Below are 56,517 nucleotides of genomic sequence, written 5' to 3' on the forward strand. Positions count from 1 at the left end.
ACCTGGCAAGGCGACCAGTGGAAGATCGGCGGCGGCGCCACATGGGGATGGATCTCCTACGATCCTGAGCTCAACCTCATCTATTACGGATCGGGCAACCCCTCGACCTGGAACCCGAAGCAGCGTCCCGGCGACAACAAATGGTCGATGACGATCTGGGCACGTAATCCGGACACCGGCATGGCCAAGTGGGTCTACCAGATGACGCCCCATGACGAATGGGACTATGACGGCGTCAACGAGATGATCCTGTCCGATCAGACGATCAATGGGGCCGCACGCAAGCTGTTGACCCACTTCGATCGCAACGGCCTCGGCTACACGCTCGATCGCGTCAACGGTGAGTTGCTGGTCGCCGAGAAGTACGATCCGAAGGTCAACTGGACCTCCGGCGTCGACATGAACAAGAGCTCGCCGACCTATGGTCGTCCGAAGGTTCTTGATACGGCGTCGACCGACAAGGCGGGCGAGGACCACAACGTCAAGGGTATCTGCCCGGCCGCGTTGGGTACGAAGGACGAGCAGCCGGCGGCCTATTCGCCGGACACGCAGCTGTTCTACGTGCCGACCAACCACGTCTGCATGGACTATGAACCGTTCAAGGTGAGCTACACGGCGGGGCAGCCCTATGTCGGCGCGACGCTGTCGATGTATCCGCCGGCCGGCGAGACCCACATGGGTAACTTCATCGCCTGGGACGGCAAGACCGGCAAGATCGTCTGGTCGAACAAGGAGCAGTTCTCGGTCTGGTCGGGTGCACTCGCGACCGCTGGTGGCGTGGTGTTCTACGGCACGCTGGAAGGCTACCTGAAGGCTGTCGATGCCAAGACGGGCAAGGAGCTCTACAAGTTCAAGACTCCGTCCGGCATCATCGGCAACGTCACGACCTACGAGCAGGGCGGCAAGCAGTACGTGGCCGTGCTCTCCGGTGTTGGCGGCTGGGCGGGCATCGGCCTTGCGGCCGGTCTGACTGACCCGACCGCAGGTCTCGGCGCCGTCGGTGGCTACGCTGCGCTGAGCAACTACACCGCGCTCGGCGGAACGCTCACGGTGTTCTCGCTGCCGCAGCAATGAGCTGAGCAACCTCGTGCCGGCGCGTGGAGCGATCTCCGGGCGCCGGTTCGTCGACCACCGAATTCGAGGACAGGCTCTTGCGTAACATCTGGTTTGTGACGGCCGCGATTGTTGTCGTGGCAACACGGGGAATTGCCTTCGCCGAAGACGTGGCCGATCCGGCCGCAGTCAAGTCCGAGGACGGCAAGTATCTCGACAAGGAAGGAAGCCCGACTTTCAAGGTCGCGGCCGACGGCACCGTGGACTGGTACACCTATTCCGGATACCGCCGTTACCATTCGGAGTGTCATGTCTGTCACGGCCCTGACGGGATGGGATCGACCTACGCTCCCGCGCTGACAAATTCGCTGCAGACCATGAGCTACGGGGACTTCCTCGGCGTGGTCGCGAGCGGACGCAAGAACGTCAACAGCGCGCAGGAGAACGTGATGCCGGCGTTCGGCGATAACCCGAACGTTGCCTGCTACATGGATGATCTTTATGTGTACCTGCGCGCCCGCGCCAATGACGCGGTTGCGCGCGTCCGGCCGGCCAAGCATGAAGACAAGCCGCAAGCCTATAGCCAGGCGGAGAGCGCCTGTATGGGCAACAAATGAGCATGTTCGGCGCGGATGACAACGGTTCTATGATTTGGAGAGACTAAGATGAAAACGCGCGCCGCAGTGGCTTTCGAGGCCAAGAAGCCCCTGGAGATCGTCGAACTGGATCTGGAAGGACCCAAGGCCGGCGAAGTCCTTGTCGAGATCAAGGCCACGGGCATCTGTCACACCGATGCCTACACGCTCGACGGCTTCGACAGCGAAGGCATCTTTCCGTCGATCCTCGGTCACGAGGGAGCCGGCATCGTGCGCGAGGTCGGCGCCGGCGTGACGTCGGTCAAGCCGGGCGATCACGTGATCCCGCTCTACACGCCCGAATGCCGGCAGTGCAAAAGCTGCCTGAGCCAGAAGACCAACCTCTGCACGGCGATCCGCGCCACCCAGGGCAAGGGCGTGATGCCCGACGGCACCTCGCGCTTCAGCTACAAGGGCAAGCCGATCTTCCACTATATGGGCTGCTCGACCTTCTCGAACTTCACCGTGCTGCCGGAGATCGCGGTGGCGAAGATCCGTGAGGACGCACCCTTCGACAAGAGCTGCTACATCGGCTGCGGCGTGACCACCGGCGTCGGCGCGGTCGTGAACACCGCCAAGGTGACGCCGGGCTCCAACGTCGTCGTGTTCGGTCTCGGCGGCATCGGCCTCAACGTCATCCAGGGCGCCAGGATGGTCGGTGCCGACAAGATCATCGGCGTCGACATCAACGACTCCAAGGACAATTGGGGCCGCCAGTTCGGCATGACGCATTTCGTCAATCCGACCAAGATCAGCGGCGACATCGTCCAGCACCTGGTTGGCCTGACCGATGGCGGCGCCGACTACACTTTCGACTGCACCGGCAACACCAACGTGATGCGTCAGGCGCTGGAGGCCTGCCATCGCGGCTGGGGTGTTTCCGTGGTGATCGGCGTCGCGGAAGCCGGCAAGGAGATCGCGACGCGTCCGTTCCAGCTCGTTACCGGCCGTGTCTGGAAGGGCACCGCATTCGGCGGCGCGCGCGGCCGCACCGACGTGCCGAAGATTGTCGACTGGTACATGAACGGAAAGATCCAGATCGATCCGATGATCACTCACGTGCTGAAGCTCGAGGAGATCAACCAGGGGTTTGACCTGATGCACGAGGGTAAATCGATCCGCTCGGTCGTCGTGTTCTAAAATCAAGGCATCAAGCAATAGGAGGATAGGCCCATGACTGTTCATATCCACCCATCGGTCGACAACGGCGTCAAGCAGGGTTCCGGCAACTTCGCCGGCGGAACCCTGGTCTGCAAATGCGCGGACAAGCCGGCCAAGGTCGGCATCAAGGGCGACGTCGCGCATAATCACGCCTGCGGCTGCACCAAGTGCTGGAAACCCTCGGGCGCGATATTCTCTGTGGTCGCGGTGGTGCCGCGCGAGAATGTGACTGTGCTCGAGAACGGCGACAAGCTGCAGATCGTCGATACGGCGGCGGTGATCCAGCGCTACGCCTGCCAGGGCTGCGGCACCCACATGTACGGGCGGATCGAGAACAAGGGCCACCCGTTCTACGGCCTCGACTTCATCCATCCCGAGCTGTTCCAGGAGTCCGGCTCGGCCGCTCCGGGGTTCGCGGCGTTCGTGTCGTCGGTGATCGAGTCCGGCGTCCAGCCGGCCGAGATGCCCGCGATCAGGGCGCGGCTCAAGGAGCTCGGGCTTGAGCCCTATGATTGCCTGTCGCCCGCGTTGATGGATGCAATTGCCACCCACGTGGCAAAGGCCAAGGCGGCCTGATCGGCCGGATGACGAGACACCACGCCGGCGGGACCGCCGCCGGCGTGGTGTAAACTGATGGTACCCCGGTTTGAACGGTGCATCGCGCTGTCCTATCTTCGTGGGCACGTCCCGTGCCCACGAAGATGCCATGACCACCGCCATCACGCCGTTTCGTATTTCCGTCAGCGACGACCTGCTCGAGGATCTACGCGCGCGCTTGCGGCGGACCCGTTGGCCGGACGCCGAGCTGGTCGACGACTGGAGCCAGGGCGCGCCGCTGCAATGGATCAAGGACGTCTGCCGCTACTGGGCCGAGGATTATGACTGGCGCCAGCGCGAGACGCGGCTCAACCGGTTTCCCCAGTTCGCGACCGCGATCGACGGGCTTGACATCCACTTCATCCACGCCCGCTCGCCGCATCCGGACGCCATGCCGCTGATCATCACCCATGGCTGGCCGGGGTCGGTGGTCGAATTCCACAAGGTGATCGAGCCGCTGACCAACCCGACGGCGCATGGCGGCAGTGCGGCAGATGCCTTCCACGTGGTGTGTCCGTCGCTGCCGGGCTTCGGCTTTTCGGCCAAGCCGACCACGACCGGCTGGGGCGTCGACCGCATCGCGAAGGCCTGGGCCGTCCTGATGGAGCGCCTTGGCTACGCGCGCTATGCCGCGCAGGGCGGCGACTGGGGTTCGGCGGTGACGACCGCGATCGGTGCGCAGGATGCGGCGCACTGTACCGGCATCCACATCACGCTCGCGATGGCGACGCGGCCCAATGTCGAGGGACAGCCGACGCCGCAGGAGACGCGGGCGCTCGAGGGCATCAAATATTATGCCGACTGGGACTCCGGATATTCCAAGCAGCAATCGACCCGTCCGCAGACGCTCGGCTACGGCCTGACGGATTCACCAAGCGGGCAGGCGGCCTGGATCCTGGAGAAGTTCTGGGCCTGGACCGATTGCGACGGGCATCCCGAGAACATCCTGAGCCGCGACGAACTGCTCGACAACGTCATGCTGTATTGGGTCACGGAAACGGCGACCTCGTCGGCACGGCTTTACTGGGAAAGCTTTGGGCCGAACAAGCGAACCCCGCACAAGGTCGCGGTGCCGACCGGCGTCGCGGTCTTCCCCAAGGAAATCGTGACCCCGGTGCGCAAGTGGATGGAGACGAACTACACCAATATCCGGCACTGGAGCGAAATGCCGAAGGGCGGCCATTTCTCCGCATTCGAGCAGCCCGAGCTGTTCGTCGGTGAGGTGCGCAAGTTCTTCGGTACGCTGCGATAACCTGGAGCTCGCCGACCCATGATCACCGGCATGCACGTCATTCTGTACAGCCGCGATGTGGACGCCGACCGCACCTTTCTTCGCGACGTCCTGGGGCTCTCCTCGGTCGATGCAGGGCATGGCTGGCTGATATTTGCCGCGCCGCCGTCCGAGATCGTCTGTCATCCCGCCGAGAGCAATGACAGGCACGAAATCTATCTGATGTGCGACGATGTGCAGGCGGAAATCGTGCGTCTCGCAGACAAGGGCATCACATGCAGCTCCTTCAGCGACGGGGGATGGGGCTTGCTGACGATGATTGACCTGCCAGGTGGCGGCAGGCTCGGCCTCTATGAGCCACGGCACCCAAGCCCACATCGCACGTAGGGTGGGTCGAGCCAGCGGGTCCGCGCAAAGCGCGGCCCGATGATAAACGCCGCGAAACCCACCGTCTCAATCTGCGGCACGAAGCCGATGGGTTTCGCTTCGCTCTACCCATCCTTTGAACTACAGCAGTCCGCGATAAATCCCCGGCGCGGAGCCTTCGATGGCCACTGCGCCGACGGCTTTCGAATAGAATTCCGCCGGTCCGACGCCGCCAATGATGGCGTAGCCGAAGCCCTGGTGATTCATGTCCTCGAGACAGGCGAACAATAGCGCCTTGCCAATTCCGTTCTGTTGCGCCGTCGGCGCGACGCCGGTCGGGCCGAAGAAGTTGCGACAGGTCGCGTCGTGGCAGGCGAATCCCACAGTGTTTTTTTGCTGGATCGCGATGAAGCAGGAGACCGGTTGGCGGCTGAACGCGACCTCGGTTTCGCTGGCCCATGCCTCGCTGAAGGTTTCCCGCACCCAGGCGATGACCTTGGGCTTTTCGGGGGCGAGCGCACGGCGCATGACAATTCCGGCCCTAAGCAGTCGATCATAGGCGGGCCGGGAATCGGGCAGGGCATAGAGCTTGACGAGCATGTCCATCTGAGGACCTTAGTGGAAAACCAGCCTGGCGTGCAAATCACGCAAGGAATGTAGGGTGGGTAGAGCGCAGCGAAACCCACCATCTCGACCCGCGGATCGAAGCCGATGGGTTTCGCTGCGCTCTACCCATCCTACGAACTGGAGCGAGATGCCGAAGCGCGACGCGACCGCAGCCCGCGGCGGACGAGAGATTCGCTGTGTGAAAGCAGCGGCTCTCCTGCTAGATTCGAGCAAACAAGACAGCCCCGAAATTCCAACTCGACTTGGAGAAGGGCGCACGGAGGGTACCCCGATGAAGGGCCGCTCGCACGCCATGTCCGATCGCCAGTCCGTCGTCAGCGATCCCGAGACCGTCCGCGCACGCGCCATGGAAACGCTGTTCGAGCGGCTGGAGAGCCTGTGCGAGGGGGCGATCGCGATCGATCGCGCCGGCCGCGTGGTCTATGTCAACGAAAAATACCTGCACTCGCTCCGTCTCAATCACGTTTCGGAGGCGCTTGGCCGCCCGATCGAGGAGATCATCCCCAACAGCCTGATGCGCCGGGTCGCCGAGACCGGCGAGCCGATCCTGCTCGACATCATGGAGCTCGGCGGCGAGCCGCTGGTCGTCACCCGCATGCCGATCGAGGACGAGAGCAGGAACGTGATCGGCGCGATCGGCTTCGTGCTGTCGGATCATCTCGACAGCCTCAAGCCGCTGATCGCGCGGATGGGACAGCTCGAACGCGATCTGCGGGTGGCGAAGCGGCAATTGTCGCAGGCACGCACGGCGCGGTTTACCTTCGACGACTATGTCGGCGAGACCGCAGGAATCGCGCGGGCCAAGCAACTGGCCGGCCGCGCGGCGCGCCAAAGCGTGACGGTGTTGTTGGCGGGTGAAACCGGCACGGGCAAGGAACTGCTGGCCCAGGCCATTCACAACGCCTCTGCGCGTGCCGACAAACCCTTCGTCAGCGTCAACGTCGCGGCCATTCCCGATACGCTGGTCGAATCCGAGTTCTTCGGCGCGGTAGCGGGGGCCTATACCGGCGCCGATCGCAAGGGCCGCGACGGGAAGTTCAGGACCGCCGACGGCGGCACCTTGTTCCTCGATGAGGTCGGCGAGATGCCGCTGCAATTGCAGGCCAAGCTGCTGCGGGCGTTGCAGGAGCGGGAAATCGAGCCGGTTGGATCCGACAAGGTGACCAAGGTCGACGTCCGCGTCATCGCGGCGAGCAACGTCGACCTGAAGAAGCGCGTCAGCGACGGTGCGTTCCGGGCCGACCTCTACTACCGGCTCAACGTGCTCTCGATCGAGTTGCCGCCGTTGCGCGATTGTCTCGACGATCTTCCCGACATCTGCGCCAGATTGCTCGATGACATCGTGCAGTCCGGCGATTACCTCAACGCCAAGATCACGCCCTCGGGGCTTGCGGCGTTGGCCCGCTATGACTGGCCCGGCAATGTCCGGGAGTTGCGCAATGTGCTGGAGCGCGCGCTGATCCTGAGCGACACCGGGCGGCTCACCGGCGAGGATTTCGCGCGCATCCTGCCCGCCGATCCGGCCGTCGGCATGGCCGCGCCCCAGGTCGGGGCGGGTGCGGTCGTCCCCTATGCCGAGGCCGAGGCCGCGTTCGAGAAGCGCACGCTCGAAGGCGCGCTCGAGGCCGCCAACGGGCAGATTTCGGAAGCCGCCAAAATGCTGCGTATTTCGCGCGCGACGTTCTACAAGAAACTCGCCAAGTTCGGCTTGGCCGTGTCGGATTCCTCGCCCGTCTGACTCTTGAGACTGAAACCGTCTCGAGTCTCGGAAAGTTGACACGGCACCAAAGGCCCTCACTTGCCGGCCGCCGCCCGATTTGCCGGTATTTCAAGCATTTTGCCCCGTTGCGATGCATCTGGCGCGGACCTTGCTCTGCTCCCCCGACGACGCATCTCGAATGCGCAAGAAAAGTCCGAAAAGAACAATTTTCCGGGGAGAGAAACAGATGAGCTTTCTGATCGCGCTGGCTGCCCTCGTTTTCCTGATGTTCGTCGCCTATCGCGGCTTCAGCGTCATCCTGTTTGCGCCGGTTGCTGCCCTTGGCGCGGTGCTGCTCACCGATCCCGGCGCTGTGCCGGCCGCCTTCACCGGCCTCTTCATGGACAAGATGGTTGGTTTCGCGAAACTGTATTTCCCGGTGTTCCTGTTGGGCGCCGTGTTCGGCAAGGTGATCGAGCTCTCCGGCTTCTCCAAATCGATCGTGGCGGCGGTCATTGGCCTCGTTGGAAGCGAACGCGCGATGCTGGCGATCGTGCTGGTCTGCGCGGTGCTCACCTACGGCGGCGTCTCGCTGTTCGTCGTGGTGTTCGCCGCCTATCCCTTTGCCGCCGAGATGTTCCGCGCCGGCAACATTCCAAAGCGCCTGATCCCCGGCACGATCGCGCTCGGCGCCTTTTCCTTCACCATGGACTCGTTGCCCTTCAGCCCGCAGATCCAGAACATCATTCCTACCACCTATTTCAAGACCACCAATGGCGCGGCGCCGATTCTCGGTACGATCGGCGCGATCTTCATCTTTGTGTTCGGGCTGACCTACCTCGAATGGCGACGCCGCCAGGCGGCGGCCGCCGGCGAGGGCTACGGCGAAGGTCACAGCAACGAGCCGCCGCCGGTCGATACCAGGGAGCTGGCGCCGGCCTTCATCGCCTTCCTGCCGCTGATCGTGGTGTTCCTGGTCAACCTGCTGCTCGGCGGCTTCCCCGGCCTGTTTGGCGGCCTGATCGAGCGCGCCTATGGCGCGAGCTACGAGCTGACGCTGGCGCTCGACCATGCGATCGCCACCCCGATTGCCAGCGTCAAGGCGATCTGGGCGGTGGAGGGCGCGCTGATCGCGGGCATTCTCACGGTGTTCGTCTTCGCGTTCCCCAAACTGAAGAAGACCTTTGCCGAGGGCAGCAAGGCCGCCGTCGGCGGCGCGTTGCTGGCCGCCATGAACACCGCGTCCGAATATGGCTTTGGCGGAGTGATCGCGGCGCTGCCGGGCTTCATCGTCATCAAGGATGCGCTGAAGACCATCCCCAATCCGCTCGTCAACGAAGCCATCACCGTCACCTCGCTCGCCGGCATCACCGGCTCGGCGTCGGGCGGCATGTCGATTGCGCTCGCCGCCATGGCCAAGGATTTCATCGCGATGGCCGAAGCCGCACACATTCCGCCCGAAGTGCTGCACCGCGTCGCATCGATGGCGTCTGGCGGCATGGACACGCTGCCGCACAACGGCGCGGTCATCACCCTGCTCGCGGTGACCGGGCTGACGCACCAGCAGTCGTACAAGGACATTTTCGCCGTGACCTGCCTGAAGACGCTGGCGGTGTTTTTCGTCATCGCCGTCTATTACGTCACCGGGCTGGTCTAGGCGTCGAGCAGCCGGCAAAGGTCGGGAAATCCGACGCGCGGTTGGACATATTCGGGAGGAACGTGAATGAGCCAGCATCCGGCCTTGCCCTATCTGCGCAGCTCGGAGAAGGGCAAGATCGTCACCGCGACAGAGGCCGTGCGCCTCATTCGCGACGGCGACACGGTGGCGACCGGCGGCTTTGTCGGCATCGGGTTTGCCGAGGAGATCGCGCTGGCGCTGGAGGAACTCTACCTCTCGAGCGAGACCGACGCGCCCTACATGCAGGGCAAGCCGCGCAATCTGACGCTGGTCTATGCGGCCGGGCAGGGCGACGGCAAGCACCGCGGCCTCAACCACTTTGCGCATGAGGGGCTGGTGAAGCGCGTCATCGGCGGCCATTGGGGCCTTGCGCCGAAACTGCAGCAACTCGCGATCGCAAACCAGATCGAGGCCTACAACCTGCCGCAGGGCGTCATCACCCATTTGTTTCGCGACATCGCCGCGCAGCGGCCCGGTCATATTTCGCGGGTCGGCATCGGCACCTTCGTCGATCCGCGCCATGGCGGCGGCAAGCTCAACGCGCGGTCGACCGAGGACATGGTCGAACTGGTCACGCTCGGCGGCAAGGAGTGTCTATTCTACAAGACGTTTGGCATCGACGTCGGCATCATCAGGGCAACCACCGGCGACCCCGACGGCAACCTGACCATGGAGAAAGAGGCATTGACGCTGGAGGCGCTGGCGATCGCCATGGCGGCGCATAATTCCGGCGGCATCGTGATTGCGCAGGTCGAGCGCGTCGCCGAAAGTGGCAGCCTCAATCCGCGCCAGGTGAAAATTCCCGGCATTCTCGTTGACTGCGTCGTGGTAGCGAAGCCCGAAAACCACTGGCAGACCTTCGGCACGCTATACAATCCGGCCTATTCGAGCGAGATCAGGGTGCGCGCCGGCGCGCTGCCGCCGATGCCGATGAGCGAGCGCAAGATCATCGCGCGTCGGGCGGCGTTCGAACTGAAGGCCAACAGCGTCGTCAATCTCGGCATCGGCATGCCCGAGGGCATCGCCGGCGTCGCCAATGAGGAGCGCATCATCGACCTCATCACGCTGACGGCGGAGCCCGGCGTGATCGGCGGCGTGCCGGCGAGCGGGATCGATTTCGGCGCTGCGATCAACACGCAAGCCGTGATCGACCAGCCCTACCAGTTCGATTTCTATGACGGCGGCGGCCTCGATGCCGCCTTCCTCGGTCTGGCGCAGGTCGATCGCGGTGGCAATCTCAACGTCAGCAAGTTCGGTCCCAAAGTGGCCGGCGCCGGCGGCTTCATCAACATCAGCCAGAACGCCAAGGAAGTGGTGTTCGTCGGCACCTTCGGCGCCGGCCGCCAGCGCATTGCCGTTTCCGATCGCGGACTGGTGATCGCGGAGGAAGCGAAAGCGCGAAAATTCGTCGCGGCGGTCGAGCATGTGACGTTCTCCGGCGCCGTCGCAATCAAGCGCGGGCAGCGCGTCCTCTACGTCACCGAGCGCTGTGTGTTCGCGTTGACGGAAGGCGGCCTTGAACTGACCGAAGTCGCGCCCGGCATCGACATCGAGCGCGACATCCTGGCGCGGATGGATTTCAAGCCTCTGGTGCCGCGCGATCCGGTGCTCATGGATCCGCGGATATTCCACGAAGGCCCGATGGATCTGCGCAACGATCTCCTCACCATTCCGCTGGCGCAGCGCTTCACGCTCGACGAGCAGCAGAACCTGTTCTTCGTCAATCTGGAGCGCTTCGCGCTGCGCAGCCGCGCCGACATCGATGCGATCGCGCGTGCCGTCGAAGGCAAGTTGGCAGGCCTTGGCCGCCGCGTCTACGCGATCGTCAACTACGACAATTTCTCGATTCTGCCCGAACTGCTTGACGACTATTCGGCCATGGTCGGCAGCCTGACGGAGCGCTTCTATTCGGGCGTCTCGCGCTACACCACGAGCGGCTTCCTGCGCATCAAGCTCGGCGAAGCCCTCGAAAAACGCGGCGTTGCCGCACATATCTTCGAAAGCGCCGCAGAGGCGCAGCTCGACTGGCGCAACGTCGAAGGGATCGGCAGGACCTGACAGCCGTGATCGTAGGATGGGTAGAGCGAAGCGAAACCCATCAATTCGTATCCGCGGCGGACGCGCCCCTAAGGATGTCCGGCTTCGATCGAGGTCAACGCCGTTTGACCGGCAATCTCGTCAGCTCGCCAGCACCGGACCGCGTGTCCGTCGGGACGCGTTTCTAGCGGTGGCCCGGGCTCGCGATGACACACGGCCTCGGCGTAACCACAGCGTGGACTGAATACACATCCGTCCGGCGGGCTGAGCGGACTGGGAAGCTCGCCACCTGTCGTCGCGAGCGGTGCGCGGCGCAGCGGATCGGGGATGGCGGAGATCAGGGTTTGCGTATACGGGTGCGCCGGCCGTTCGAAGATTTCGCGCCAGTCGCCGGTCTCCACAATGCGGCCGAGATACATGACGGCCACCCTGTCGCTCATGTGTTCGACGACGCCGAGGTCGTGGCTGATCATGATGTAGGAGAGGCCGAGAGTTTCCTTCAATTCCAGCAGCAGATTGATGATCTGGGCACGGATCGATACATCGAGCGCCGATACGGGTTCGTCGCAGATGACGATCCTGGGATTGAGGATCAGCGCGCGCGCAATGCCGATACGCTGGCGCTGGCCACCGGAGAATTCATGCGGGTAGCGGTCGGCCTGTTCGGGCCGTAGGCCCACATGCCTGAGCATGGTCGCAACGCGTCCCTCGATCTCGCTTGCGGCGGTTACGCCATGCAGACGCAACGGGTCTTCAAGCGTGCGGCGAACGGTCTGGCGTGGATTGAGCGAGGCGTAGGGATCCTGAAACACCATTTGCACGATCCGGGCCAATGTCTTTCGATCGCCGGATCGCCGGCCCGTCACGACCTGTCCGTCCAGCACGATGCGGCCGCGCGTCGGTGTCTGCAGGCCAAGTATCGAAAGTGCGACCGTCGACTTGCCAGAGCCGGACTCGCCGACGAGGCCGAGGCATTCGCCGCGCTTCAGCTTGAGATTGACACCGTCGACGGCACGCAGCAGCTGCCAGCCGCGGCCCAGCCAGCCGCCCCCGACCGGAAAATGAACCGCAAGATCCTCGACGCTGAGAATGACGTCGTCGCCCGGGCTCCTCTGGGGTTCATGCATGGTGATGACACCTGACCAAGCCGCCTGCTTCCAGCAATGTCGTCTCCGGCGCGACGGTCCGGCAAATATCGGTCGCATGCGCGCAACGCGGATGGAACCGGCACCCGTCTGGGAAACTCGTGATCGCCGGGACGACGCCCGCGATCTCCTTGAGCCGCGTCCGGCCAAGCGCAGCGCGAGTGCCCAGCCGTGGCAACGAGGCGACCAGGCCTCGCGTATACGGGTGCGAAGGCGCCCGGAAGATATCGTCCGAGCCGCGCTCCTCGACAATGCGGCCGGCATACATGACGGCGACGCGGCGACAGACGTTGGCGACCAGGCCGAGATCGTGGCTGATCATCAGGACAGCCGTACCTCTCTCGGCGCATAATTCCCGCATCAGCTCGATGATCTCGGCCTGCACGGTCACATCGAGCGCGGTGGTCGGCTCGTCGGCGATCAGAAGGTCCGGACCGCACGCGAGTGCGATGGCGATCATCACGCGTTGACGCATGCCGCCCGAAAGCTGGTGCGGGTAATCCTTCACGCGTCGCTCGGGTGCTGGGACGCGGACACTCGCCAGCGCTTCGACCGCCAGTTGGTCGGCTTCCCGCCAGCTTTTTCCCTTGTGCAGCACGAACATCTCCGCGATCTGCCGGCCTACGGGCGAGACCGGGTTCAGCGCCGTCATCGGCTCCTGGAAGATCATGGCGATGCGATTGCCGCGCAGCGCTCTCTGGCCGGCAGCGGGAAGTCGCTCGATCTCCCGCCCCTCAAACCGTATGGCGCCGCCGCCGATCGACAATGGCGGCCGCAACAGGCCGATCAGGGCGAGAGCCGTGATGCTCTTGCCGCAGCCGGATTCGCCGACAAGGCCGAACGTCTCGCCACGATCGATACGGAACGAAATTCCCTCGACAGCGGCAACCTGGCTGGAGCCGAGGTTGAGGTCGATGCGCAAGTCCTCGACTGCGATCAGCGGCGAGCCCGTCATGTGCGCCGGCTCCGCGACTGTGGGTCGAGAATGTCACGCAGGCCATCGCCGAGCAGATTGAGGCCGAGCACCGTCAGGAAGATGGCGAGGCCCGGAAAAACCGAGAGCCACGGCGCCGTCGTGATCTGGTCGCGGGCCTCCGACAGCATGCTGCCCCAGCTTGGATAGGGTGGACGGATGCCGAGGCCGAGGAACGAAAGTGCGGCTTCGGCCAAGACCGCGCCGCCCATGCCCAGCGTGCCGATGACAATGATGGGGCCGACCATGTTCGGCAGCAACTGCGTGAACATGATGCGCAAATCTCCGTAGCCGAGCACCCGTGCGGCCTGCACATAGCCTTGGTTCTTCAGCGACAGCGTCGAGGCGCGTGCGATCCGGCAAGTGAAGGACCAGTTGGTCAATCCGAGCGCGATCAAGAGGCTGGTTAGGCCGGGTCCGAGCACCGCCATGATGGCGAGCGCGAAGATCAGCGAGGGGATCGCGAGCATGAGATTGGTCAGCCCGTTGACGATATCGTCCCACCAGCCGCCCCAATAGCCCGCGGTCAGGCCCAGCGTCACGCCGATGATGCTGTTGACGAGCTGGGAGACGATGCCGACCGTCAGTGAGATGCGCGCCCCGTAGACGACGCGGGAGTAAATATCGCGGCCCTGCGCGTCGGTGCCGAACCACCACGTCCAACTCGGCGGCTCTTCCGCGTTCAACAGGTTGGCATCCATGACAGGATCGGTATGTGCCAGCCATGGCGCCAGCACGCCGACTAGGATTGCGAGCGCGAACAACGCTCCGCCGATGACAAGACTGGTCCCAAGTTTCATTGCGGCCGCCCCGTTGCGACAGGCGGCACGATCAATCGCGTGCAGGCGGGATAAGGCCGACCGGGGCTCATGCGTATCTGATCCTGGGATCGATCACGGCATAGAGCACGTCGATCAGCGTATTGACCGTCAGAAAGAACAGCACCACCACGAGAATCGAGCCCTGGACGGCGGGAACGTCGCGTTGCAGGACGCTGTCGACGAGCAGCGAGCCGATGCCGGGCCAGGAGAACAGTTTCTCGACGACGACCGCCTGGCCCATCAACGCGCCGAATTGCAGGCCGATGGTCGTGAGAATGATGACGAGCGCGTTGCGCAGCACGTGCCACTCCACGACCCGGATCTCGCTCATGCCCTTCGAGCGCGCGGTCCGGACGAAATCCGCGGTCATGATCTCGAGAACCGCGGCGCGTGTCGTTCGCGCCAGCAGCGCCATTGGCGAGACACCGAGCGTCACCGCAGGCAGGATCAGATATTTGAGGCCGCCATCGCCGTAGCCGAAACTTGGCAGCCAGCCGAGTTTCAATGCGAACAGGTACATCAGCAGCAGCCCGAGCCAGAATTTGGCCATTGAAAGGCCCGACACCGCCAGGACCATCGAGACTGTGTCGACGATGCCGCCCGGCCGCAGCGCCGCGACGAAACCGAGCGGCACGCCGACCGCAATCGCAAACGTCATGGCTGCGAATATCAATTGCAGTGTCGGCCACATCCGTTTTGCGATCATGGTCGCGACCGGCTCGCGCGTCCGGAACGAAGTCCCGAAATCGCCCGTCGCGAGCCTCGCCATATAAGAGCCGAAGCGGACGTAGACGGGATCGTCGAGGCCGAGCTGCTTTTTCATGCGCTCCACGACCGCCGGGTCCGTCGCACCCCGACCGTCATCGCTCATGCTCGATACGATGCTGCCCGGAACGACACTGAACAGCACGAAGACCACCAGCACCACGGCCAGCACGGTCGGAACAGTTTGCAGGATACGACGGATCACAAAGGAGAGCATTGGCATTCGTCCTCCCTCCCTTCATCGCTTTCTGCGATGGAGGGAGGGTGAGAGCACGTGTCACTTCGCGGGCGAGGTCTCGTCGACCCAAAGGTCTTCGACGTTCTGGTGAGTAAGCTCCGTCGCGTCCAACTGAATCCCCTTCAGCCACGGCTGCACGGCCATGACCGCCTTGTTGTAGTTGAAGAACCAGACCGGCGCCTCTTCATGGAGCAGGGCATTGGCCTTTTGCAGCAATTGGTCACGTTTTGCGGCGTCGTCGGTCTGCCCGGCGTCATCGATGAGCTTGTCGAAGTCCGCGTTCTTGAAGGTCACGTAGTTGCAGGCCGATTGCGGCGTCGATGAGTAGAAGCATTTCAGCGCCGCCTGGGGATCCGGCCCGGTTGCCTGGGAGTAGATGTAGGCCTGGAAGTCGCCCTTGCGAATGACCTCGGCCAGCACGGCAGTCTCGACCTGCTTGACCTTCACCTTGATGCCCACCCTGTCCAGCATCGGGATGATGGCCTCGACGATCGGCAAACCCCAGCTTTCATTCTGGCTGGTCGTCCATTCGAACTCGAAGCCCGTGGGATACCCGGCGTCCGCGAGCAACTGCTTGGCCTTGGCGGGATCGAAGGCGTAGGGTTTCATTGCCTTGTCGTAAAGCGGTGAGGTCAGAGGCAGCCAGCTCGTGGCGCGATAGGCCTTGCCCTTGACCAATTTGCTGATGATCAGATCGGCATCGATCGCATGGTTGATCGCCTGCCGAACCCGCTTGTCAGAGAAGGGCTTGAATGTGGGATTCATCCCCATGTACCGCGTAAAGACTTCGGCGACTTCGACGATGGTGCCCTTGAGGCCGGGGTCGGCCTGGTACGCGACATACTGCGCGGGCCCAAGCACGGACGTGTCGATTTCCTTGTTGCGGAAAGCGACGTCGCGCGCGGCCGCCTCGCCCATGAGCGATACGACGATCTTGTCGGCGTACGGCTTGCCGGGTTTGTAGAACCTGTCCCACCGTTCCATGACGACGCGCGATCCCGGCACGTGCTCGACAAATTTGAAGGGCCCAAGGCCGATCGGCTTCTGGATGAAGCCCTCCTTGGCGGCCTCATCGGCGGGATAGATCGAAGTCAGCGCGGTGAAGAAGTAGAAGCCTGGATCGACCTTCTCGGTCAGCTTCATTTCGAGGGTGAAGTCGTCGATTTTCTTCAGGCCGGAGATTTCCTTGGCTTGGCCCTTCTCGACCTCGGCCGCGCCCTCGATCACTCGGACGAAGCGCGCGCCGGGATAGGCCTTGGTGCCGTCCATGATGCGATTGTAGGACCAGATGATGTCGTCGGCCGTCATCCTGCGACCATGGTGGAAATAGGCGTCGTCGCGCAGCTTGAAGGTATGAACAAGACCGCCGCCCGAGACGGTGACCTCCTTGGCAAGCTCCGGAACCGGCTTGCCCTCAGCGGAGTCCCAAATGTAGAGCGACCGGTGCAGAGCCTTGGCGTATATCTCGTCCTGGGCGCGCGGCGTCGTATGAATGTCCATGCTGGTGAAACTCGAGCCGTAGGGCGCCGTCATGCGAATGGTCCCGCCCTTGCGCGGTGTCTGGGCCTCTGCCGCGGCGGCGAGTGCCAGCCCCAAACCAGCCACGATCGCCATCATCTTGAACTTCATGTTTCCTCCAACGATGCAGGAGCATTCCGATCGGGGAGTTGACCATTCGCAGCGTGTCGAGCGCAAGGTCCTCATTTTGGGTTGATGGCGATTGGCACCAATACTTGCGTAGCATCGACGTGAGGGGGACGACTATGGAAAGGCAGCGCGCGGTGCACCATCTGGTTCGAGGTGTCGTCGGGGGCTGACCAGGGCTCGGGTCAGATGAAGCGGGCCGGGATTGCGGAAGCTCGAGGCCGACACCCAGGGTTGCAATGATGGAGCGCTCACCGGAATTGATTTTGACCGCTCCCTCGCTCCTTGCCCACAGTTTGCGTCGGCGTGTAAGCGATTGCGATTGAATGGATTTTAGGCTCGGTACTGAATTCGTGAAGCCAGGACCAGAGCTAGGTTTTCGCGGACCGTTTCGCCTTCTTCCTGTTGACGGGTGGTTTCAGCACTTTGTCCGCTTCCACCGGAATCTGCTTCAGGCGATCGACAAACCATCGGCCGGCCGGGCCAGGCGGTGACTTGGTCTGCCACACCGCCGACATCGCGAGAATCAAACCATCCGGAGGCACGTCCTCGATAGACAGCACGGCAAGGCGACCCGCTTCCAAATCCTTGCGCACGGCATGCAAGGGCATTCCGCCCCAACCCAGGCCTTTAAGCAGGAAATGATGTTTGGCGAAGAGATCAGCAAGCCGCCACGTTGCAGGCGACTGACTCCGAATTCGCGTCCTTGGGATAGCTCCGACCTGTCGGTGAGAACGATCTGAGTATGTTTTCCAAGAACCTTCTTGGGAATCTTGCCTCGGTAGGACGTCAGTGCATGATCACGGGCAGCCACCATGAGAAACGCGATACCGGGCAACCGTTCATAGGTCAGCGTATCCGGAATCGCCGGAAGTGATCCGATGACGCCGATACTGCAACGGCCGTCAAGCACGGGCTTAATGGCTCCTCCCAGCGCCTCGACATAGATGCGGAGCGCCACTCCCGGGTATTTCTGCCGAAACTCCTTGGCCACTTGGGTAATCGCGTCGATCGGATAGAAGACGTCAACCACCACGGACAATTCCGGCTCCAGGCCGGCTGACATGCCCTTCGCCCGGGCCTTCAGCAAGTCGACCCCGGTGATGATGCTGCGAGCGTCGCCCAGAATTGCCAATCCCTCCGGGGTGAGTTTGGGATAGCGGCCAGAGCGGTCGAACAACTGAACGCCAATCTGTTCCTCGAGATTGCTGATCGTCTCGCTCACAACAGACTGCGCGCGCAACAACTTGCGGGAGGCCGCAGAAAAGCTTCCTTCATCAACCGCGGCGATGAAGGTGCGCAGTTGATCGAGAGAGACGGCGTCGAGCATGGGACCTACCTATCGACCAAACCGATGCTAAAGCGCGGGATGCTACTGCCCAATTGGCGATGATATCAACCATCGACGTCACGTCATGCGGCTCGTGAGCACCTTCTGGCGGCCTCCGGCTGGTCAGAGAGCCCATTGATCCTCTTGGTCACTCCAATAGCTCTTGTTCAAGCGTCGAGCTATCTCCTCGCTCATCGCGGGATCGGTAGCTACCGCGATCACGACGCCTTGTTCTGTGACGATCTCGCGGCCTCTTGCCTCGACCGGGAAGTGTTCCGATCCGAGCGGCGGGCGCCTATCGGATCTGTCTCGGCATTCCCGGGATGCGGCGATACGTTGAAGAAGCTGTACTCCACCTGATCCAAACATCGGCTTTCTCCACAGTGAATCATCAACGAGGTTGGTTTCTCCAGGCCTCAGCGTCCTGCGCGTGCCAAGACACCCTGGTCGTGCAGCCGTCGGCCAATATCGGCGATATTGCTCTCCCCAATACGCAAGGAATCCGCGTTGGTGTGCACGGAGTAGTGTCCGGTCACGAGGTCGTAAGGGTGCTTGACTGCGGCGCCGAGGACGAAGCCGGCATCGGAGAGCGCTTCGAACTCGATTGCCTGATCGCCCTGCTCGAACACCGCGACTTCGCCCATCGATACCTGCTCCGGCGTCGTCACGATCCCCTGGTGCGATGCGATCCAGGCGACGTCGTGCCCCTTGGCCGGGTGAAAGGTCCAGCGCTCTCCGGCTTTGAGTCGCACGTCGAGGTAAGTGATGCCGCTGGGCGACTCGACAATGCTTTTCACGCCGTCGTATTCGCCTGCGATCACCCTCGCGGGACCGGCAAAATGGAAGTCGGAAGCGCCAAGGTACTGGCTCTGGGGTTGGGCAAGTTCAAGCTCGGGCGGCATGGCGACCCAGAGCTGAAAGCCCTTGATCCGCTCCTTGCCGAACATTCCGCCGGTATGCCAAACGCCACTACTGGCGCGCATCCATTCAACACCGCCGGTCTCGATGACGCCTTCGCGGCCGGTGGTCTCCTTGTAGAAAGCCTGCCCTGAAAGAATCAGGGTCAGGGTCGCAATTCCCGAATGGGGATGAAAACCGAATTTTGGTGCAGTCGCTGGATCGGTGTCGAAGTAGTCGAGAAAGACGAACGGCTTGATCAGTTCACCAATGTCGCCCGGACTGACCAGTCGGGTAACGCGCCCATGCGAGTGTCCACGCGTGCGCAGAGCAATCTGCCGGGAGCTCGTCTCAGTGCGTATCGGACGCGTGAACATTGCATGGGTCGTCATTTTCATTCTCCTGAATTTTGGGCGCCTCTGGATTCCGGCTCAGCCTTTCACCCGCTGAAGCAAGGCAACGAGTTCATCGCGCCGCAGATAGACGACCAGCGTGTTGAGCAGGCCCAGGACGATCGCCGGGACCGGACTTGTGTGCAGGACGAACAGATGGGTTGCCACCGCACCGACCATGGTGAAGCCGAGCCACAGGGCACCGATCGAAGCGAGGCCGGGAACGAGCAGAGCAACGGCGCCGGCCACTTCCACGACGCCGGTCACGACGCGGAACCACTGCCCGAGTCCGATCTGCGCGAACAGGTCGACCATGAACGGAACGCCGGCCAGTTTGGCGAAGCCGGCCGCAAGGAAAGCCGCAGCGAGGATGCCCTGCAACGTCCAGGCGCCGACGCGACGCGTAGGACGAACTGGTTGGATTGAAGTTACGCTCATGTTGGACTCCTTAGGTGTGAGGTTGAAGGTGAGCGGAAGCTAGGATGCCGGCCGTCATCGCAACAGCCGATTTATTCAGATGATATCCATCGGTTTCTCCGATATATGGCGGTTGCCGTACCACCCTGAGCGATGGGTTGTTTCCGCACGCTGCGCTCGAGGGATTCGCCGGTGGCGAGATGTCGCAAGGTGCTCATGCCTTCTCGGACGTGACCCGCCTTGCGTGGTCACGATGGCTTGTCGAACTTGAGCGTTGGCGAAGTGAGTTCGATAGCGATGCTCATATATCGGCAGTTTGAGCAATTCACAGTGTGCTCGCCCCGACGACCGCAACGACTTCCGAGTCTTCGATTGCTTCGACGCGCAGGCAGCGTTTCCGGTGTCGCGATGTCGCTGAGGGCGGGCAATCCTTGGCCGTCGTCTCGGATCATTCCGATGGCTGGTGGGAAGTGAGTCCCTTCGCCTTCCTCGACCTCGAGAATGACCTCATCGCCAGCGGCGGTCCCACGCCAAGCGAAGCGAAACCCGTCAATCCATATCCGCCGCGCAAATGATGGATATCGTGGAGTTTATCATCGGGCCGCGCTTTGCGCGGACCCGGTGGCTCCTCCCGGCGTGCGGACTGCGGCCCGCAGCGGGCGTCCGCCCCTGCCACTGATTTGCCCGACGGCGCAAGCCCCCGTCGCAAAAATATTTCTGTTTTTACGAATGGCAAATCAGTGTAATGATCCGCCCGTCTCACCCGCTTGAGGGGCGCTTCGCGATCGTCACGAGTGTTGGGTTGGGATGCGGTGGACGCGGATTGCGCAACTGACGAGTGCGTGTGAAGCGGACGGTGAAGTCGTGTGGTCCTGACGCCCCAGTGGCTGGTGTCTCCTCGCAAGACGCGGAAAGCGTCTTTGCGAGGACGGTGACAAACAAGCCCCGGTCTCGCCGGGGAGAACACGAAAGAAGCCGTAAAATCATTGCGCAGGGAGAGCCGGCGTGTTTCCGGTTTCACCTGTGGTCCTACCCCGGTGCTTTTTGCTGCGCCGGACCCATGGGTGCGATCGGCACCCGGCTTTCCCTGCGCCCTCTGTTTGAGGAGAGGGTGGAACGATAGGCAAACCTCGGACAGATCATGTCGCGAGAATGCGGACTTGCGAGTTATTTGAGATTGAAGTGCACCACGTATTCGGTGTTGTCCTGGCGAAGCGCCAGGACCCATTACCCCAAATGGAGATTGTCGCGCGACGCTGGGGCCACGATCCCTCTCCAATCAATGTCGGTGGTTATGGGTCCTGGCGTTCGCCAGGACTACGATGGGGAGAGCCCGCCACCTACAAATACCAGGCCAGCACCGCCTTGAGCAGGGCGTTCTCGATCACCGGCAGAACGACCACCTGGTTCATTCCGGAGGTGCGCGCCAGCGAGGCTGCGATCGATTCATCCTGCTTCAGATGTTCGTTCAGCGCCGGCATCCCGGTCGCCCACGCGCCGCCGATGCTGCCTTCGCCGCGGCGGATCGTCTTCGCGGCATAGAGGGCGGCAAGGTCGGCCTGCTTGCTGCAATCGCCGGAATGAAACACCAGCGCCGTCCGGGCCTCGTTCGGCACCCAGATCTCGAACCGCCGCGCGATCGGCGTTGCCTGCGCCGACAGGAACGTCACCACCCAGGTCTCTTCACCCGTCGTATAGGGGATGCCGACGCCGCAATTGATGCCGATCTCGGATGCTTCCTCCCAGCGCAGGAATCCCTTGGAATTGTGCAGGTCCTTGATGATGAGCGGCATGCCGGCCTTCCAGGTGCGGCCGGGCAGGCCGAAGCCGCGCGGGAATTTGGTGTGGCGCGAGTTGAACTCGAACATGTCGGCGGTGCCGTAGTAACCGTCGACCAGTCCCATCTCGTGGGACTTGTCGGGATCATTGTGCCAGAGCTCGACCGCGCCGACATGCGTTGCGTCGTCGCCGCAAAACAGCACCATTACGGCCATCAGGAATTCGCCGGCGAATACCGGAAGCGCGACGCCGCAGGTCAGCCCTGCCTCGACCGCCTCGTCGGTGCGCCTGAAATAGGAATTGGCGAAACTGGTGAGGATGATCGGGTGACCGCTCGCCCACGCCTTGCCCGGCAGTCCCTCGTCATAGGCGAACAGCGCGGTTTCGCTGACCGCCCTGAATTCGGTGAACTCGGCGCTGCACAGGCTGCCGCCGAATTCCAGCCGCGTCCGCGTCCGGTCCGGCACCCACAGTTCAACCACGCGAATGAAGGTCGTCATCGCACGCGCCTCGCGTCCTGCCGAGCACCAGCATCGGCGATCTCACGGCAAAGCGTGCGCTCAAATTGCGGGCAGGCTGCGCCCAAAGTTGATGCGCAGCCCGCGACTGCGACCTTAGTTCCGGAACGACGGATCGGCGCGATCGAGCTTGCGCAGCAGCGCCGGCCAGGCGAGCTCGCCGTTGCGCGCGGCGCGGCCGGGCTTCGGCAGCATCCGCTCGTAGGTGTCCTCGAGGATGTTCTGCGGCGGGTAAACAAGCTTGGTGTTGCAGGACAGCGCCATCACCTGGGTCTGGCAGGCGCGCTCGAGGCGGAACAGCACGTTGAAGGCCGCGGGCACGGTGCGGCCGACAACGAGCAGGCCGTGGTTGCGCAGGATCATCGCCTCGTTGTCGCCGAGGTCGCGCACCAGCCGCTGGCGCTCGTCGATGTTGTCGGCGATGCCCTCGAAGTCGTGATAGGCGATGTGCAGGAAGCGCATCGAGGTCTGCGCGATCGGCAACAGCCCGCATTCCATCGCCGAGACCGCCATGCCGGCCGGCGTGTGGGTGTGCGCGACGCAGTCGATGTCGTGCTTGGCCATGTGGATGGCGCTGTGAATGACGAAGCCGGCGACGTTGACGTCATAGTCGGAGGCATTGAACAGCGTGTTGCCTTCGACGTCGACCTTGATCAGGCAGGAGGCGTCGATCTCCTCATAGAGCATGCCGTAGGGATTGATCAGGAACTGGTCGGTGGTGCCGGGCACGCGGCAGGAGATGTGGTTGGCGATCATCTCGGTCATGCCGTACATCGCCGCCAGTCGATAGCAGGCGGCGAGATCGACGCGGGCCTGCCATTCCTCGGCGCTGACCTGCTCGCGGACGGATTTGACGACCTTGATCGCGGGCGAGCTGACGGGGGGATTCATGGCGTTTCTCCTGGAGACTGGCGGGCCGTGGCCGGCTTGTTGGCCGCAAACATAGCAGAATTATCCGCTCAGCAAGGCGCGCCTCGTCGGCGTATTTGCAGGTCTGGCGGGCAAAAACCGAATGCGCCATTGGCGCGCGTCGGCTTCGATGTCAGTATGCTGAAAAAGAACGAGGGCGACCCAGCATGAACGATCGCAAGATACGCATCGCCGTCCTGCATTTCTCCCACGAGACCGTCTCCTTCCTGCCGAACGAGACCACGCTCGACGATTTCATCTATCCGGGCTCGCCGGCCAAGGGCGAGGAGCTGCTGCGTTTCGATCCCAAGAATTATATGGGCGGCTTCGTGCAGGTCGCGCGGGAATTTTCCGAAGTCGAGCTGGTCGGCATCGAATCCCCGCTGTGGCCGAAGACCGGGATCGGTTCGGGCTGGGTGACCGAAGAGGCTTACGAGACGTTCGTCGGCAAGATGATCGCGGGGCTGAAGGAGGAGGGGCCGTTCGACGGCGTCTATCTTTGCCTGCATGGCGCGATGGCGGTGCACGGCATTCCGCGTCCCGAGGCCGATCTGGCGCGCCGGGTCCGGCAGGTGGTCGGGCGCAGCGCATTCATCGCCGCGACCTTTGACCTTCACGGCAACGAGGACGAGGCCTTTCTTGAACACGCGGACATGGGGTTCGCGGTCAAATACTTCCCCCATTATGACGCTCATCTGCAGGGTGAACGTGCCGCGCGGACGCTGGTGCGCGCGATCCGCGGCGACTACAGGCCGACGCACAAGACCATCAAGGTGCCGGTGATCTCGCCCACGGTGCTGCAATGGACCGGCGCGTCGCCCTGGATGGATCTCGTGCAGCGCGCCCTGGTCTGGGAGGCGCGCGAGATGGACGTCTATGTCAACATCTTCTTCGGCTTTCCCTTCGCCGATGTGCCCGACGTCGGCATGACGGTGCAGGTGCTGACCAACGACAACCCCAAGCTCGCCGAGCAGGTTGCGCGCGACCTTGCCGGTACGATCTGGCGGCTGCGCGAGGCCCTTCTGCAATCGACAAAGCTCCACAGCATCGCCGACGGCGTCGCGCTGGCGAGGCAAGCGGTTGAGAACGGCAACACGCCGGTCGTGCTGGCCGATCACAGCGACCGCTCGGGCGCGGCGACCTGGTTGTTGCGCGAGATCGTCGCGCAGGACCTTGCCAACACGCTGATCGCAACCATTGCCGATGCGAAGACGACCGCGAGCCTGAAGGCGTCGGGCGCCAAGGCCGGCGACGCCTTCGATATGGAGGTCGGCGGACTCGTCGATGACTCGGCTGGTGAAGCGGTGCGCATCAAGGGCACTATCCTTAGGGCCGTCGAGGGCTACGGCCAGTTCTGGGTCTGCGTCGGTTTCGGCCGCAACAATGTGCTGATCCTCTCGACCTATCTCGTGCAGATCATGGAGCCGTTTTCGCTGAAGGCACTGGTGCCTGACATCGGCGCATTCGATGTGATGGCGATCAAGTCGCGGGTCCACTTCCGACGCGGGTTCGACGACAACGGGTTTGCCAAGACCATCCTGCTGGTCGAGCCCGAGCAGCCGTTCCTCGGCACCACGCGGCTGGACAAACTCCCATACGAGAATGTCGACCTCGCGCGGTTCTATCCTTACGGCAACCCGACGTTTTCGGTGTGACTGAGAGGGAACAAGCGCCATGACCGACGGCCGCTACCGCCTGATCGGATCGACCGCGTCGCCCTACGCGATCAAGCTGCGCGCATTGATGCGCTACCGCAGGATTCCACACGACTGGGTCATCATGACCAAGGCACTGCGCCAGGCGACCGCACATCTCAAGCCGATGCTGATCCCGGTGCTGCAATATCCCGACGGCAGCTATCGCGGCGAGACCACGACGCTCGCCTATGATCTCGAGGCGCGGCACCAGGGACGGTCGGTGATCCCGGAGGACAAGGCGGTCGCATTCGTCTGCGACCTGCTCGAAGACCTCGCCGACGAATGGGCGGTGAAGCCGCTGTTCCTTTACCGCTGGTGGGATCCGGACGACCAGGCCTACGTCTCGCGCTGGGCCGGCGAGGAATGGTCGACGTCGGACGCCGAGACCGGAAGCGCCGGGGAGATCGAGCAGTTCCGGCGGCGACAGATCTCGCGCATGGTCATACTCGGCGCGACGGCCGAGAACAAGCCGCTGCTGGAGGAAAGCTACCGGCGCATCCTCGCGGCCTTCGAGCCGCATGTCGGCATGACGAATTATTTGTTCGGAAGCCGGCCATCGCTGGCGGACTTTGCCTGGTTCGGCCAGCTCAGCGAAATGGCGACCGATCCGACGCCGATGCAGATCATGCGGAAGCGCGCACCCTTCACCGACCATTGGGTGCGGCGGCTCGATGACGCCTCCGGCGTCGAGGGGGCGTGGTATCCGCGCGAACGGGCGCTTGGCGGTTTTGCGGAAGCGTTGCTGCGGATTGCCGGCGAGCTCTATCTGCCGTTCCTGGTCGCCAACGCCGACGCCTTCGCCAAAGGGCTCGACCGGCTGGAGATCAACGTCTGGGAGCTGCCTTACGCGCTGGCGCCGTTCAAATATCAGGTCAAGTGCCTGCAACAGCTTCGGCAGAAGTTTGCCGCGCTTGGTGCGGAGGATCGCGCTCGGTTGCAGCCTTTGCTCGAACGGACCGGGTGCTGGGCGCACCTCGCGGGAGCGTGATTTGTCAGCTCTTGGGGAAGTCCTTGCGCATCGCGATCTCGGCCGCATCGCCCGGCGAGAGCACGGTGCTGTCGAACGCGGCCTGGCGCTGGGTCACGATATCGTAGAGCGAAATCTGTTTGATCGGCTTGGCCAGCAGCAGACGGATGCAGTCGGCCAGGGTTCCATTGTAGACGAGATAGGGCGTCTTGCTGGCCACCCGCTCATTCCTGAGCGAAGGCCATTTCTTCAGGTCGGCCGGCGCATCATAGGCAATCGGCACGCTTTCCTTGAACATGCCCGGACCCCCGGTGATCTTGTCATCGGGAAGGCTAGCCAAGGAGGGTAAACAGAATTGAAACGACGGTTGCTTCGGCATCTCCGCCCGACGATGCTTTCCTTGACAACCATAGGGTGATAGAAACGATAGTTGCGCGAGAGGCGGGATGCCCTCGCGCCGCATTTTGATCGCGATGAATTTGAGCGGATCGCTGCAGGGTTCCCAGGCGGCGATTTCGATGAGCCCCGTCCAGGATTGCAGGGGGAGGTGTCGATGAGCGACAGCGATAAACTGAATCGGCGCGATTTCATCGTCACCACCGCGGGAGCCACCGGCGCGCTGGCCGGCGCGACGTCGATGGCCGCGGCACAGCCGGCCGATCCCCTTGGTCCCGGCTTTGACCAGCAGGACCCGCTGCAGCGCTACTGGAGCAAGCCGCTCGGCGAGCTCGTCCACGTCGATTACGGCCAGGATGCAAGGGAGCTGGAGCGGCCCGAGAGCCAGGAGCGGCATCGGATCTACAGCTACCTCCTGATGAAGCTGATCCTGCGGTTCTGGAACGGCAACAAGAACGGCCCGATCGGAAGTTATCCTCAGCGCGCCAGGCAGCTCGATCCGGCCATACCCAATCGCTATCGCGGCGATCTCAATGAACGCACTGACCGCAGCCATATCTCCTGGGATCGCTATCTCGGCCACAACATCGCCTGTGTCGCGGTCGACGGCCTCGGTCACATCATCGACTTCGACTTCAACCACAACGCCTTCTTCCGAAGCACGGCGGAGCACGCGGAATCGCGACTGGTGCGTCGATTGTTCAGCCTGACCGATATCTTCGACAGCTGGAAGACCGGGCCGCATGTCGACGCCAAACCTCACGCCGCGTTGCTCAGCGAAGTGACGCTGTACACGTCGCTTGAATCCTGCGCGCAGTGTTCGGGGGTGATGTCGCTCGCCGGCGTGAAGCAGATCGTCTACATGCAGAACGATTTCACGGCCTACAAGATCGGCAACATCATGTACAATCTGGCCAACCGTACACCGATCAAGGACAAGGACGGCAACGTCATCGGCAGCGTCGCGGGTGCGCCGGTTCCAATTCCAGGATCGAAGGTCGGACTCGCCGAGTTCGACCGGCTAAACCAGGGCAATCTGGCCTTCATCAAGAAAATGAACCAAGGCAGTGAGCCGTTCTTCAGTTCGGCTGGTATCACCGATCGCGACCCGTCGATCACCTCGTTCCTGTGCACCGACGATGCCTACGACATCTTCAAGGCGGGCGCGGCGAACCTCGATGGTCTTCAGCTGCAATTCGAAAGCTATCGCTTCCCGGTCCAGGACCCGTTGCCCGACGATCCGGCGAAACGGGTGCTGACCAACAAGGAATGCCTGATCGAAGCACAAAAATTCTTCGAATATGTCGACGTCGAAGGTTACCGTGGCTCGCCGCACAAGCTGTGAGGCGAATGAGGCCGCTGTCATGCGACGGCGTTTTCGCGCCGTCGTTACATCAGGGGATGAAGTAGAACGGATTGGGGATCTTGAAGGCGCATTCGAAGTGCGTGCCGGTGGCATTGCCTTCGATATCGCTGCGCTGGTCGCCGATGTCGGCAAGGATCGTGTAGCCCTCCTTCTCGATCTTCTCGCGCTCGCCGCTCTTGAAGGGCACGAGCGAGCCGCCATTGTCGTCGTCGGGCCGGGTCACCAGCCGCGCCCAGCCCTTGAAGCCGGCGGCTGCCAGGTTCTCTTCGGTCTTGGCGCGCTGCTTGTCGCGCCGGCCGGTGATGAAGAAGACGGGGATATTCCGGGATGCGAGATAGTTGAAGAACTGCAGCGTCGGCTGAATCGGGGGCGCGGCGGCCATCATCACCCAGTTATTGAACCCGCATGGCAGCTCGCCGGATTTGCAATCGACATCGAGGAAGAAGCCGAAATCGTCGGCCTTGAGGTTCGGCCAGTTCGACAGCGAGGTTTCGTCGATATCGAGCACGACGGCCGGCTTTGCCACCGACTGCGCCATGCGGCGGTCGATATAGACCCGGGCGTCGGCGATAACAGCGGAAACGTCGTAATCATAGTTGCCGGCCTTGTATGCATTGAGCTGCTTCTTGACCTTGTCGATATTGGTCGGATCGATCTGGTCGACCGGTCCGGGAATTGCCGGGATGCGCGGTTCCCGCAGCGGAGGGCAGTCCTCGGCGCGGACGCTCTGCGGCACGGGAAACATCAACAGGGCAGCGAACGTCGCCGCGTGCAACGCTGGTCCGAGACGGCTCCGCGGAGGCACATCCGAGCGCAGGCGCGCGGATCGAGAAACGAACATGTCAAATCCTCTTGCCAATTCGCTCCGCGGTGCGCAGCGCAAGCGCAGCCAAGGTCAGGGTGGGGTTGGCGGTCGCGCCGCTCGGGAAGGTGCCGCTGCCGACCAGATAGAGGTTGTCGTGGTCGTGCGAGCGCTGGAAGGAGTCCACCACGGATTGGTTGGGGTCGGATCCCATGCGATAGGTGCCCATGAGGTGGCCCGCGCCCATGTAGTTCAACTTCACCAGCTTGCCGCCGATCTCGGCATCGAACCGGGTGGGGTCGTCGTCGGCGACCTCGGTGAAGTCGAAGCGCTTCTCGGTTGCGCCCATGCGCTTGAACAGGAGGTCCTGGAGCTGCTTTGCCGCCACGATGCCGCGCTTGGCATAGGGCGAGATGTTGTAGGCGATCTTCGGCCGCGGCAGGCCGAGGCCGTCGGTTTCTTTGGCCAGCGTCACGCGATTATGCGGGTCGGGGGTCTGCTCGATCAGGAAGCCGATGCGGAACTGGCGCGAGAAGGTCGAGTTCAATGTCGTGATCAGGGATTGGCCGAACAGTCCCTTGCCGGTGTTGCCGTCCGCGTTGAGGCCGCTGCGGTTGACGCCGTTGATGAAATCGATCGCGGTGATGTTGGGATCGCCGCCGACCGCGCCGCCCGCAACCACGAAGTTCCAGCCCTCATTGCCGAGATCGACGCGGAAGGCGCCGCGCTTGTCGCGGAACGGGCCGTCGCGCAGGTCTTCGATCCCGGATGTGATGAGCGGGCCGCGATACGGGAACACGGGATCCTTGGCGATGCCCCAGGCGACGTAATAGGGGTGGTCCATCAGGCAGCGGCCGACCATGCCGCTGCGATTGGCGACGGTCTTGTTCGGCAGTGCATCGTTCCTCGACATCAGGAGAAGACGCGCGGTCTCGATCGCATTGCAGGCGATGACGAAGATCTTGGCCTTGATCGAACCTTCGGTCCTGCGCAGGTTCTGTAGCGTCCCCTGCCTGATGTCGGTGTCGATGCCATAGCGAATGAACTTGACCTCGCTGATCCGGCCGGTGCCGTCGACCACGATCTCGGACGCCACCGTGTGGCTCATCATCGTCACGTTGTGATGGTTGAGCGCTTCGTTGAGCGTGATGGTCGGATCATACTTGGCCTGGATCGGGCAGATCGGGATGCAGTTGGTGTTGCCGGCGCACGCGCGCCGGTTGCGATAGGGCTGCGAATTGCGGGCGGCCGGCGTGCCGCGAACCGGGATCTCGGTCGGCGGTGTCTGCATGCCCAGGAACTGGGTATCGGAAGGCGACAGGTTCTTCAGCGCCTGCCGGATCGCGCGGTCGGTCAGCGATTCCGGAATCCGCGGCATCGGATAGCGTGGGTAGTTGTCCGAGAAATAGATGCCGAGATATTTCTGGTCCTCGACGTCGGCGGAAACGCCGAGCTCGGCCTCGGCCTTGCCGTACCAGTCGACCAGATCGTCGTAGCCGATCGGCCAGTCGACGAAATCGGGCTCGGACGCGCCGTAGAGCGTCTTCATCATGAAGTCGTTCGGCACGAAGCGCAGACTGGTGCCGAGCCAGTGCCCGGTCCCGCCGGCCACGCGCTCATAGGTGCTGCCGAACGGCGTGTTGGGCTGGCTGTCCTCGCGCTTCTCGTTCTGGACGAAATAGGCCTTTTCCGGCTTGGCCCAGGTCGCGGCTCCGAGCGTCATCACGGTCGGCCGTCCCGCGGGGACCTTCGCCGGATCGTTCAGCGCCTCGCTGAACTGGCCGTTGGCGTCGAACATCGTCGGCGTGTAGGGGCTCTCGGGCACCTTGGCCGAGGCCTTGTAGAAGCGGCCCATATAGCCGTTGATGTCGGAGGGGACCTTGGCGCCGGCTTCCAGGATCACGATCCGCTTGCCCCGCTTGGCGAGCTCGATTGCGATCAACGCGCCGGCGAAACCGGACCCGACGATCACGACGTCGATGTCGTCGTTGGCCATGATCAGGTCCCCTTGATGGCGGTGCGGCTGATGAAGTCTTCGAGCGGTTCCGGCGGCCGCGTCCAGTATCCGAACTGCATGTCGCTGTAGCCCATCGGATGGGCCTGGATGACACGCCACAGCCAGCCCTGCGTGTAGGCTTTCGGCGAGATGACGGTGAAGGGGACAAACGCCGGCTTGGCATCCTTTCGCGCGTCGACCAGGCGCTTCAGATCCGCAGGCTCATACCAGGCGCCGAGATACCACATCAGCACGATGCTGCGCGCGAGGTACCTTGTGTCGTCGCTTGCCTGCGACTTGTCGATGATCGCTTGCGGTGTCGCGGCATTCGCCTTGGCAATCTGCAGCAGGGCCATGAAGGACTCTCGCTGCTGCTTCATGACCCAATCGAAATAGTCCCGCTTCAGATCGAGCGCGTCGGTAACGGGTGCGAGCTTCTCGACGTGGATCCCTGTCAGCGCGGACGACAGGTTGTTGAAGGCGACCATGTCGGCGCTGAACAGGTCGAGGGCCGCTGCCGGTTCGCCGCCAAGCGTCACGGCGGCGGTTGTGGCCGCGGCGCCCGCCAGCACGGTGCGTCGCGTCAGATGCGGGCTGCGATCATCGTCGTGCCGCGCCGGTGTCCTGTCGATTGACGTGCTCATCGTTGCGATCCTTCAATGTCAACCAGCGATCGTTCGACGCCGGGGAAAGCCTCAGCGTGCCTTCTCGAGCATGAACGTGAAATCCGATTGGCTGAAATAGACGTCGTTCGGCTGCTTCGGCCGGACATAGCTGGTGGCATTGCCATGGCAGCCCATGCAGCTCGACGAGGCCTGCGGGACGTCGCCCTGGCTGAAAGTCTCCAGCGTCGAATTCGCCATGAAGGGCGGCGCCGGCACGCAATTCATGTCCGGCTGCTTTTCGAAGTCGGTGCGCTCGTCGCTGGTGCCCGCAGGTGCCTTGTCCGCGTTGCATGGGAACGAGCTCGGCCACTGCGTGCCGATCAGCATGTAATGTTGCCACACGGTGTTGCCGAGCAGTGCCTGGAACTGACGGTTCATGCGCTTGGTTGCCTCGGTCAACGGCACGACGCGAGTAATCTGGCTGTTGAACAGCACCTTTCCATCGGCAGTCTTGCGGAACTGCAGGCGATCGAGGGGATCGGGGTCCCACGGTCGTGGCGGCGTCTCGTTGACCGGGCATTTGTCGGTCCGGCACGACGGGTCATAGAAATTGTAGCTCGCGTTCAGCTTGTGACCGGCCGGATCGGCGTCGCGGGCGTCGACGTCCTTCTGTTCCGGGACGTTGTCGACGTGCTCGAACGAGGTCCATATCCATTGCGGGCGGTCCTTGGTCTTGTGCACCACATGGATGCCGACCAGTCCCAGCGTGCGCTCGAGGCAGGGCGGGTCGTTCTGTGCGTCCTCGGTGGCGGGCATCGCCACCAGGGCGTCGACATGATGGAACTTGTTCTTGTTGTCGTCGGGAGTGAGAATCCTCCACGAGACCTTCAACATGATCGCGCCGATTTCGTTGGTGGCGTTGTTGGCCGGCCTGAAGTCGATGCGCCGCGCGGCGTTATCGTCGCTCATCTGTCCGGCGCGGCTGTAGAGCTTGTTCTTGACGATGTAGTCGAACATCACCTTGTTCATCAGGATGTCGAAGATCGCGTAGTTGTTGCGCTGATCGATCAGCGGGCCGGTCTTGAACGGTTGGTTGAAGCTCTCCTCGATCATTTTCACGACCATCCGCTCGGGATGGAGCGCATGAAGGGCCTGGCATGCGAGCGGAACGCTGCGCTCGGCGGGATTCCACTTCGGCTCCACGCCGCCCGGCAGCATTACGCTGAGCAGCGGAATGAAGTTGTTGGAGTCTTCCCAAAATGTCTTCGAATTCGGCTGACCGCTCTCGATGTCCTTCGGGTTGGCGGCCGGCGCGCTGAGCGCGATGAAAGTTCGCCACGAATAGAAGTCGAAGCCGCGTTGACGGTTTTCGACCCCGGTCTTTTCCGGTCCCTTGTCGGTCATGACTTCCGCGCAGGGGAGGCCGGACGTCAAAATGGCATTCTTGGTTGTCGCATCGATCGGCGTGAGGATCGGATTGTTCCTGTCCGGCGACTTTGGATCGGTATCGCTCAGTGTATTGCATTGCGTCGCGGCCGCCTGGCTTTGGGCAGGCGTTGTGCCGATGATCATGGCGAGTGCGAAAAGACCGACCGACTGAAGCGCCAAAAATCCGCTGCGGCGTATCATTGTCTCACCCCTCTAATCTCAAGGCAGGCGAGTATCTGAAAGATTTTGAACGAACTAACTTGAGGTGATCGGAGCGAAGTATTCTCGCCCACCTCACAATGCGCGCCAAATTGAACGCATCCTCAAGTTGTATCGTTATTATGCCCCAAGTCAAGGGTCCTCCCGGCAATCGGGCAGACCGCGCGAGCAGGTTGTAGCAGGGGGATGGTTGGCGGGAACCGCTGGCTTTCCTAGCCGCCGGAGTCCGATCCGTGAGCGGCTTGCAATGTCCGGTGCCGGCTGCCGAGCGCGGTCGCAATCGTGTCCGGGTTCTGAATCTGCTCGATCAGCATGTCGATGCGATCACCGCCCCAGAACAGCTCTCCGTTGAACACCATGGTCGGTACACCGAACACGCCGAGCGCTTCGGCTTCCTCGATGATGCGGTCATGTTCGGCACGGGCAGGGCCGCGAACGTAAGCCTCGAAGTCGCCTGCGGAGCCGCCGATCGCGGTGATCACTCCGCAAATGTCGGTGAGGTCGTCGATCTCGAGGTCGTGGCTCCAGAACCGCCGGAACACAGTATCGTGATAGGGCCGAAACAAATCGTGACGCTGGGCATACAGCATTCCAGCGCTCGAATAGAACGCGTCATAGATTCGACGCGGGCCCTTCATGACGAGACCCTGCGCGTTGGCGAACCGCCGCGCATCCATGTAGGAGTAGCGGACCTTGCGCCAGAAGTGCGGCGTGCGCTCTTCCACGGTGCCCATGAATTCGGGGATGCGCAGCGTATAGGGCAACCATTCCAACTCGACGCCGTACCTGTCCTCGAGCTCGAACAGCCGCTTGTTGGCGACGTACGCGTAGGGGCTCTTGTAGTCGGTGTAGATTCGTACCCGCGGCTTTTGCATTGTCCGTCCTCATCGGCGTCGGGCGATTGTTTCCGATCCGAAGCGGTGAGGCAATGCGAGGGGACTGGATCCCGCGATCCAAACGAATGGGCCCCGGTGCATTCAAGCATCTCGCGGGGCCCTGCTTCTTCGTTTTAGCGAAGGCGTTCTGGTAGACACCAGTAGACTTTGGGGACTTACAAGCGCTTGGCCTTGCGCTCTTGTCCTGCAGATGTACTCAAATTGTCGACGGCGCAACACGGTTAGCAGCTGCTGTTCACCTCTAGCTGCGCCGAGACCTTGCCGTAGAGCAAGGCCGCAGGCTAATGCCCGGTGGCGTCATGCTCCTCTCCAAGAGTGGCCCGACGGACGTCCGTCCGCTTCTACCTGCCTGCCGCCCGATTCCATAATCGGACGTCAATTCCTGCGACGCGGGGAGCTAGCGCTCCGGCACCCCAACAGGTGCAGTTAGCGAAAGGCTGCGGCAGATATGGCCTCCTGTCAAGTTAAGGAGGCTGCCATTTCTGGCCGAGTTCCCGTCAGACCTTGGTCTGACGGTACTGGCTGAAATCGGGGTCGTGGGTCATTTTCCAGTAGTCGACGAACCGCCACGGCATCGCCGAGAACACCCGACCCTGACTGTTGCGGTAGTAAGTCGTCATGCCCGGGTGAGTCCAGATCAACTGCTCATGTTCGGCATCGACCTTGCGGACATATTGATCATGCGCGTCGGGACGCACGTCGATCGCAGCGATGTCTTTCTCGATCATCTCGACCAGGCACGCGGAGATGTAGCGGCTCTGGCACTCCGACTGGAAGATGACGCTGCCGCCGTGTGCCGGACCTGAATTCGGTCCGAGCATCAGGAACAGGTTGGGAAAGTCGGGCACCGTGAGACCGAGATAGGCGGTCGGGTTGTCATGGCGCCAGGCTTGTTTCAGGTTCTTGCCGTCGCGCCCGGTGATATTGAGCCGTGCTGCCATCTCCGAGACCTTGAACCCGGTCGAGATCACGATGATGTCGTGTGGCCGTAGCTTGCTGTCGGCGCTGACGATTCCGTCACGCGCAAAATGGTCGATCCTGTCGGTGACGAGCTCGACATTGGGTTTGGTCAACGTCCTGAACCAGTTGTTGTCGAGCAGGATGCGCTTGCCGTAGGGCGGATAGGTCGGCACGCACTTCTCGATCAGGTCCGGACGCTCCTTGAGCTCCGACAGGATGAAATCGGTCAGCTCCTCGCGATGCCGGTCATTGCCCTTGTTGACGGCGCGATCCGGGTGCGGCCAGGCGGGATCCTTGCGCAGGAATGGCAATAGCCCATCGCCGTAACGCCAGAACATGTTGAAGCGATACCACTGCACATAAAATGGCAGATGCGCCAGCAGCCATTGCGCGCCCTCGGCGATCGGGTCGGAATAGCCCTTCACGGGACGCGCCCATTGCGCGGTGCGCTGGTACACCGTGACCGAAGCCACGCGATCGGCGATCGAGGGCACGAGCTGCATCGCGGTGGCGCCGGTGCCGATGACAGCGACATGCTTGCCATCGAGCTTGATGTCGTCCGACCACAGCGCCGAGTGGACCTTCACGCCGCTGAAATCCTCATCGCCCTTGAAACGTGCCGGTGAGGGGTCGTTGAGCTGGCCGATCGCGCTGACCAGCGCGGTCGATTCGAACGTTTCCTCGCCGTTGTCGGTTCTCAGTGTCGAGATCCAGCGCCGTTTGCCCTCATCCCAACGTGACGCGACGAGCTCGGTGTTGAGGCGGACATTCCTGCGGATGTCGTATTCGCGCACGACCTTGAGCAGGTAATCGAGCAATTCCTGGCGCGGGGCAAAGTAGCGCGTCCACGGATTGCGCGCACCGAACGAGAAGGAATAGGAGTGGTTCGGGGTATCGACGCCGCAGCCGGGATAGCGGTTGACGTACCAGGTGCCGCCGATTTCGTCCTCCTTCTCGACGATCGTGTAGGGGATGCCGAGGCGCCCGAGCGCAACGCCGAGCGCGATCGCGCAGACACCGGCACCGACGATCAGCACATGCTGCTGCGCCAGCGTCTCGTCGGAAGGGCGCTTCTGCCAGCGGACGTCGCGTGGAACGAAAGCCATCTCCTCGCGCATCAGCGGCGCGTATTCGGGCGCCACGTTCTCGCCGAGCGTCGCCCGCATCATCTTGAGCATCAGCTCGTCGCCGGGGTCGCCGATCACGGGCTTGGGCGTGCCGTTCGCGAACAGGTTCAGGACCGCCGCGCGAATTTCGTCCTGGATCTCCTGGGGCACGCCGGCGTCGGGATCGGGGATCAGGCGGACGTCGCGCTTCGGCTTGTAGGGCGGCCCCAGCCATTTCTCGTCGCCGGTCATGTGGACCAGCACCATCAGCAGCACGCGGATGTCGCCTTCCGCGATTGCGGACGACAGGTCGAGGGTCTTGCGCGGGATTCCGATGTTCATGATGCTGTCCTCAGATGGCCGGCGCGTCCGGCATTCCGCCATAGGCGGCCCAGGTGGTACCTGCGATGTAGCCGGCATCGACCGGGAGGTTGATGCCGGTCACACCGCTGCTCAGCGGCGAGAGCAGCCAGGCGATCGCCTGCGCTACCTCGACCGGCTCGACCAGGCGATTCATGGCAGTCGGGCGCGCGAGCAGGTCCCTGTCTAGTGCGCCGGACGCGATGCCGGCTTCGAGCGCCACAGTCCGCGTGAAGCCAGGTGACACCGCGTTGACGCGCACGCCGGCACGGCCCCATTCAGCGGCGAGCGTCTGCGTGATCTGGATGACGCCGGCCTTCGCCGCGGTATACGCGTGGATCGGGCCCGAGGTCATGCCGGCGACGGACGCGACGTTGACGATCGCACCATGCCGACGTTTCGCCATCCCGACGCCGACGCTGCGTGCGACCAGGAATGTGCCGCGCAGATCGATATTGACCTCGCGGTCCCATTGCTCCATCCGCACCCTGTCGATGGAGTGCATCTTGCCGAACACGCCGGCCGCATTGACGAGGCCTGTGATCGGGCCGTGCGCTTTCTCGATGTCGGCAACGCCGGCGACCACGGCGCTCTCGCTGGCAACGTCGAACGGTGCCGGCCAAAGGATGGCGTTGGTTCCGACAAGCGGCTCCGGCGCGATATCGACGATGACGACACGCTGTCCGTGCTCGGCGAGCAGGGTCGCGGTCGCAGCGCCAATGCCGCGGCTGCCACCGGTGATGAGGATGGTGCCGTCAGCGGTCATGGTTGTTGTCCTTGTCGGCAGGGTTGAACAAGCCGCGTGTGATCAGCTTCCGGTAAGCGGAGATGACATAGTCGGGCACTGCGGTGACGCCGTGCTCGGAATAGGAATAGCGGCGGCTGAGATAGCCGCGCGCGCCCATCAACACCTGAACGGTGGCCTCGAACTCTTCGTCGCTGTAGTCAATGATCGCTCCCGCGGTCCGCGCGCGCCTGAGGATGCGGACATAGGCGCTCGAGATGTTGTCGAAGTGCTTCTGGTAGCCGATCGGCGCGAAGAACTCGGCCTCGTTGAGGATGCGCAGGAACTCGGGCACCTCCAGGATGAAGTCGAAGAAGGCGCTGAAGCGCTCGATCTCCTGTCGCGCGGCCTCTGCGGTGCCTGTCCGCTCGCGGATGAAGCGCACCATGTCGAAGCCGATCTTCGGCAGCAGCTGATCGAGCAGCTCCTGCCGGTTCTCGAAATGATTGTAGAAGGTGCCCTGCGCGACGCCGGCGGCCTCGGTGATGCGGGCGACGGACGCCTCGGCATAGCCGTACTTGCCGACGACCTTGGTCGCGGCGTCGAAGATCTTCTGCTTGGTCCAGGCGTTGCGCTCGACGCGGTTGAGCTTTGCCACCTTGGCCGATGTTGATTGCGTCATATGGTGGCCTCGAGTTCGGCGCGTAGGACGCGCTTGAGTACCTTTCCGGATGGATTGCGCGGCAGGCTGTCGCGGATGATCAGCTGCTTCGGCACTTTGAAGCCGGCGAGACGTTCGCGGCAGTGATCGGCGAGGGCGGGCAGCGTCAGCGTCGCGCCATCCGCGAGCACCACGATTGCGACCGGCCTCTCGCCCCAGCGGCCGTCGGGAAGCCCGATCACGGCGACCTCGCGCACCTCGGGCATTTCGTAGATCACGCGCTCGACCTCGGAGGAGGCGATGTTCTCGCCGCCCGAGATGATCATGTCCTTCTTGCGGTCAGTCAGATACAGGAAGCCGTCCTGGTCGAGATAGCCGATGTCGCCGGTGCGGAACCAGTCGCCGAAGAAGGCGGAGGCTGTCTTCTCGGGGTCCTTCCAGTAACCCTGCGTCACCTTCGGGCCGCGCAGGCAGATCTCGCCGTTCTGGCCCGCGGGCAGGCGCCTGCCGTCATCGTCGCGGATTTCGATTTCGACATGGGCGATGGCGCGGCCGGTCGAGCCGATCTTCTCGATCTCGCGGCCGGGCTCCATGAAGGTGTCGCCGCCGCAACTCTCGGTCAGGCCGTAGGCGTCGATGTAGCGTGCATTGGTGAAATACTCCGAGAAGGTGCGGATGCGTGCCTCCGGCGTTTTCTCGCCGCCGCCGATCGCCCATCTGAGGCTGGAGACATCGTAGCGTTCGCGGTTCGGGCAGGTGAGCAGGGCCGTTGTCATCACCGGCGCGAACCACGCGGCGGTGAGCTTCTCTCTCTCGATCGCGGCCAGTGCCGGTTCGGGTTCGAAGTGGCGATGAATGCAGAGCATGCCGCCGTGCCAGAGCACGGCGATGCCGGGCAAATCGAGCGCGCCGACGTGGTAGAGCGGGCCGACGACAAGCAGGCGGGTGTCGGCATTCAGTCCGAGCACCAGCGTCTGGTCGGCCGACTTCCAGTACATATTCTCGTAGGTGAGCATCACGCCCTTGGGGCGATCGGTCGTGCCTGATGTGTACATCAGGCGCATCAGGTCGCGGGGCTGACGGACATGCATCGGCGCCGGCGCGATGTCGGGCGCAAGACTTATGATGCTCGACTGTGCGACCTCGTCGAGCAGTACCACCGGAGCACCGCCGGTTGCGATCGCCGCAAGCTCCTTGTCTGCGACCAACAGGCGCGCGCCGGAATTGCCGACGATGTAGCCGACCTCGTCGGCCGCGAGCCGATAGTTGATCGGCAGGAACACCGCGCCGATGTGGCTCGTCGCGAACACCAGTTCGAGGAAGGCCGTGCTGTTCTTCATCAGGACGGCGACGACGTCGCCCGGGCCGATGCCGCGTGAGGCGAGCCAGCCGGCGGCCTGCCGGATCTGCAGATCGAAGCTCGCATAGGAGACATCCTCGCCGCGATATTTCAGCGCACAGCGGTTCGGGGTCCGCCGGGCATGAAACGCGATGAAGCTCGAAAGATTGATCATTCGCTGCTCGGGGGCCGGTTTCCGGTCCCATTCCTCCCTGGATGAATTCTGACTCATAGTTCATATTTGGCTTGACGTCACCCCCCTTGCTCTGAAAACATTGTGGCCGTGGAGACGGAACGATCTCCGGCAGGGACTTTGGGAACGCGAACCCGACAGGGAGAGGAAAATGAAGAGAACCCGTAAACCGGGCATCAGCCGCCGCTCGACTCTCGCGCTGATGGGCGCCGGCGCGGTGTCCTTCGCGACGCCGTGGGTGGCGCGCGCGCAGGCCAAGACCATCAAGATCGGCATGCCGACCATCCTGTCGGGCCGTGTCGCGCAGCTCGGAACCTCTTCGCGTAACGCGGTTTTGCTTGAGGTTGAGAAGGTCAACGCCGCAGGCGGTCTTGCCGGCCGGCAGATCGAGATGGTGATCCGCGATTCCAAGGGCCAGCCGCAGGAAGCCGCGCGCGTCGCGCGTGAGCTCGTCAACACCGATGGCTGCGAACTTCTGATCGATGCCGAAGCTTCGTCCGGCGCGTTTGCGGTGCATGAGGTTGCCCGCGACCTCGGCGTGTTCTGCATCCACACCAACTCGGAGACGTCGGCGCTGACGGCCGATCCGAAGCAGCACATCCCCAATGCGTTCCGGACCGCGCGGCAGGGCGTGCACGATTCCATTGTCGGCGGCAGCTATGCCGCGGCAATCGCGAAGGCCAAGGGTCTGAAGAAGTGGGCGACCTGCTCGCCGGACTATGCCTATGGCCGCGACACCACCGGAGAGTTCACGCTCTATCTGAAGCGCTTTGCGCCCGATGTCGAAATCATCAGCGATTCCTGGCCGAAGCTGTTCCAGCCCGATTACACCGAAGTCGTCACCAAGATCCTGCAGGCCAAGCCGCAAGCGCTCTACTCGTGCCTGTGGGGCGGCGATCTCACGTCCTATATCGACCAGGCCAACATCTACGCGCTGTTCAGCCAGATGGAGGTGTTTGCGGTCAATATGGCCGACTACACCGCGCTGACCGTGGTGAAGAATCTGCCCAAGGGCATCCACTCCGGCAATCGCTACATCAAGACATTCCCGGGGACGCCGGAGAACGCGGCATGGGGCGATGCCTACAAGGCCAAATACAATGAATACCCGACCAACTGGTCGTGGGAGAATGCCACCGCAATCATGCTGATCGCGGAAGCGTCGAAAAAGGCGAACTCCGCGGACGGCAAGAAGATCGCGGAGGCCCTCCGCGGCCTGACCGTCAAATGCCCGTTCGGCGCCGATGGCACGGTAACGATGCGCGGCGAAGACCAGACCCTGATCGGCTACGCGATCGGCTGGGGCACCACGATCCCGCAGGAGCCCTACGTGCCCGACGTCAAGGCCGGCGACTGGAAGACCATCCTCGAACTCGAAGCCGAGTGGAAGAAGAGCAAGGGCTACGCCTGAGCCGTCCGCGTGGCGGAGGCAGTAGTGCTGCCTCCGCCCGTTACTGAACGTCAGTTGCGCGCCGATCGCTGCGGCCCGCCGTAATGGATATCGCCCCGTGGACCTCGACGCGCTCGCCGGCTGTTTCATCAGTCCCGCCTGCCTGGTGACGCAAACCACCAGCGGCCTCATCATCGGCATGCTGCTGTTTCTTGTCGCCGTCGGCCTGACGCTGATCTTCGGCGTGCTCAAGGTCGTCAATTTCAGCCACGGCGCCTTCTACATGTTCGGCGCCTATTTTGCGATGACCGCCTACCAGCTCACCGGCAGCTTCGCATTGGCGATGCTCTGTGGCGCCGCCGGAACGGCGATCCTTGGCCTGATCTTCGAGCGCGTATTCATGAGCCGCGTCTATGGCGCCGATGTCTTGATGCAGCTTCTGGTCTGCTACGCCTTCGTGCTGATCTTCGACGACGTCGTGCGCATGATCTGGGGGCCGGAGTTCAAGTCGATGGGCATGCCGGCCGCCTTCCAGGTGCCGCCGCTCTTCATCGCCGGCGGCGTGGTGCCGCCCTATTATCTGCTGCTGATCGGTGTCGCGCTGGCAGCGGCCTTGATCCTCGGACTGGGTTTGGCGCGCAGCCGGATCGGCAAGGTGATCCGCGCGGCGGCACATAATCCGGGCATGGTGTCCGCGCTCGGCATCAATACCGGGCTGATCTATGGCGGCGTGTTCGCGCTCGGCGGCATGCTGGCCGGACTGGCCGGGGCGCTGGCCGCGCCGGTCCGCTCGTTGACGCCGGGCATGGGATTTTCGGTCCTGATCGAGTCCTTCATCGTCACCGTGATCGGCGGCATGGGCTCGATCCTGGGCGCGCTGATCGGCGCGCTCCTGATCGGCCTGATCCGCTCGTTCGGATCGCTCGGCTTTCCGCTGTTCACCGAGGGGCTGATGTATCTGTTCATGGTGATCGTGCTGGTATCGCGGCCGACCGGCCTGTTCGGCAAGGAGGTCGCATGACCGAACTGCAGGCCGGGCAGGAGGCGGGCACGATCGCAACGTCTCGCGCGGGAGTAGGGCCACGACGACAACGTGATGTCCTGATTGCACTCGCCGCCTTTGCCGTGCTGGCGCTGCTGCCGGCGATTTTCAGCAGCAAGCTGCTGCTCGATTTCGTGATCCGCTGCGCAGCCTACGGCCTGTTCGCAACGTCGCTCAACCTGCTCGTTGGCTACAGCGGGATGATCTCGTTCGGCCACGGCATGTTCTTCGGGCTCGGCGCTTACGGCTTTGGTCTCTTGATGCAGAAGACCGGTGTATCGGTCCCGGTGGCCTTTATCGCCACGTTGGCGATCACATGCGTCGTGGCGGCCATCATCGGCGCGATCTGCGTGCGGTTGAAGGAGATCTATTTCGCCTTCGTCACGCTGGCGTTCCAGATGCTGATCCATTCGACGATCCTGTCCTGGGTGTCGCTGACCGGCGGCGATCAGGGCCTGCGCGGCGGCATTCCGCGGCCGCCCTTCCTCGGCATCGACCTGTCGAACCATCTGCATCTCTACATCGCGAGCTGCGCGCTTTTGGTGATCGGGCTGCTCCTGATGCGCCAGATCGCGCAATCGCCGTTCGGCTACACCTTGCGGATGATCCGCGACAATGCCACGCGCGCGAGCTTCATCGGCATCGACGTCTGGCGGGCCAAGCTGACGATCTTCGTGCTTGCGGCGCTGTTCGCCTCGACCGGCGGCATGGTCATGACGCTGTTCGTCTCCGGCGCCTATCCCGAATTCGCCTATTGGACCATCTCCGGCGAGGGCATCTTCATCAACATGCTCGGCGGCGTCACCACGTTCCTTGGGCCGATGGTCGGCACCGTGCTGCTGCTGCTGCTTAACGACACCGTGACCCGGCTGACCGAATACCACGGCATCGTGCTCGGCGTCGTGATCCTGTTTTTCGCCATCGGCCTGCGCAAGGGCCTGATGGACTTCGTCGTCCAATGGTACGCGCAACGTCGCGGCAAGGCTGAGGGCTAGCCATGCTGGAGATCCGCGATCTCTCGAAATCCTTCGGCGGCGTCAAGGCGACGGACAACGTCTCGCTCGACTTCGCCGACGGATCGCTCACTGCCGTGATTGGTCCCAACGGCGCCGGCAAGAGCACGTTCTTCAACCTCATCACCGGCGCCCTGAAGCCGGATGCCGGCCAGATCCTCCTCCACGGCGTCGACATGGCGGGCAAGTCGCCGCCGGAGATCGTTCGCCACGGCATCGGGCGCGCCTTCCAGGTCGCGAGCATCTTTCCCTCGCTGACGGTGGAGGAGACGATGCTCGCCGCTGTCTGCGCCGACCAGCGCCGCGCCAGCGTGATGCACCGGAGCTTCCCTCTGGCTGAGACGCGTGACCGCGCCGAACACGTGATGGAGCTGCTCGGGCTCGCCACCAAGCGCAATCGCACCGCGGCGACGCTCTCGCATGGCGACCAGAAGCTGCTCGATATCGCGCTCGCGTTGGTGCTCGATCCCAAGGTGCTGTTGCTGGACGAGCCCACTGCAGGCATGGGCACCGAGGAGCGTTGGCGCATGATCGACAAGGTGCGCGAGCTCTGGGAGAAGCAGAAGATCACGGTTGTGTTCATCGAGCACGACATGGACATCGTGTTCAAGATCGCGCCTCGGATCGTCGTGCTGTGCTACGGGCGGATCCTGGCAAGCGGCACGCCCGATGCGATCCGCAAGAACGATGCGGTGATCGAAGCCTATCTCGGCAGCGAGGACCATGCGGGAGCCGTCGCATGAGCGCGCAGCCGGTGGTCCAGGTCGAAGACCTCGACGTTTACTACGGCACCAGCCAGATCCTGTTCGGCGTCGGGCTGTCGGTGCGGCAGGGCGAGACCATGGCGCTGCTCGGCCGCAACGGCGCCGGCAAGTCGACTACCATGAAGGCGATCATGGGGCTGGCGCCGGCACGCCGCGGCAAGGTGACCTTGCGCGGCAGCGTGGTGTCGGGGATGAAGTCCCACCACATTGCACGCGCCGGGCTCGGCTTCGTTCCTGAAGACCGGCAGATGTTCCCGGAACACACCGTCGAGGACAATCTGGTCATCGGCCAGAAGAAGGGCCCGAACGGCGAAGACGAATGGTCGATCCGCCGGATCTATGACGTGTTTCCACTGCTGGAGCCGCTGCGTTACCGGATCGCCGGACGGCTGTCCGGCGGCGAGCAGCAGATGCTGGCGATCGCACGCACGCTGATGGGCAATCCGGCGCTGTTGCTACTGGACGAGCCGAGCGAGGGGCTGGCGCCGATTATCGTGCAGCGCATCGGCGAACTACTTCGGCAGCTCCGCGGCACCGGTGCCACGGTATTGATCGCCGAGCAAAACATGCATTTTTGCCTTGGCCTTGCGAGCCACGCGACGGTTATCGACAAGGGCCAGATCGTCTACACATCCTCCATCGAAGAGTTGAAGGCCAACGACAACATTCGGCAGCGCTATCTGGCGCTGTAGGGCTCTTCGCAGTGACGGGAGGAAGAATGGTGGGCGAACGCAAGCTGACGCCAACCCATGAGGCGCCTTATCGGGGCCTGAAGGTGCTTGATTTCGGGCAGGGCATCGCCTCGCCCTATTGCGCGATGCTGCTCGGGGTCTATGGCGCCGAGGTGATCAAGGTCGAGCCGCCCGAAGGCGACTGGTCGCGCTATCTCGGAACGACTTACGGCAACCACACCACGCTGTCGGCGGTCTACAACCGTGGCAAGCGCAGCCTGTGCCTCGACATGAAGCACAAGGACGGAATCGCGATCGCCCGGCGGCTGGCAAGAGACGCCGACGTCCTGATCGAGGGATTCCGGCCCGGCGTCGCCGAGCGGCTCGGGCTTGGCTATGAGAGCCTGTCACACGACAATCGCGGCCTGATCTACCTGTCGGTCAGCGGCTTTGGGCAGAGCGGGCCGTATTCCAAGCGGCCCGGCTCGGATTCGGTCGCACAGGCCTTTTCAGGCCTGGTCTCCGTCAATCTTGGCGCCGACGGCGTGCCGCACCGGGTCGGCACCACGATCTCCGACGTCGTGACCGGGGTCTACGCCTTCCAGGCGATCGCGACGACGCTGTTCGCGCGGGCGACGGTGGGCACCGGGCGCTGGATCGACGTCAATCTCTGCCAGTCGACGGCAGCTTTGTTGGGTCACAAGGTGGCCGAGTTCATCCTGGAGGGCGGCGCGCCGCGCGCGCTCAACGTGCCGGCCGGCACCTATCAGACGCAGGACGGCTGGATGATGGTGACATTGGTAAACGAGCCGCAATACAAGCGCCTGTGTGCAGCGATCGGCCGCGACGATCTCGCCAGCGACCCGCGGTTTGCCGATTTTGCCGCGCGCGCTGACTGCGCCGATGCGCTGATCCCGCAGATGCGCGAGGTCTTCCTGACCCAGCCGACGGAAGCCTGGCTGACGCGGTTGCACGCTGCCGATATCATTGCCGAGCGCATTCACGATCCCGGCGAATGGTTGCGTAATGCGCATGTCGAGGCAACGAATGCCGCGGTATGCCAGGATACACCCGGTGTCGGGCCGGTCTTTAGCCCGCGCACACCCGGCATTGCTGGCCTGTCCGAGGACCGGCTTTGTCCTTCGCCGGACGTTGGACAGGACAGCTATCAGGTGTTGATCGAGGCTGGTTACGATCGCGCGGCGATCGATGAACTGGTGCAATCCGGCGCTGTGCGCCAGGCCAAGAAGTAGCGGAGGACGAACACCATGAGCGAGAACCTGGTTCGTTACACAGTCTCGGGGCAAATCGCGGAGATCATGCTGGATCGCGCCCCGGTCAATGCGCTGAGCATACCCCTGATCGATGCATTGCTGGCCGTGCTGGCCAGGGCGCGGGATGACGAGGCCGTGCGCGCGGTCATCGTCGGGAGCGCCCACAAGGTGTTTTGTGCCGGCCTCGATCTCGATATCATCAGAGGCAAGCCCGCGATCGAGACCAAGCAATTCCTCGAGCGGCTCTATTTCGCGCTGAACGATACCCAGTACCGCATGGGCAAGCCGACGATTGCGGCGATCGACGGCGCGGTGCGGGCCGGCGGCATGACCATCGCAATATCCTGCGACATGATCATCGCCGGCGACGCCTCGACCTTCGGATATCCCGAGATCGATGTCGGCCTGATTCCAGCGATCCACTTCGTGCAGCTGCCGCGGCTGGTCGGAAAGCACCAGGCCTTCGGGCCGTTGTTCCTTGGCGAACCTTTCGATGCCGCAACCGCCTATCGCATGGGATTGCTCAGCGAAGTCGTCCCGAAGGGGACGGCACTCGACCGCGCCCGCGAGGTGGCGCGCAAGCTTGCCGCGAAATCGCCGATCGTGATGAAGATCGGCCGCGACGCCTTGATGCGCGCGGTCGACGCCGATTTCCGTCGGTCGGTCGAGAACACGGCCGAAAGCTTCGTCGTGGTCGCATCGACCGAGGATTGCCAGGAAGGACTCAACGCGTTCGTCGAGAAACGGACGCCCAACTACAAGGGACGCTGATGGCCGGATTATATTTTGAAGAGTTCGAGGTCGGGCAGGAATTCCATCACGAATTCAGCCGGACCGTGACTGAAATGGATAACACCATGTTCAGCCTGCTGACCATGAACCCGCAGCCGCTGCACATCGACGCGCATTTCTCGGAGAAGACCGAATATGGCCAACGGCTGTTCAACAGCCTCTACACGCTCGGCATCATGATCGGCATGAGCGTGTACGACACGACGCTCGGGACCACCGTCGGCAATCTCGGCATGACCGACGTCAAGTTCCCAAAGCCGGTGTTTCACGGCGATACCCTGAAGGCGCATACCAAGATCGTCGGCAAGCGCCCCAGCAAGTCGCGGCCGACCCAGGGGCTGGTCGAGTTTGAGCACACCATGACCAATCAGCGGGGCGAGGTGGTCGCAAGCTGCCGCCGGACCGGCCTGATGCATTGCAAACCGAAGGCGTGAGGCGATGCGATCATTCTTGTTCGTTCCCGGCGACAGCACGCGGAAATACGAGAGCGCGAAGAAGACCGCCGCGGATGCGCTGATCCTCGACCTCGAGGACTCCATTGCGCCGGACCAGAAGGTCGTTGCGCGGGGTATCACCCGGCAGATGCTGGATGCGCGCAATCCGGGCCAGAAGCTCTACATCCGCGTCAACGCGTTCGACACCGACTTGACGCTCGGCGATCTTGCGGCGGTGATGCCAGGCAAGCCCGACGGCATCGTGCTGCCGAAATGCGCCGGGGCCGCCGACGTCAACAAGCTCGCGCTCTACCTCGATGCCTTTGAGGCCGCCTCGGGTATCGAGCAGGGGAGTACGCGGATCGTGACGGTGGCCACCGAGACGGCAAGAGCTGTTCTCAAGATCCTCGATTTCGAGAACATGAGCCCGCGGCTGTGGGGCATGATGTGGGGGGCCGAGGATCTTGCAGCCTCTCTTGGCGCCTCGCGTAACCGCACCGACGGTCGCTATCACTCCCCCTTCATCCTGGCCCGCGACCTCTGCCTGATCGGCGCGGCGGCCGCCGGCGTGGTGGCGATCGACACGATCGCAACCGACATCAACGATCTCGACGCGCTGAAGGCCGAGGCGATCGCAGCGCGCCAGGACGGCTTCCTCGCCAAGGCCGTGATCCACCCCAAGCACGTCGATATCGTCAACGCGGCCTTCATGCCGACGGACGAGGAGGTCGAATGGGCACAGCGGGTGGTGGCCGTGTTCGCCGATAATCCGTCTGGTGTCGCCAAGATGGACGGCAAGATGCTGGACAAGCCACATCTGCGGGCCGCCGAAAAGATCCTGGCCTCGCGCGGACGGTAGTCGTCAATCGGGCTTGATCAGCGCGCCCTCGTCGACGAGGGCCGCAATCTCCGCATCGGCAACGCCCGCCTCGCGCAAGATCTCCTCACCGTGCTCACCAAGGCGCGGCGGGTGGGTCCGAATCGACGGCGGCGTTCTGCTCCAGGTCGCCGCGGGGCCCGCGACGCGCAGAGTGCCCTCGGTGGGGTGCTCCAGCGACCGGATCAACCCGACGGCCGCGAGATGCGGATCGTCGATCAGGCTGTCGAGGTCGTGCAGCGGCGCATGCGGAATGTCGGTGTCCTCGAAGAAGTCCATCCATTCAGCCGTGGTGCGGGTCTTCATCATCTGCGAGAACCAGTCGTAAACGAAGTCGTAGTTCCGGGTTCGCGCCGAAATGCTGTTCAGCCGCGGGTCGCGATCGGCTTCGTTCGTAAGGCCGATCTTGGCGAAGAAGGCGTTCCACTGCTTGTCGGAGTAAACGAGCGCGCAGACATAGCCGTCGCTGGTCTGGTAAGGACGGCGGTCCGGTGACAGCAGCCGCGAGTATCCCGGTGGTCCGATCGGCGGCTCGAAGCTTCGGCCCGCCATGTGATCGCCCAGCACGAACTGCGCCATGGTCTCGAACATCGGGATTTCGATCGCCTGACCTTCGCCGGTCCGCTCCCGGTGAAACAGCGCGGCCAGGACGGCGTGGACGGCGTTGAGGCCGACAATCCGGTCGGCCATGGTGGCCGGCGAGTAGCGCGGCTCGCCCGTGATCCTGCCGGTGAGCGCGGGCAGGGCCGTTAGTCCCTGGATCAGGTCGTCATAGGCGGGCCGTCCGGCATAGGGACCGGTTTCGCCGAAGCCATGCAGGCTGGCGTAGATGAGCCCCGGATTGACCGCGAGCAGGTCGTCCGCTCCGAGCTTCAGCCGCGCCATGGCGGCTGGGCGGACATTATGGACGAAAACATCGGCGTTAGAGGCCAGGCGGAGCAGCGTCGTGCGGCCGCCGGCCTTCTTCAGATCCAGCACGATCGAGCGCTTGTTGCGATTGCCCTGCAAGTACATCGCGCCCATCCGCGAATGGCGCATCGGGGCAGCGTGGCGCATGACGTCGCCGTCGGGACTCTCGACCTTGATCACGTCGGCGCCGTAGTCGCCGAGGATCATGGTCGCATAGGGTCCCATCATCACGCTGGTGAGGTCGATGATCCTGACGCCGGCGAGTGGGCCGGCCGGCGCAGATGGCGTGTCCTCGGTCGGCGCGCCGCTCAATGGCTTGCGACCAGCGCTTCGGTGAAGGCCTTGAACACGTCCGTGCCCGGCTTGCCGCGCTTGTCGATGTCCTTCACCCAATCCTGCGCAACGGCCTTGAAGGCCGTGTCGAACACCTTCTTGTCGTCGGCGCTGAAGCTGATGACCTTCATTCCCTGCGACTCGATCTTCTCGGTCGCTGCCTTTTCGCCATCCTCGAAGCGCTTGCAGCCTTCGCGCGTGGTCTGCTCGCCGGCCTCGATCAGCGCCTTGCGCACGTTCTCGGGCAGCGACTTGAATTTCGCTTCACCCATCGAATAGGTGAAGATCGCGGTGCCGAAATTGAGCCCCTCGGTGCCGGATTTGAGGATCTTGCCGAAGTCGTAGGACACCGAGCTCTGGTAGGAGAAGATCAGCCCATCGAGCGTGCCGCGCGTCAGCGATTCATAGATCTCGGGGGCCGCCATGCGCACCGGCACGCCGCCGATCGAGCGCATCATCAGATCCATGGCGCCGCCGGTGGTACGGATCTTCAGGCCTTCCAGATCTTTTGCCGTTTTCACGTCGCGGCTGGTCGCAAGCTGCACCTGATAAGCCGGCAGCGCGATCGTCACCAGCGGGCGGAGCTGGTTGGGCGCGAATTCCTTGGCTTCGAGGATGCCGCCATTGTGCGAGATCTTGTAGAAGGCAAGTGATCCCCGACATTCAGTGTCGAAGATGCCGGGAAGCTCGGCGACGGCGGTCAGCGGAAATTTGTCCGACGAGTAGGACGGCACGATGTAGGAGACGTCGGCCACACCGAGGGCGGTGAGCTGGGCCATGTCCTTGGCCTTCCCGAGCTGCTCTGACGGGAAGTGCTGGAACGTGACCTGACCGTTGGTCAGCTTGGTGACGAGCTCCGAGAACGGCTTGCCGACAAGTTCGTGGATGACGTGACCGGACGGCAGGCTGTCGGCGAGGCGCAGCGTGATCTTCTCCTGGGCCAGTGCAGAGGATCCGGAAGCCGCCAGCAGCGCCGCGCCGATGCCGACATGTCTGATCAATCGAGAATGGAATGTCATGCGAGTCTCCCAGGCCATCTCAGCCGATGGCTTCTTCAGTGTTGCATGTGGTTCGGCAGCCAGAGGATGATGTCCGGAAATGCCACGAAGATTGCGATTGCGATCAGGTGCGCGATGAAATGCGGAAAGGTGCCGTGGAAGACTTCACCCACGGGCCGCTGCGCGTAGCGTGCGACGATAAAGCAGTTCAATCCGATCGGCGGCGTGATCATGCCGACTTCGGCGGTGACAATCTTGATGACACCGAACCAGATCGGATCAAAGCCGAGCGACTTGATCAGCGGCAGCACGATCGGGACCGTCAGCACCAGAATCGCGATCTGGTCCATAAAGGAGCCGAGCACGATATAGCCGCACAGAATCAGCGTGATGATGATCCAGCGCGAGACGTCGAGCGCGCCGACCCAGGCAACGATGTTCTGGGTGACCTGCGTCAACGTGAAGAAATAGCCGAAGATGTGGGCGCACATGATGATCAGGACGATCATGCACGTTCCCTGTGCGGCATGTCGCAACGTCACATAGAGCGACGTCAGGTTGATCTTGCGCTTCCAGCAGGCGAGACAGAATGCCCCGAACGCGCCGAAGGCCGAAGCTTCGGTCGGCGTTGCGACGCCAAGATAAATCGTGCCGGTTACGATCGAGAACAGGATCACCATCGGTGAGACCTGCCAGAGCAAGCCGAAGCGCTCGGACCATGTCACCGCCTTGATCGTGGGGGCGCGCGAGGGATCGAGCAGCACCAGGATGTAGATCGTCGACATGATGATGACAGTGACGAGGATCGCCGGGATGATGCCGCTGATCAGGAGCTTTCCGATATTCACCTCAGCCAGCAGGCCGAAGATGACGAGCGCCACGGAGGTGGGCAGCAGCATCGCGAGCGTTCCCGAGATCGCGACGACGCCGGCGGCCATCTTTGGTTCATAGCCTTGCCGGATCATGGCCGGCAGGCTGGTCGAGGACAATGTCGCGGCCGATGCGGTGCTGGTGCCGCAGATCGAGCCGAAGCCGGCGCCGGCAAGCGCGGTCGCCATGCCGAGCCCGCCCGGAATCCGGCCGACCCAGGCGGCGGCCGTCTTGAACAGGTCGTCGGCGACACCAGACAGCAGCACCAGGTCGGCCATCAGCAGGAACATCGGAATCGTGATCAGCTCGTACGAGGTGACCGCCGACAGCGGGGTGGTCTGCAGCACGCCGAGCAGGATCGGCAGACCGCCGGTCAGATAAAGGCCCAGTCCGCCGGAGAACGCCATCGCGAACGCGACCGGCGTCCCGATCGCCAGCAGGAAGAACAGGAGCGCCAGAACAAGGGTGGGAATCATTCAAAACCTCCGGCGGCCTTCTCCGAGTGACCCGAGATGGCCGGCAACGGCAACAGGTTCTCGCCAGTCAAAAGGCTTGCAGTGTTGGCAATCAGGTGGACGGCGAGCCGCAGGGCAAGAATTCCCGCTCCGATCGGCACGAAGGCTGCGGATGCCCAGGTCGGCCATGGGATCGCGCCGGCCATCACGTCGCCGGATACGTAATTGTCGAGTGCGCGCTGATAGCCGAGCCATGTGATCGGGGCGAAGATCGCAAGCCCGACGACGTTGGAAATGATGATGCAGAGGCGCTGGATGATCGCCGAGAAGCGCGGCAGCAGGATATCGACGCTGATATGGCCGTTCACCGCATAGGTTCCTGAAAGCGACAGGAAGAAGACACCGGCCATCACGTAGAGCGAAATCAGGTCGTAGGCCCATGAGAAGGGCCGGTTGAAAACGTAGCGCATCACGACGTCGGAGAAGACGATGATCATGATTGCGAACATGAACGCTGCGGCCACCGCCGAAGTCACCTTTTCGATGGCGGTCAAAGCCTTCAGGCTTGCCTTGATCACATTTGGCTCCGTTCGATGCGGGATGTTACTTGGGAGGTTACTTGGCGGGCGCGGCTGCGATGGCCGCGTTGAATTCCCTTAGCGCGTCGCTGCCCCGCTTGCCACGGGCATCGAGCCCTTCGGCCCAGGCTTTTCCGACACCCTTCATCAGGTCCTTGAATTTTGCGACCGCATCGGGCTGCAGGGTTTCAAAGTGGACGCCGGCCGCTTCCATCGACTTCTTGGTCTCATTGTCCGCCTTCTGCACTTCCTGGCAGGCGGATGGCAGGATGTCCTCGGCGGCGTCGACCATCGCTTTCTGGATTTCGGGTGAGAGCTTCTTCCACGCACTGTCGCTGATCGAATAGGCGACCACGAAACTTGCGAAGCCGACGCCGTCGGTCGAGTGCTTGACGAGCTTGTCCGCGCCGTAGGCGACGACGCTTTCGAGCGGGAATAGCAGGCCGTCCATCGTGCCGCGCGATAGCGATTCATAGGCGTCCGGTGCGGCCATCCGCACCGGCACCGCGCCGATGGCGCGCAAGGTGAGGTCCTGCGCGCCGCCGGTCGACCGCAGTTTCAAGCCGTTGACGTCGGCGACGTCCTTCACCGGCTGCTTCACGGTCAGGATGCGGTATTGCGGCAGGCTTACCGACAGCAGCAGGCGGATGTTGTTTGCGGTATAATCCTGCTGTGCGATGACGCCGTTTCGCGCGAGCTTCCAATAGGCCAGCGTGCCCTGGCAGGAGTGGTCAAAGGCGCCGGGCAGCATCGCGACTTCGGAGATCGGCATCTTGTCGGACACGTAGGCGGGCGCGACATAGCCGATATCGGCGACGCCGGTCTGCGTCAGCTTCAGCATGTCGGCGGCCTTGCCGAGCTGTTGGGCCGGATAGTGCTCGAACGTCACCGCATTGTTGGTGCGCTTCTGGACCTGTTCCATCCAGGGTTCGAGCACGAGCTTGACCAGATAATGACCCTTCGGAAAGGAGTCGGCCACGCGCAGCTTGATCGGCTCGGCGGCCGCCAGATGTGTCGATGCGATGAGGAGGCCGTAACCGACCAGTGCCCGCCGAACCCCACCCATATTTCCTCTCCCGGAAATTCGTTGTTGTTTTAAGTAGCTGCGCATAAACGAATTTGCGCGTCAAGCAAGCCACGGCTGAGCATGGCCGATGCGACAGCCGGAAAGCGCTGGGCCCCATGCAGCGTAGGCTCGCCGTCGCGAATTGACATCGCGCAGGGATCGGCGGCAAATGCCGCAAACCAACATCGCCGAGAGGAAACCATCATGGCCGACGCGCTGATCATCGATGCATGCAGGACGCCGCGAGGCATTGGCAAGGCCGGCAAGGGCGCATTGTCCGGTATCCACCCGCAGCAACTCGGCGCCACAGTGCTGCGGGCACTGGCCGAAAGAACCGGCATCAATACCGCAGATGTCGACGACATCGTCTGGGGCACCAGCTCGCAACGCGGTCCGCAGAGCGGCGATCTCGGCCGCATGTCCGCGCTCGATGCCGGCTATGACGTGCGCGCCAGCGGCGTCACGCTCGACCGCTTCTGCGGCTCCGGCATTACCAGCGTCAACATGGCAGCGAATTCGATCATGTCGGGCTCCGAGGATCTGGTGATCGCCGGCGGTACCGAAATGATGTCGATGGAGGGCCGTCGCGGCGAGGGGCCGTTCCTGATGGACGCCGGCAATCTTCGCCTGCGTGCCCGCCACCCGCAATCGCACCAGGGCGTCTGCGCCGACGCCGTCGCGACGCTGGAGGGCATCACCCGGCAGGACGTCGATGCGTTCGGCCTCGAAAGCCAGAAGCGCGCGGCGGCCGCCATCAAGGGCGGCCATTTCGACAAGAGCCTGGTCCCGGTCTATCGCGAGGACGGCACGCTGGCGCTTGATCGCGAGGAATATCCGCGGCCGCAGACGACGTTGGAGGGCCTCGCCGCGCTGAAGCCGGCGTTCCCCGCCATCGCTGACTATGCCCTGGACGACAAGGGCACGACCTATCGCAAGCTGATCCTGGAGAAGTATCCGGATCTCGATATCAACTTTGTCCACCACGCGGGAAATTCCTCGGGCGTAGTCGACGGCTCGGCCGCGATCCTGCTGGCGTCCCCGGACTATGCCAGGAAGCACGGGCTGAAGCCGCGCGCGCGCGTCGTCGCCATGGCCAATATGGGTGATTCACCGACGCTGATGCTGAATGCGCCGGTGCCGGCGGCGCGGAAGGTGCTGGCCAAGGCCGGGCTCACGCTCGACGATATCGACCTGTTCGAGATCAATGAGGCTTTTGCCGTCGTCGCCGAAAAGTTCATCCGCGACCTCAAGCTCGATCGCGAGAAGGTCAACGTCAACGGCGGTTCGATCGCGCTCGGTCACCCGATCGGTGCGACCGGTTCGATCCTGATCGGAACGGTGCTCGACGAGCTGGAGCGTCGCGACCTCAAGCGTGGCCTGGTGACGATGTGCGCCGCGGGCGGCATGGCGCCGGCCATCATCATCGAACGGGTCTGAGGGCGCTCAGGCCGCAGGAAATCGCAGCTCGAAGGCGACGCTCCGCTCGGATGGCAGGAGGCGGATCGAGCCGCCATGGCTCACCATGACGGCTTGCGCGATCGCAAGCCCCATGCCGGTGCCGCCGGTGTCGCGGCGGGTGGTGAAGAAGGCATCGAAGATCTTCTCGCGATTGGCTTCGGAGATCGGGTCGCCGTCGTTGCTCACTGTCATCCTGACAGTCGACTGGTCGGCCACTGCTTCGATCCGCACCGACTTCGGGTCCCGCTCGTAGCGAGTCTTCGACGGTCAGGATCGCGCTCCGACCGCCGACTTGTAGTCCTGATGCTTTGACCACGAGACATAATAGGCGACGCAGGTCATGGCGGCGATGCCGGCAATGCTGACGAGGACCTGCACCGTCAGCGAATTCGGGCCGGTGATCAGGACGAAATGCGCAGCAAAGGACAGGAATACGCCCGAGCAAAAGACCGCCAGCCATTCCTCGCCGCACTTGATGATCGGTTGCAGCGCGTAGGAGTGAAGGCCTCGCCAGTTGCGCGGCACCAGCAGGGTAAACAGGAACGTCAAAGCCAGGAAATGCAGGATGCGGTAAGGCGCCATGTTTTCCCGATCATTCGGCAGGAGCGCGTCGATGAGCGAGGCCGGCATCTGTTCGGCCAGAGCCGGAATGCTCCGACTGGAAGTGACGACCAGGGCGAACAGCAGATACAATAGCGCTGCCGCGCGCAGCGCCGGAATGGCCTGCAGCGAGCGGATTGCGCGTGTGTATCGCTTGCTCATCAGCGCGAACCAGCCGCCCATGACGAACAGCAATTGCCAGCAGAATGGATTGAAGTACCAGCGGCCGTCCGGATACGACGACAGGTTCCAGTCGAACACGCGCGCGGCTACATAAAATGCCACCGATGCGACGAGTGTCATGTTGGGCCAGCGGATCAGCCCGAACAGGATGGCGGGCAGGAAGGCCATCAAGGCAATGAAGAGCTGCAGGACGTCGAGATTGAGTGGCTTGGCCTGGAGGAACAGACCGTAGATCAGGGTGCGGATCGGATGATCGATGAATCCGGTGATGTTGAACTCGCCGATGATCGCAGGCGCCGCGGTCTGGGCCGCAACGTAGCCGATCAGGTCGACATAAACGACGAACAGCACGATGTAGGCCGCATAAAGCTGCCACACACGCTTGAAGATGCGGGTGGCCGCAACCAAGAAGCCGCGCTCCACCGTCATCCTGGCATGGATCATCGCTGCGGCGTAGCCGCCGACGAACACGAACAAGTCAGTTGCGCCGCTAAAGCCGAAATTCCGCAACGTCAGCGCGCTGACCGCGTTGTGGGGAATGTGGTCCAGAAAAAGAAACCAGTTCGCGATGCCAAGCAGCAGAGCGATCCGGAGATCGCCATCGCTTGCCGCGATCTCGGTCTTCATTGTCGAATTCATTGAAAGCAGAAGTTCATCAACCCGGGAAACGAATCGCCAATCCGGCGCGACCCGTCCGCTCAGCCGGAATAGACTTCGCGTGAAGTATATCTAGTGCGCGTCCAATCTAGGCCAAGTGGTCGAGCTCTCCGGAAGATCACGTTTTCGAAATTGTCGCGTGATCGAGTCCGGGATCAGACGGGTTCGTGCTTGCGCAGGTCGCGGGCGTGATCAAAGAAGATCGCCTGGGTATCGGCGTCGGTCGTGGTGCCGATGTCGGGCAGGGCGGCCTCGGCAAGAATGTCGGTGGTAACATCTTCCACCGAGGACGCCGCGATTTCCTCCCCCGAGGCGACCCGGGCGACGACGTTGCGCCGTGTCTTCTCGGGATCCACGATCGCCTCGCGACCGCGACAGCCGTAATCGATCATCACGCCAAAGTACTGCATGCTGGAAATTCAGTACCCTCGCGGAACTGCTGCAGTATTCCCGGTAGTCGGACGCATGTCAAGAAAAATTCTGGTTTTCAGAATTGAATTCATCCAGAGATGGGGCGCTCCGGTCCGCCCCGCGCGAATCACTCGGCCCGATTCGCCGGGAGGCCACGCTACTTTTCGGAAGACCGTCGGGTCGTCTTGCGGCCCTTCGATGCCGTCTTGCCGCGCAGCCGTTCGATCTGGCCGCGGGGCAGGGTGACGCAGATTTCGCCAATCCATTCCAGCTTCACGCCGTTGATTGGCTTGGCGTTGAAGCTCTTGAGATTGACTAGGCCTGGCGAATTGCCGCGCTCGACGGTCTTCAGGTAGCGCTCGCCGCTCTTCAGGCGCACCGCGGCCTCCTCTCCGTAGAAGCTCGACAGCGGATAGCGCTGTTCACGATAGACCACGATAACATCGCCATTCTCATATTTCGGCAGCATGGAATCGCCGGAAACCTCGAAAGCGATGGTTTCCTCCGACATGGGAAACGGTAGCTCGACTTCGCCGAGGCCTTCGGGCGGCACCTGCTCAAGCTCCGGTTCGATCGAGGCGCCGGCGCCGACCCGGCCCATGATCGGCACCGAGTTGAGCTCCAGATATTCGATGATTGGAGCGATCTCGGATGCTTTGATCAGCCTTATGCCCGACAGGATCTCGGAGACCGCGCCGGGCCGAACGCCCATCGCGCGCGCCAGTCCGCCCTTGCTCTTGCCCGTCTTCTGCAGTCCTCGTTCGATCAGTTGCACGTCCAGCATGGCCTATCCTTTCTGAGTTCCGGAAGTCATAGCAGTTCCGATTATCGGAAATCAAGCTTGACTTTTGTTTCGGAATGCCAGAAGTTAGCCGACTGGCGTCGGGTGGAACGGCAGGAATGGGAATTTGGAATGGATGTAACAAACTGGCTGCCCGAGCGCTCGGCAGCGCCGCGGGACTTGCGTGCCCGCGTTGCCGGGCCCGTCCAATGATGGATTGGAGCGAGAGTTCAAGTTTTTCAATTGGTTAGAGGGCCTCGTGTGCATGACGTGTGCACCGGGAAATCAAGAAAAATCCAGTGACGGCCAAACTGAGCAGCCATCCGAAGTGGGG

At 62.9% G+C, this 56,517-nt stretch carries 53 protein-coding genes and 1 pseudogene (1 of these 54 only partly in view); 23 read left to right on the forward strand and 31 right to left on the reverse strand.

Features of this window, described 5'->3' with window-relative positions; genetic code table 11:
• The 6 genes from xoxF5 to ACFFWD_RS11860 form a co-directional block, all read left to right on the forward strand.
• Nucleotides 1–1,074, forward strand: the 3' portion of a protein-coding gene (gene xoxF5, locus ACFFWD_RS11835; protein WP_376965127.1) for a lanthanide-dependent methanol dehydrogenase XoxF5. 732 nt of this gene lie to the left of the window's left edge; 1,074 of the gene's 1,806 nt are visible here — the last part of the coding sequence; its start codon lies off the left edge, out of view; the stop codon is at nt 1,072–1,074.
• Nucleotides 1,075–1,151: 77 nt separating this feature from the next.
• Nucleotides 1,152–1,670 (forward strand): c-type cytochrome, methanol metabolism-related, encoded by a 519-nt coding sequence (locus ACFFWD_RS11840; protein ID WP_376965129.1) that lies wholly within the window; start codon nt 1,152–1,154, stop codon nt 1,668–1,670.
• 48 nt (nt 1,671–1,718) lie between these two features.
• Complete coding sequence (locus ACFFWD_RS11845) at nt 1,719–2,828, forward strand: S-(hydroxymethyl)glutathione dehydrogenase/class III alcohol dehydrogenase (protein ID WP_376965131.1); 1,110 nt, start codon at nt 1,719–1,721, stop codon at nt 2,826–2,828.
• A 33-nt stretch (nt 2,829–2,861) separates the two neighbouring features.
• Nucleotides 2,862–3,425, forward strand: a complete 564-nt coding sequence (gfa, locus tag ACFFWD_RS11850; protein ID WP_376965133.1) for an S-(hydroxymethyl)glutathione synthase — start codon at nt 2,862–2,864, stop codon at nt 3,423–3,425.
• Between the two features lie 130 nt (nt 3,426–3,555).
• Entirely contained in the window at nt 3,556–4,698 is a 1,143-nt protein-coding gene (locus ACFFWD_RS11855; RefSeq protein ID WP_376965135.1) for an epoxide hydrolase family protein, read from the forward strand.
• 18 nt (nt 4,699–4,716) lie between these two features.
• Entirely contained in the window at nt 4,717–5,064 is a 348-nt protein-coding gene (locus ACFFWD_RS11860; protein ID WP_376965137.1) for a VOC family protein, read from the forward strand.
• 120 nt (nt 5,065–5,184) lie between these two features.
• On the opposite strand, the gene ACFFWD_RS11865 is transcribed toward ACFFWD_RS11860, so the two are convergent.
• On the reverse strand, nt 5,185–5,649 hold the full coding sequence (locus tag ACFFWD_RS11865) for a GNAT family N-acetyltransferase (protein WP_376965139.1): 465 nt from the start codon (nt 5,647–5,649) through the stop codon (nt 5,185–5,187).
• Nucleotides 5,650–5,941: 292 nt separating this feature from the next.
• Between ACFFWD_RS11865 and ACFFWD_RS11870 the strand changes: the two genes are divergently transcribed.
• From ACFFWD_RS11870 to ACFFWD_RS11880, 3 genes are all read left to right on the forward strand, one after another.
• On the forward strand, nt 5,942–7,408 hold the full coding sequence (locus ACFFWD_RS11870) for a sigma-54 interaction domain-containing protein (protein ID WP_376965141.1): 1,467 nt from the start codon (nt 5,942–5,944) through the stop codon (nt 7,406–7,408).
• Nucleotides 7,409–7,616: 208 nt separating this feature from the next.
• Complete coding sequence (locus ACFFWD_RS11875) at nt 7,617–9,026, forward strand: GntP family permease (RefSeq protein ID WP_376965143.1); 1,410 nt, start codon at nt 7,617–7,619, stop codon at nt 9,024–9,026.
• Between the two features lie 66 nt (nt 9,027–9,092).
• Nucleotides 9,093–11,105, forward strand: coding sequence for an acyl CoA:acetate/3-ketoacid CoA transferase (locus tag ACFFWD_RS11880; RefSeq protein ID WP_376965145.1), 2,013 nt, complete (start codon nt 9,093–9,095; stop codon nt 11,103–11,105).
• Nucleotides 11,106–11,173: 68 nt separating this feature from the next.
• Here ACFFWD_RS11880 and ACFFWD_RS11885 read toward each other — a convergent pair whose 3' ends face one another.
• From ACFFWD_RS11885 to ACFFWD_RS11925, 9 genes are all read right to left on the reverse strand, one after another.
• The gene (locus ACFFWD_RS11885) at nt 11,174–12,211 is read right to left on the reverse strand and encodes an ABC transporter ATP-binding protein (RefSeq protein WP_376965147.1); all 1,038 of its coding nucleotides are present in this window, start codon (nt 12,209–12,211) and stop codon (nt 11,174–11,176) included.
• A complete protein-coding gene (locus ACFFWD_RS11890) occupies nt 12,204–13,184 on the reverse strand; it encodes an ABC transporter ATP-binding protein (RefSeq protein WP_376965149.1) in 981 nt (326 codons plus the stop codon). Before ACFFWD_RS11890 ends, ACFFWD_RS11885 begins: the two co-directional genes overlap by 8 nt.
• The gene (locus ACFFWD_RS11895) at nt 13,181–14,002 is read right to left on the reverse strand and encodes an ABC transporter permease (protein WP_376965151.1); all 822 of its coding nucleotides are present in this window, start codon (nt 14,000–14,002) and stop codon (nt 13,181–13,183) included. The genes ACFFWD_RS11890 and ACFFWD_RS11895 overlap by 4 nt, the downstream gene beginning before the upstream one ends.
• Before the next feature lie 67 nt (nt 14,003–14,069).
• Nucleotides 14,070–15,005, reverse strand: a complete 936-nt coding sequence (locus ACFFWD_RS11900) for an ABC transporter permease (RefSeq protein WP_376965242.1) — start codon at nt 15,003–15,005, stop codon at nt 14,070–14,072.
• A 60-nt stretch (nt 15,006–15,065) separates the two neighbouring features.
• Entirely contained in the window at nt 15,066–16,655 is a 1,590-nt protein-coding gene (locus tag ACFFWD_RS11905) for an ABC transporter substrate-binding protein (protein WP_376965153.1), read from the reverse strand.
• 386 nt (nt 16,656–17,041) lie between these two features.
• Nucleotides 17,042–17,308, reverse strand: coding sequence for a LysR substrate-binding domain-containing protein (locus tag ACFFWD_RS11910; RefSeq protein ID WP_376965244.1), 267 nt, complete (start codon nt 17,306–17,308; stop codon nt 17,042–17,044).
• Entirely contained in the window at nt 17,197–18,000 is an 804-nt protein-coding gene (locus ACFFWD_RS11915; protein WP_376965155.1) for a LysR family transcriptional regulator, read from the reverse strand. The genes ACFFWD_RS11910 and ACFFWD_RS11915 overlap by 112 nt, the downstream gene beginning before the upstream one ends.
• A gap of 416 nt (nt 18,001–18,416) precedes the next feature.
• Nucleotides 18,417–19,289, reverse strand: a complete 873-nt coding sequence (locus ACFFWD_RS11920; RefSeq protein WP_376965157.1) for a pirin family protein — start codon at nt 19,287–19,289, stop codon at nt 18,417–18,419.
• 39 nt (nt 19,290–19,328) lie between these two features.
• The gene (locus ACFFWD_RS11925; RefSeq protein WP_376965159.1) at nt 19,329–19,727 is read right to left on the reverse strand and encodes a DoxX family protein; all 399 of its coding nucleotides are present in this window, start codon (nt 19,725–19,727) and stop codon (nt 19,329–19,331) included.
• 410 nt (nt 19,728–20,137) lie between these two features.
• On the opposite strand from ACFFWD_RS11925, the gene ACFFWD_RS11930 reads away from it, so the two are divergent.
• Nucleotides 20,138–20,281 carry a hypothetical protein gene (locus tag ACFFWD_RS11930; RefSeq protein ID WP_376965161.1) on the forward strand — a complete coding sequence of 48 codons (144 nt, stop codon included), beginning with the start codon at nt 20,138–20,140 and terminating at the stop codon, nt 20,279–20,281.
• Between the two features lie 765 nt (nt 20,282–21,046).
• Here the strand turns inward: ACFFWD_RS11930 and ACFFWD_RS11935 are convergent.
• Complete coding sequence (locus ACFFWD_RS11935; RefSeq protein WP_376965163.1) at nt 21,047–21,985, reverse strand: GAF domain-containing protein; 939 nt, start codon at nt 21,983–21,985, stop codon at nt 21,047–21,049.
• A gap of 114 nt (nt 21,986–22,099) precedes the next feature.
• Nucleotides 22,100–22,894, reverse strand: a complete 795-nt coding sequence (locus ACFFWD_RS11940) for a class II aldolase/adducin family protein (RefSeq protein WP_376965165.1) — start codon at nt 22,892–22,894, stop codon at nt 22,100–22,102.
• Nucleotides 22,895–23,079: 185 nt separating this feature from the next.
• Between ACFFWD_RS11940 and ACFFWD_RS11945 the strand changes: the two genes are divergently transcribed.
• Nucleotides 23,080–24,567 carry a M81 family metallopeptidase gene (locus ACFFWD_RS11945; RefSeq protein ID WP_376965167.1) on the forward strand — a complete coding sequence of 496 codons (1,488 nt, stop codon included), beginning with the start codon at nt 23,080–23,082 and terminating at the stop codon, nt 24,565–24,567.
• A 19-nt stretch (nt 24,568–24,586) separates the two neighbouring features.
• On the forward strand, nt 24,587–25,597 hold the full coding sequence (locus ACFFWD_RS11950) for a glutathione S-transferase N-terminal domain-containing protein (RefSeq protein WP_376965169.1): 1,011 nt from the start codon (nt 24,587–24,589) through the stop codon (nt 25,595–25,597).
• Nucleotides 25,598–25,601: 4 nt separating this feature from the next.
• Here the strand turns inward: ACFFWD_RS11950 and ACFFWD_RS11955 are convergent, their stop codons facing one another.
• Nucleotides 25,602–25,874, reverse strand: a complete 273-nt coding sequence (locus tag ACFFWD_RS11955) for a hypothetical protein (protein ID WP_376965171.1) — start codon at nt 25,872–25,874, stop codon at nt 25,602–25,604.
• A gap of 255 nt (nt 25,875–26,129) precedes the next feature.
• Here ACFFWD_RS11955 and ACFFWD_RS11960 point away from each other — a divergent pair, with 255 nt between their 5' ends.
• Nucleotides 26,130–27,317 carry a twin-arginine translocation signal domain-containing protein gene (locus ACFFWD_RS11960; RefSeq protein WP_376965173.1) on the forward strand — a complete coding sequence of 396 codons (1,188 nt, stop codon included), beginning with the start codon at nt 26,130–26,132 and terminating at the stop codon, nt 27,315–27,317.
• A 49-nt stretch (nt 27,318–27,366) separates the two neighbouring features.
• Here ACFFWD_RS11960 and ACFFWD_RS11965 read toward each other — a convergent pair whose 3' ends face one another.
• From ACFFWD_RS11965 to ACFFWD_RS12005, 9 genes are all read right to left on the reverse strand, one after another.
• Nucleotides 27,367–28,179, reverse strand: a complete 813-nt coding sequence (locus ACFFWD_RS11965; RefSeq protein WP_376965177.1) for an HAD family acid phosphatase — start codon at nt 28,177–28,179, stop codon at nt 27,367–27,369.
• A 1-nt stretch (nt 28,180) separates the two neighbouring features.
• Nucleotides 28,181–30,136, reverse strand: coding sequence for a GMC family oxidoreductase (locus ACFFWD_RS11970; RefSeq protein ID WP_376965179.1), 1,956 nt, complete (start codon nt 30,134–30,136; stop codon nt 28,181–28,183).
• Nucleotides 30,137–30,138: 2 nt separating this feature from the next.
• Nucleotides 30,139–30,780, reverse strand: coding sequence for a sugar dehydrogenase complex small subunit (locus tag ACFFWD_RS11975; protein ID WP_376965181.1), 642 nt, complete (start codon nt 30,778–30,780; stop codon nt 30,139–30,141).
• Nucleotides 30,781–30,831: 51 nt separating this feature from the next.
• Entirely contained in the window at nt 30,832–32,370 is a 1,539-nt protein-coding gene (locus ACFFWD_RS11980) for a hypothetical protein (RefSeq protein ID WP_376965183.1), read from the reverse strand.
• Nucleotides 32,371–32,600: 230 nt separating this feature from the next.
• Nucleotides 32,601–33,263 carry a 2-hydroxychromene-2-carboxylate isomerase gene (locus tag ACFFWD_RS11985; protein WP_376965185.1) on the reverse strand — a complete coding sequence of 221 codons (663 nt, stop codon included), beginning with the start codon at nt 33,261–33,263 and terminating at the stop codon, nt 32,601–32,603.
• 518 nt (nt 33,264–33,781) lie between these two features.
• Complete coding sequence (locus tag ACFFWD_RS11990) at nt 33,782–35,692, reverse strand: flavin-containing monooxygenase (protein WP_376965187.1); 1,911 nt, start codon at nt 35,690–35,692, stop codon at nt 33,782–33,784.
• A gap of 10 nt (nt 35,693–35,702) precedes the next feature.
• Nucleotides 35,703–36,476 carry an SDR family NAD(P)-dependent oxidoreductase gene (locus tag ACFFWD_RS11995; protein ID WP_376965189.1) on the reverse strand — a complete coding sequence of 258 codons (774 nt, stop codon included), beginning with the start codon at nt 36,474–36,476 and terminating at the stop codon, nt 35,703–35,705.
• Complete coding sequence (locus ACFFWD_RS12000) at nt 36,466–37,116, reverse strand: TetR/AcrR family transcriptional regulator (RefSeq protein WP_376965191.1); 651 nt, start codon at nt 37,114–37,116, stop codon at nt 36,466–36,468. The genes ACFFWD_RS11995 and ACFFWD_RS12000 overlap by 11 nt, the downstream gene beginning before the upstream one ends.
• The gene (locus ACFFWD_RS12005; RefSeq protein WP_376965193.1) at nt 37,113–38,609 is read right to left on the reverse strand and encodes an AMP-binding protein; all 1,497 of its coding nucleotides are present in this window, start codon (nt 38,607–38,609) and stop codon (nt 37,113–37,115) included. The genes ACFFWD_RS12000 and ACFFWD_RS12005 overlap by 4 nt, the downstream gene beginning before the upstream one ends.
• Nucleotides 38,610–38,778: 169 nt before the next feature.
• On the opposite strand from ACFFWD_RS12005, the gene ACFFWD_RS12010 reads away from it, so the two are divergent.
• The 9 genes from ACFFWD_RS12010 (at nt 38,779) to ACFFWD_RS12050 (ending at nt 46,866) form a co-directional block, all read left to right on the forward strand.
• Entirely contained in the window at nt 38,779–40,038 is a 1,260-nt protein-coding gene (locus tag ACFFWD_RS12010; protein WP_376965195.1) for an ABC transporter substrate-binding protein, read from the forward strand.
• Between the two features lie 97 nt (nt 40,039–40,135).
• On the forward strand, nt 40,136–41,038 hold the full coding sequence (locus ACFFWD_RS12015; RefSeq protein ID WP_376965197.1) for a branched-chain amino acid ABC transporter permease: 903 nt from the start codon (nt 40,136–40,138) through the stop codon (nt 41,036–41,038).
• Nucleotides 41,035–42,054, forward strand: coding sequence for a branched-chain amino acid ABC transporter permease (locus ACFFWD_RS12020; protein ID WP_376965199.1), 1,020 nt, complete (start codon nt 41,035–41,037; stop codon nt 42,052–42,054). The genes ACFFWD_RS12015 and ACFFWD_RS12020 overlap by 4 nt, the downstream gene beginning before the upstream one ends.
• A gap of 2 nt (nt 42,055–42,056) precedes the next feature.
• Nucleotides 42,057–42,815: an ABC transporter ATP-binding protein gene (locus ACFFWD_RS12025; protein ID WP_376965201.1), complete on the forward strand. Its 759-nt coding sequence runs from the start codon at nt 42,057–42,059 to the stop codon at nt 42,813–42,815.
• On the forward strand, nt 42,812–43,528 hold the full coding sequence (locus ACFFWD_RS12030; RefSeq protein ID WP_376965203.1) for an ABC transporter ATP-binding protein: 717 nt from the start codon (nt 42,812–42,814) through the stop codon (nt 43,526–43,528). Before ACFFWD_RS12025 ends, ACFFWD_RS12030 begins: the two co-directional genes overlap by 4 nt.
• Before the next feature lie 26 nt (nt 43,529–43,554).
• Nucleotides 43,555–44,760, forward strand: a complete 1,206-nt coding sequence (locus tag ACFFWD_RS12035; protein WP_376965205.1) for a CaiB/BaiF CoA transferase family protein — start codon at nt 43,555–43,557, stop codon at nt 44,758–44,760.
• 15 nt (nt 44,761–44,775) lie between these two features.
• Nucleotides 44,776–45,552 (forward strand): enoyl-CoA hydratase/isomerase family protein, encoded by a 777-nt coding sequence (locus ACFFWD_RS12040; RefSeq protein WP_376965207.1) that lies wholly within the window; start codon nt 44,776–44,778, stop codon nt 45,550–45,552.
• Nucleotides 45,552–46,007: a MaoC family dehydratase gene (locus ACFFWD_RS12045; protein WP_376965209.1), complete on the forward strand. Its 456-nt coding sequence runs from the start codon at nt 45,552–45,554 to the stop codon at nt 46,005–46,007. The genes ACFFWD_RS12040 and ACFFWD_RS12045 overlap by 1 nt, the downstream gene beginning before the upstream one ends.
• A gap of 4 nt (nt 46,008–46,011) precedes the next feature.
• A complete protein-coding gene (locus tag ACFFWD_RS12050) occupies nt 46,012–46,866 on the forward strand; it encodes an HpcH/HpaI aldolase/citrate lyase family protein (protein ID WP_376965211.1) in 855 nt (284 codons plus the stop codon).
• A 3-nt stretch (nt 46,867–46,869) separates the two neighbouring features.
• Here the strand turns inward: ACFFWD_RS12050 and ACFFWD_RS12055 are convergent, their stop codons facing one another.
• Genes ACFFWD_RS12055 through ACFFWD_RS12075 form a run of 5 tightly spaced genes read right to left on the reverse strand, consistent with a single transcriptional unit; the run spans nt 46,870 to nt 52,093 of the window.
• Entirely contained in the window at nt 46,870–48,105 is a 1,236-nt protein-coding gene (locus ACFFWD_RS12055; protein WP_376965212.1) for a CaiB/BaiF CoA transferase family protein, read from the reverse strand.
• Entirely contained in the window at nt 48,102–49,145 is a 1,044-nt protein-coding gene (locus tag ACFFWD_RS12060; protein ID WP_376965214.1) for a TRAP transporter substrate-binding protein, read from the reverse strand. The genes ACFFWD_RS12055 and ACFFWD_RS12060 overlap by 4 nt, the downstream gene beginning before the upstream one ends.
• Before the next feature lie 35 nt (nt 49,146–49,180).
• On the reverse strand, nt 49,181–50,470 hold the full coding sequence (locus ACFFWD_RS12065; RefSeq protein ID WP_376965216.1) for a TRAP transporter large permease: 1,290 nt from the start codon (nt 50,468–50,470) through the stop codon (nt 49,181–49,183).
• The gene (locus ACFFWD_RS12070) at nt 50,467–51,027 is read right to left on the reverse strand and encodes a TRAP transporter small permease (RefSeq protein WP_376965218.1); all 561 of its coding nucleotides are present in this window, start codon (nt 51,025–51,027) and stop codon (nt 50,467–50,469) included. The genes ACFFWD_RS12065 and ACFFWD_RS12070 overlap by 4 nt, the downstream gene beginning before the upstream one ends.
• Nucleotides 51,028–51,064: 37 nt before the next feature.
• Entirely contained in the window at nt 51,065–52,093 is a 1,029-nt protein-coding gene (locus ACFFWD_RS12075) for a TRAP transporter substrate-binding protein (protein ID WP_376965220.1), read from the reverse strand.
• A gap of 204 nt (nt 52,094–52,297) precedes the next feature.
• Here ACFFWD_RS12075 and ACFFWD_RS12080 point away from each other — a divergent pair, with 204 nt between their 5' ends.
• Nucleotides 52,298–53,530, forward strand: coding sequence for an acetyl-CoA C-acetyltransferase (locus ACFFWD_RS12080; protein ID WP_376965222.1), 1,233 nt, complete (start codon nt 52,298–52,300; stop codon nt 53,528–53,530).
• 6 nt (nt 53,531–53,536) lie between these two features.
• On the opposite strand, the pseudogene ACFFWD_RS12085 reads toward ACFFWD_RS12080, so the two are convergent.
• The 4 genes and pseudogenes from ACFFWD_RS12085 to ACFFWD_RS12100 form a co-directional block, all read right to left on the reverse strand.
• Nucleotides 53,537–53,785: pseudogene (locus ACFFWD_RS12085) on the reverse strand (ATP-binding protein); the annotation flags it as partial.
• 33 nt (nt 53,786–53,818) lie between these two features.
• Nucleotides 53,819–54,973 carry an OpgC domain-containing protein gene (locus ACFFWD_RS12090; protein ID WP_376965224.1) on the reverse strand — a complete coding sequence of 385 codons (1,155 nt, stop codon included), beginning with the start codon at nt 54,971–54,973 and terminating at the stop codon, nt 53,819–53,821.
• Nucleotides 54,974–55,146: 173 nt separating this feature from the next.
• A complete protein-coding gene (locus ACFFWD_RS12095) occupies nt 55,147–55,401 on the reverse strand; it encodes a hypothetical protein (RefSeq protein WP_376965226.1) in 255 nt (84 codons plus the stop codon).
• A gap of 158 nt (nt 55,402–55,559) precedes the next feature.
• A complete protein-coding gene (locus ACFFWD_RS12100; protein ID WP_376965228.1) occupies nt 55,560–56,186 on the reverse strand; it encodes a S24 family peptidase in 627 nt (208 codons plus the stop codon).
• Nucleotides 56,187–56,517 lie beyond the last annotated feature (331 nt).

This window comes from Bradyrhizobium erythrophlei (genome assembly GCF_042430365.1).
Classification (GTDB): domain Bacteria; phylum Pseudomonadota; class Alphaproteobacteria; order Rhizobiales; family Xanthobacteraceae; genus Bradyrhizobium; species Bradyrhizobium erythrophlei.

What these genes read in the sequence shown, in the direction of transcription:
- ACFFWD_RS11845 (WP_376965131.1), top strand. Translation starts at nt 1,719, where the DNA reads ATGAAAACGCGCGCCGCAGTGGCTTTCGAGGCCAAGAAGCCCCTGGAG.
- gfa (WP_376965133.1), top strand. Translation starts at nt 2,862, where the DNA reads ATGACTGTTCATATCCACCCATCGGTCGACAACGGCGTCAAGCAGGGT.
- ACFFWD_RS11855 (WP_376965135.1), top strand. Translation starts at nt 3,556, where the DNA reads ATGACCACCGCCATCACGCCGTTTCGTATTTCCGTCAGCGACGACCTG.
- ACFFWD_RS11860 (WP_376965137.1), top strand. Translation starts at nt 4,717, where the DNA reads ATGATCACCGGCATGCACGTCATTCTGTACAGCCGCGATGTGGACGCC.
- ACFFWD_RS11865 (WP_376965139.1), bottom strand. Translation starts at nt 5,649, where the DNA reads ATGGACATGCTCGTCAAGCTCTATGCCCTGCCCGATTCCCGGCCCGCC.
- ACFFWD_RS11870 (WP_376965141.1), top strand. Translation starts at nt 5,942, where the DNA reads ATGAAGGGCCGCTCGCACGCCATGTCCGATCGCCAGTCCGTCGTCAGC.
- ACFFWD_RS11875 (WP_376965143.1), top strand. Translation starts at nt 7,617, where the DNA reads ATGAGCTTTCTGATCGCGCTGGCTGCCCTCGTTTTCCTGATGTTCGTC.
- ACFFWD_RS11880 (WP_376965145.1), top strand. Translation starts at nt 9,093, where the DNA reads ATGAGCCAGCATCCGGCCTTGCCCTATCTGCGCAGCTCGGAGAAGGGC.
- ACFFWD_RS11885 (WP_376965147.1), bottom strand. Translation starts at nt 12,211, where the DNA reads ATGCATGAACCCCAGAGGAGCCCGGGCGACGACGTCATTCTCAGCGTC.
- ACFFWD_RS11890 (WP_376965149.1), bottom strand. Translation starts at nt 13,184, where the DNA reads ATGACGGGCTCGCCGCTGATCGCAGTCGAGGACTTGCGCATCGACCTC.
- ACFFWD_RS11895 (WP_376965151.1), bottom strand. Translation starts at nt 14,002, where the DNA reads ATGAAACTTGGGACCAGTCTTGTCATCGGCGGAGCGTTGTTCGCGCTC.
- ACFFWD_RS11900 (WP_376965242.1), bottom strand. Translation starts at nt 15,005, where the DNA reads ATGCTCTCCTTTGTGATCCGTCGTATCCTGCAAACTGTTCCGACCGTG.
- ACFFWD_RS11905 (WP_376965153.1), bottom strand. Translation starts at nt 16,655, where the DNA reads ATGAAGTTCAAGATGATGGCGATCGTGGCTGGTTTGGGGCTGGCACTC.
- ACFFWD_RS11915 (WP_376965155.1), bottom strand. Translation starts at nt 18,000, where the DNA reads ATGCTCGACGCCGTCTCTCTCGATCAACTGCGCACCTTCATCGCCGCG.
- ACFFWD_RS11920 (WP_376965157.1), bottom strand. Translation starts at nt 19,289, where the DNA reads ATGACGACCCATGCAATGTTCACGCGTCCGATACGCACTGAGACGAGC.
- ACFFWD_RS11925 (WP_376965159.1), bottom strand. Translation starts at nt 19,727, where the DNA reads ATGAGCGTAACTTCAATCCAACCAGTTCGTCCTACGCGTCGCGTCGGC.
- ACFFWD_RS11935 (WP_376965163.1), bottom strand. Translation starts at nt 21,985, where the DNA reads ATGACGACCTTCATTCGCGTGGTTGAACTGTGGGTGCCGGACCGGACG.
- ACFFWD_RS11940 (WP_376965165.1), bottom strand. Translation starts at nt 22,894, where the DNA reads ATGAATCCCCCCGTCAGCTCGCCCGCGATCAAGGTCGTCAAATCCGTC.
- ACFFWD_RS11945 (WP_376965167.1), top strand. Translation starts at nt 23,080, where the DNA reads ATGAACGATCGCAAGATACGCATCGCCGTCCTGCATTTCTCCCACGAG.
- ACFFWD_RS11950 (WP_376965169.1), top strand. Translation starts at nt 24,587, where the DNA reads ATGACCGACGGCCGCTACCGCCTGATCGGATCGACCGCGTCGCCCTAC.
- ACFFWD_RS11955 (WP_376965171.1), bottom strand. Translation starts at nt 25,874, where the DNA reads ATGTTCAAGGAAAGCGTGCCGATTGCCTATGATGCGCCGGCCGACCTG.
- ACFFWD_RS11960 (WP_376965173.1), top strand. Translation starts at nt 26,130, where the DNA reads ATGAGCGACAGCGATAAACTGAATCGGCGCGATTTCATCGTCACCACC.
- ACFFWD_RS11965 (WP_376965177.1), bottom strand. Translation starts at nt 28,179, where the DNA reads ATGTTCGTTTCTCGATCCGCGCGCCTGCGCTCGGATGTGCCTCCGCGG.
- ACFFWD_RS11970 (WP_376965179.1), bottom strand. Translation starts at nt 30,136, where the DNA reads ATGGCCAACGACGACATCGACGTCGTGATCGTCGGGTCCGGTTTCGCC.
- ACFFWD_RS11975 (WP_376965181.1), bottom strand. Translation starts at nt 30,780, where the DNA reads ATGAGCACGTCAATCGACAGGACACCGGCGCGGCACGACGATGATCGC.
- ACFFWD_RS11980 (WP_376965183.1), bottom strand. Translation starts at nt 32,370, where the DNA reads ATGATACGCCGCAGCGGATTTTTGGCGCTTCAGTCGGTCGGTCTTTTC.
- ACFFWD_RS11985 (WP_376965185.1), bottom strand. Translation starts at nt 33,263, where the DNA reads ATGCAAAAGCCGCGGGTACGAATCTACACCGACTACAAGAGCCCCTAC.
- ACFFWD_RS11990 (WP_376965187.1), bottom strand. Translation starts at nt 35,692, where the DNA reads ATGAACATCGGAATCCCGCGCAAGACCCTCGACCTGTCGTCCGCAATC.
- ACFFWD_RS11995 (WP_376965189.1), bottom strand. Translation starts at nt 36,476, where the DNA reads ATGACCGCTGACGGCACCATCCTCATCACCGGTGGCAGCCGCGGCATT.
- ACFFWD_RS12000 (WP_376965191.1), bottom strand. Translation starts at nt 37,116, where the DNA reads ATGACGCAATCAACATCGGCCAAGGTGGCAAAGCTCAACCGCGTCGAG.
- ACFFWD_RS12005 (WP_376965193.1), bottom strand. Translation starts at nt 38,609, where the DNA reads ATGATCAATCTTTCGAGCTTCATCGCGTTTCATGCCCGGCGGACCCCG.
- ACFFWD_RS12010 (WP_376965195.1), top strand. Translation starts at nt 38,779, where the DNA reads ATGAAGAGAACCCGTAAACCGGGCATCAGCCGCCGCTCGACTCTCGCG.
- ACFFWD_RS12020 (WP_376965199.1), top strand. Translation starts at nt 41,035, where the DNA reads ATGACCGAACTGCAGGCCGGGCAGGAGGCGGGCACGATCGCAACGTCT.
- ACFFWD_RS12025 (WP_376965201.1), top strand. Translation starts at nt 42,057, where the DNA reads ATGCTGGAGATCCGCGATCTCTCGAAATCCTTCGGCGGCGTCAAGGCG.
- ACFFWD_RS12030 (WP_376965203.1), top strand. Translation starts at nt 42,812, where the DNA reads ATGAGCGCGCAGCCGGTGGTCCAGGTCGAAGACCTCGACGTTTACTAC.
- ACFFWD_RS12035 (WP_376965205.1), top strand. Translation starts at nt 43,555, where the DNA reads ATGGTGGGCGAACGCAAGCTGACGCCAACCCATGAGGCGCCTTATCGG.
- ACFFWD_RS12040 (WP_376965207.1), top strand. Translation starts at nt 44,776, where the DNA reads ATGAGCGAGAACCTGGTTCGTTACACAGTCTCGGGGCAAATCGCGGAG.
- ACFFWD_RS12045 (WP_376965209.1), top strand. Translation starts at nt 45,552, where the DNA reads ATGGCCGGATTATATTTTGAAGAGTTCGAGGTCGGGCAGGAATTCCAT.
- ACFFWD_RS12050 (WP_376965211.1), top strand. Translation starts at nt 46,012, where the DNA reads ATGCGATCATTCTTGTTCGTTCCCGGCGACAGCACGCGGAAATACGAG.
- ACFFWD_RS12060 (WP_376965214.1), bottom strand. Translation starts at nt 49,145, where the DNA reads ATGACATTCCATTCTCGATTGATCAGACATGTCGGCATCGGCGCGGCG.
- ACFFWD_RS12065 (WP_376965216.1), bottom strand. Translation starts at nt 50,470, where the DNA reads ATGATTCCCACCCTTGTTCTGGCGCTCCTGTTCTTCCTGCTGGCGATC.
- ACFFWD_RS12075 (WP_376965220.1), bottom strand. Translation starts at nt 52,093, where the DNA reads ATGGGTGGGGTTCGGCGGGCACTGGTCGGTTACGGCCTCCTCATCGCA.
- ACFFWD_RS12080 (WP_376965222.1), top strand. Translation starts at nt 52,298, where the DNA reads ATGGCCGACGCGCTGATCATCGATGCATGCAGGACGCCGCGAGGCATT.
- ACFFWD_RS12090 (WP_376965224.1), bottom strand. Translation starts at nt 54,973, where the DNA reads ATGAATTCGACAATGAAGACCGAGATCGCGGCAAGCGATGGCGATCTC.
- ACFFWD_RS12095 (WP_376965226.1), bottom strand. Translation starts at nt 55,401, where the DNA reads ATGCAGTACTTTGGCGTGATGATCGATTACGGCTGTCGCGGTCGCGAG.
- ACFFWD_RS12100 (WP_376965228.1), bottom strand. Translation starts at nt 56,186, where the DNA reads ATGCTGGACGTGCAACTGATCGAACGAGGACTGCAGAAGACGGGCAAG.